Here is a 55,933-nt window from a genome sequence, read left to right as displayed (position 1 = left end):
TTAGGACGCCAGGTTTTCATCCTGGTAACAGGGGTTCGATTCCCCTACGGACTACTTTTAAAAAACATTTAAATAACAATTGTAATGGCAAATCATAAGTCAGCGTTGAAGAGGATTCGTAGCAATGAGACAAAGCGTCTTAGAAATCGCTACCAGCATAAAACTACCAGAAACGCGATCAAGAAATTGCGTGAGGCCGATAAGAAAGAAGCTGAGGCGATGTTGCCTTCTGTTATTTCTATGGTAGATAAATTAGCTAAGAAAAATATTATTCACGATAATAAAGCTGCTAACTTAAAGTCAAATTTGACTAAGCACGTCGCAGCACTTTAATTTTAGCAGTGTTCAATTTATAAAAGAATGCTTTCCGATCTTCGGGAGGCATTTTTTTGTTGGGGTAAATTAGAGTCCTCTCTCTTTGAGTATGATCCTTCAATTCTAAGTGGAAAACGAATTCCTGCTTTCTTCAATAAATTCTTTGATTAGCCTCAATTTAATTTGAGAGTCTAAATATTTTCTTGATTACAGGGAAATGAGTTTCTTAAATAAGTTAAGATTGCCAACATTATCCAGTTTAGGATACTTTGTCTGATAAAAATTTTAAAGAACAAACCTGAATTCGGGATTTTCGATAGTTCAAAACATTTTATACTATCTGTACTCTGCTTTTACAAATTTTCGAATGCTGCCCTTCTTTAAAGTACACAGTTCTAAAAATTATTTTGTTTATCAGTTAGTTAAATCAAGTCTAACTTTTTCTTATATCCAAAAACCTAGCGGTCTAGTTTCTCAAACCAGACATGAGTGTTTTTCATATACAAGTGTATTCTCCCACTAGTTTAAACACAGGTAGATTAGAATATCATTATTAATTATAGATTGTAAATCAGTGTATTATGGCGTGTATTGAGTTAAAAATATAAGAACAATCCTCCTAATTTTATATTCTAATCTTAAAAAGAGTTTTTCTCTTTTTTAAAAATCTGGGGGGATGATTTTACTAATTTATTATATACTATGTGCCGTATTAATTATAGTCGCAAGTTTTCTATGGATAAGAATGTTGCATCTGAATAAAACATGCGAACAAATACTAAAGAAGGAAAAAAAGCGACTAATCATTTTAAAACGTATGAATAATGAGCAGAAAATGTGCTGAAATGATGAGTTACTACTTAATTCTAATTTTAGAAAACCGAAACTCCGGTTAAAGTGGTAAGTCTTTCTAAAGCTTTCATGCCTAATTCAGAATTTCCTTTTTCATTTAGAATTGGACTCCAAACGGCCACAGAGTAGTTATCGGGATGAATAGCTACGATCCCGCCACCAACACCACTTTTTCCCGGTAAACCTACCTGAAAGCTGAATTCGCCTGCTTCATCGTAAAAGCCACAGGTTTGCATTAAAGCGTTGATCCTCTTTACTGTTTTAGGTTTAAGGATTTTTTCTCCTGTTTCTAAAACTCTTCCTTTATTGGCAAATATCATAAATGCTTTTGAAAGTTGTGCGCAGGACATGGACAGAGAACATTGATGGAAATAAAAATCTACAATTGGTTCTACATCGCATTTAATATTCCCCAGTGCTTTTATATAATTTACCAGGGCAATATTTCGGTAGCCGGTAGATTTTTCAGACTGGGCTACGGTTTCATCATATTTAATGCTTGTATCCCCTGTAATTTTATGCACAAAATCCAATAATTCACGTTTTGGATCTTTAAGCTGATCAACCAAAATATCAGAAAGTACTAAAGCCCCGGCATTAATAAAGGGATTCCTTGGAACTCCATTTTCATATTCAAGCTGGGTAAGACTATTAAATGGATCTCCGGAAGGCTCTACATTTAGGCGATCCCATAGATCTTCCCCCATTAAACGCATGGCCATGGCAAGGGTAAATACTTTTGAAATACTTTGAATGGAAAAGCATTCATCACTATCACCGAAACTAAAATTTTCCTGATCGCCACAATACACGTGCATTCCAAATTTTTTGCGGTCTACCCGGGCTAATTCCGGAATGTAAGAGGCTACTTTTCCAGACACATCCCGGTAGCTCATTTCCTCATATATAGTATCAAGGATTTGCTGGTAATTCATCTTAATTTAAATCGGTTAAGTTGGTTCCTGTCTCTATTTCGAAAGGTAATTTATCCTTTTTAAAAAGCCTTGCCTGTAACGTTCCTTTTAACGTAACTTTATTATCCCTCAACTCTAACCAACTTCCCTCTCTAAGTCCCACAACCGGTTGGGAATTTAAGTGGTGAAATTCTTTGATTCTTGTTTCTCTCGTTTCCCCTTTATGTTCTGAATTGGGATCAGGATCTAAATAGTGCGGATTTATATTAAAAGGAACGAGTCCCAGAGTTTGAAAAGAAGGAGGATAGACGATAGGCATATCATTAGTAGTTTGCATACTTAATCCTCCAATATTGGTGCCGGCACTGGTTCCCATATAAGGTGTACCGTTTTTTACCACCGCTTTAATGGTATTCATCACCTTATTTCTGTACAATTCTGAAACCAGCAGGAAAGTATTTCCGCCGCCGGTAAAGATTCCCTGGGTGTTTTCAATTGCTTTTGCCGGATCTTCAAATTCATGGATACCTTTTACTTTTATTCCAGCTTTAGAAAAGGATTTAGCGGCTTTACTGGTATATTCTTCATGTGACATTCCGCCGGGCCGTGCATAGGGAATGAAAATTATTTCTTTTACATCCATATACAATTCTGGTAAATGCGGAACTAAATATTCGAGATAATCCTGATTATGTAATGTTGAGGTACTGGCAAGTATCGCGTTCATCATATTTTTTAGTGTAAATTTAGATAAATGCGTTTATTAACAAAAGTTTACCTCTCCTTAGAGGCTAAAACCTATTATTCGGCGTTTTAAAAAGATACGAGTGCTAACCAATTCGTCTTGATCCGAAAAATTAATTGTAGGCCCCTGGCTCTTTTTTTCCTGTTACTTTCCGCAGGTTCTCAAACATTCTCTCAGGAAATACAACTTCTGGAAGGGCAAATTCTGTCTGATAGTATTTCACCTTCAAATATCCATATTGTTAATTTGAATCTGGAACAGGGAACAACAAGTGATGCTTCCGGAAAATTCAAAATTTATGCAAGAGCCGGAGATACTATTTTCTTTTCTTCCGTTCAGTTTGAAAATAGGAATTGGATAGTAAGAGATTCAAATTTTGATAAACCCATAGAGGTTAAATTAATTGATAAGTTCAACGAATTGGAGGAAGTGCAACTGGATGATATTAAATTGTCTGGCGTTCTTTCTGAAGATATCACCAGAATGCCTAAATCAATTTATGAAAAACTGGGCATTCCTTTTCCTAAACCTAGAAGGAGTAGCCTGGAACTTGCCATACAATCTGCTACGGGAGAAGGGCCAATGATTTCAGTTATCAATCAATTAAATGGAACCACAGAGCGTTTAGAGAAAGCCGAAGAAAATAATAAGACTGCCATTCTGGTGAATAAAGGTTTGAACATTATAGGAAAAGCTTTCTTTGTGACTCAACTGGAGATCCCAGAAAAGGAGATTATTAATTTTTTATTTTACTGCACCGAAGATCCTCAATATAAAGAACTTGTAAATACCGAGCGTGTTTTAAAATTGATTGATTTTTATAAGATGAAGATAGATTCTTTTAAGAAATTGCGGGAACTGGATTAAAATCACTTTTTTTGTAAGATATGATAGAGGAAAAACCCAAGATTACATTTAAAACATGGAAAAAAATTTTCCATTCACCGGCCCTTCTGCTATTTATAATGCTTATGAGTTCCAGTTCTTATGCCCAGGAATCTCTAATCCTGAAAGGTCAAGTAGAGGCCAAAAGTCTGGATATTGAAAAGATTCATATCATCAACCTCAATCAGGAAAAAGGAAGCGTGACCAATGAAGATGGTTATTTTCAAATTATCGCCAAAGAAAATGATAGTCTGTACGTGTCTTCCGTTCAGTTTGAGAATAAATTCTTAGTAGTGACTAAAGAAATGATGAAAAGCGGTAGCCTGAAGATACTGTTGAAAGATAAAATGAATGAACTTGCTGAAGTAAGGATAGATGATATAAAACTATCTGGATACCTGGTAAATGACCTGAAAAAGATTTCCATAACCGAAGTAGAAACCAAAAACAGGCTTCAAAATAACCTGAATGAATTTATAGAAAAAGATAAAAAGTTAAATCCTTACACAAAACCTAATCCTGTTGGAGGGATTAGGGTAGATAAAATAGCCGGTGCGGTGATAGATAAACTGTCCGGGAATTCTGAAAAATCGAGAAGTTATACCGCCAAAGAACTGGTTAATAAAAGTATTGCGATTGTTGGTCAGGAGTTCTTTAGAGAGGATCTTGAACTAAATGATAATGAGGTCTGTAATTTTTTATATTTCTGTACGGAAGATCCGAGATTTAAACATCTGGTTATAAATAATAACGCATTTGTGTTGATTGAATATTTTCAAACGCAAATTGGTGATTTTAAAGAGAGAAGGGGTGCTGCCCTAAATACTACCAGAGAAATTCCAGGCTAGAAATTTAAACTATTGGCCTTTTCTTTTGTCTTATAACCGATAATACTAAACAGTCAGTTTGGTTTGATATTTGCTCAAAAATCTTAAAAATGTATATGAAAAAAGTTTTCCTTCTTTTCTTTGGACTGGTTTTTTTATCGTCTTTCACCACTCTGGATCACGAAACCTATCTTAGTGTTACCGAAATAGAATACAAACAGGAGCAGAAGAATGTTCAAATAATTTCTAGAGTATTTATCGATGATTTTGAAGATGTTCTCAGTAAACGATATCAAAAGGATATAAGTTTGTCGTATAAGGAGGATCTTCAAAAGCATAAAGAGATCATGGAAAAGTACCTTGATAAAAAATTGCAGGTTACGGCAGATGGTGAGATGCTGGATCTTCAGCTCTTAGGAAGTAAATTTGAAGCAGATCAGATTGTACTTTTTATAGAGGCTATAGGTGTGGAGAGTTTTAAAAAAGTGAAAGTAGAAAACCTTATCCTAAGCGATCTTTTTGATGCTCAAAAAAATATTACCCATGTAAAAAAAGGGGGTGAAATAAAAAGTATGCTGCTTACAAAAGCTAAGGGCAGTAATACGGTTAATTTTTAGAAAGCTTTCTTGGATGGAAATAAAAATTCTTATTTTTAGCAATCTTAAATCAAAACAAACTAAATGAAGAAATTAAACATGTTATGCTCCGTGTTCTTAATGTTCGTTTTCGCAGGTGTATCTGCCCAGGAAACTGAACAACAAGAACCGAGGCAGGAGGGTCACACGAACCAAAACAAATTTAGGCAGATGTATCAGGAACTTGCCACTCCAAATCAATATAGAACGGCCTCCGGAGCTCCCGGACCGGCATATTACCAGAATGAAGCCGATTATAAAATGGATATCGTTCTGGATGATAAAAATTCAGTAATAACTGGAGAAGAGACGATTACCTACCATAATAATTCTCCCCAGGATCTGGAATATCTTTGGGTTCAGTTAGACCAGAATATTCGTAAGAAAGATGCCCCGGCTCTTTTAAAAGATGGTGATGGAATGGCTCCGGTAACCACACCGGGAAGGTTTACGAGTAATTATTTGGAGGAAGCATTTGACGGAGGTTTTAACATTCAGGAAGTTTCCAGAAATGGAGCTCCTTTGAAATATACCATTCATCAAACCATGATGCGTATAGACATGGCACAGCCTTTAAAAGCTGGAGAAAGCTATACCTTTGATATTAAATGGAATTACCAGGTGAATAACCACGTTACGAACCGTGCGCGTTCAGGTTACGAATTCTTTCCTGAAGATGGGAATAAAGCTTATGTGATCGCTCAGTTCTTTCCAAGAATGGCTGTTTATAATGATGTGGAAGGATGGCAAAATTACCAGTTCTGGGGAAATGGTGAATTCGCGCTTCCGTTTGGGGACTATGAAGTGAATATCACTGTGCCGGCAGATCACGTTATGGAGGCAACGGGAGAACTTCAGAATAGAAAAGAAGTATACTCTAAAGACATGATAAAACGTTACGAGCAGGCTAAAAAGACCTATGATAAGCCGGTTCTAATCGTTACACAGGAAGAAGCTGAAAAAGCTGAAAAAGGTTTTTCCAATAAAACCAAAACCTGGACTTATAAGGCCGAGATGGTTCGTGACTTTGCATTTTCGACTTCCAGAAAATTTATCTTAGATATGATGGCGGTAGATGTTATGGGAAAAGATGTGATGGCAGTGTCCCTTTATCCTAAAGAAGGAAATCCTCTCTGGGAAGAATGGTCAACTAAAGTAGTTGCAAGTACATTGAAGAGTTATTCAGCTCATACTTTCCAATATCCTTATCACAAAGCGGTTTCTGTTCATGCAAAGAATCAGGGGATGGAGTATCCTATGATTTGCTGGAATTATGGTCGCCCGGATGAAGACGGAAATTACAGCGATCGTACCAAATTTGGAATGATGAGTGTGATTATACATGAGGTTGGACATAACTTCTTCCCGATGATCGTAAATTCAGATGAACGTCAATGGGGATGGATGGATGAAGGAATCAATACATTTGTTCAATATGTGGCAGAACAGGAATTTGCAGAAGAATATCCTGAAGCGGTGGCTCCAAACGATAAATATCCATCCAGAAGAGGAGAACCTAGTAAGATTGTACCTTATATGAAGGGAAACCAGGATTTTATTTCTCCAATAATGTCCAATCCCGAGCAGGTTCATCAATTGGGGAATAATGCTTACGGGAAACCCGCAACTGCTTTGAACATTCTTCGGGAAACAGTAATGGGACGTGAGCTTTTTGATTATGCTTTTACTACCTATTCCAAAAGATGGATGTTTAAACACCCAACTCCTGAAGATTTTTTCCGTACCATGGAGGATGCTTCAAGTGTAGATCTTGACTGGTTCTGGAGAGGATGGTTCTATACTACAGATAATGTGGATATAGGGATTAAAGAAGTGAATAAATATTATGTAACAGATAATCCTACGGAAGCCGGAAGGGAAATGTTGAAGCGTTACGGTACTTCTCCTGAAGAAACTAAGGCTTTATATGTAGTTTCTGAAGACGATGCGGAATTTAATGAAGACATGAAAAAGAAGTCTTTACTAGAAAATTCTGAAACCCTGCAGGCCTATGTAATGGATAATTTTACAGAAGAAGAAAGAAAGAAACTTAAAGCTCCAAAGTATTTCTATCAGGTGGTGTTTGAAAAGCCAGGCGGATTGGTAATGCCTCTTATCGTTGAGGTGACCTATGCCGATGGGACCTCAGAAAAAATGACCTATCCAGTACAAATCTGGAGAAAGAACGATCAACTTGTGAGTAAAGTGATCCCTTCTAACAAGGAAATCACCAATATTACAATAGATCCCGATCTTGAAACAGCAGATGTAGATATAAATAACAATAGCTGGCCTAAGAATGAGAATAAGAATGAATTTGAAGAATTTAAAGAATCTCAAGACTAGTCATTATTAGTGTTAATATTTAAGCCGACTTTAACGAGTCGGCTTTTTTTATGCTTAGATTTGTAATTATATTTGTCCCACTATGTATACGTTACCTTTATTTATTAGCGGAGCTGAAATTGCTTTTATCATGTTTATCCTGGTAATGGTTTTTGGCGCCGATAAAATCCCGGATATCGCCAGAGGATTAGGAAAAGGCATGAAAGCTGTAAGGAATGCCTCCAATGATATTAAAAGTGAAATTCAGAAAAGTGCCGATAAGCAGGGCATCGATACAGATTTCACCAAAGATGTAAGAGGTGAGATAGATAAGGTAAAGGAAGATATAGACGAGATCACAGGTTCTGTAAGACGGAAGCCCTAAATTTTAAGATGAATGTGGGAGCAAATTGAGCATTGGGACAGAGAGCTCTTTGTATATCTTAACAGCCTGGGGATCGAAAAGTATGATGCCTTCTGGATATTCGTTACTGATCCGCGGCACTGGATTCCACTTTACCTGCTATTCTTTGGGTTTTTCTTTCTTGCATTCCATTGGAAGAAAGCTACATTTTCTTCACTTTTTTTGCTGTCCACGGTTTTTACCACCTGGGGTTTTACCAATCTGGTCAAAGGAATTGCCTTGAGATTGAGGCCTAATAATACTCCAGAGCTTATTGAAGTGATACGCATACTTCAGGAGCCAACCAATTATAGTTTCTTTTCAGGTCATTCCTCGACTTCCTTTGCGGCAACCACTTTTCTCGTTCTCGTAATTTCGCAGAAAACAAAATGGATTTACCTGGCATATATCTGGCCAATCATCTTTGTGATGAGTCGTATCTATGTGGGAGTTCATTACCCCGGGGACATTATTGTGGGGATGATTGTGGGTATTATTATAGCCATTATATTTTACAGGCTTTACGATCGCTCTGGAAGAAGATTATATTAAGGTTATTTGACCCTGCTAAGTGTTAGCCCGTCCCTAATAGGTAAAATAACGGTTTCTATACGTTTATCTTCAGCCAGCATCTTGTTATATTCTAAAACTGCCCGGGTAGATTCATCATCATCTTTCACATCCATTATTACTTTACCAGACCACAGAACATTATCAGATAATATTACTCCTCCCTGATTCATTTTATTAATAATGAGCTCAAAATATTTTGGGTAGTTAGGTTTATCGGCATCTATAAAAACAAGATCAAATTTAGAATCGATATTGGGTATAATTTCAATTGCATCTCCCAGATATTGCTTTATTTGAGAGTTATATTCTGATGCTTCAAAATATTTCTTCTGAAAATCGTAAAGTTCCTCATTCACATCTATGGTATGGAGCATACCATTGTCTGCTAAACCTTCTGCAAGGCATAAAGCTGAATAACCCGTATAAGTCCCGATTTCTAGAATACTATTCGGGGCTTTCATTTTGGAAAGCAGACTTAATACACGTCCCTGATAAGGACCACTCAGCATCCTCGGCTGTAAGATTTTTTGGTGGGTTTCCCTGTTAAGTTGATAAAGCAACTCAGGTTCTTTTTGAGAATGCTCTACAATGTATTCATCTATGTTTTCGGGTAAAAAATGCATGCTTTTTTTTACAAAATTAAGGTTTTATACGGTGTTTATGTCCTGTTCCATTTAAAACGAAATTGTATTTTTACGAAAATTTCAAAATATGCAGTTCAGGAATTCCAGGGAATTTGCCAGGCAGTTAGATAAAGAAGACAAACTTTCAATATATAGGAATGAATTCATTTTCCCAAAAGTGAACGGGAAAGATGTAATTTATTTTGTAGGCAATTCATTGGGACTTCAACCTAAATCGGCCAAAAAATATGTAGATGAGGTCATGAAAGACTGGGCTGAACTCGCTGTGGAAGGTCATTTTTATGCAGAAAAATCCTGGTGGGATTATCATGAACGCTTTTCCGGGAAACTAGCGAAAGTAGTGGGCGCGAATCCTTCCGAAGTAACCGTTATGAATACGCTTACGGTAAACCTTCATCTATTAATGGTTTCCTTTTACAGACCTTCTGGAAAACGCTATAAAATTATTTGTGAGGAAAAGGCTTTCCCTAGCGATCAGTATATGATTTCAAGTCAGGTAAGATTTCATGGTAATGATCCCTCTGATGCAATTGTGGAAATTAAAAAGCGAGAAGGGGAGCATAATTTTAGGACTGAAGATGTCCTTAAAAAAATTAAAGAAGTAGGAGAGGAGTGTGCGCTTGTACTTGTTGGAGGTGTGAATTATTATACCGGGCAGGTATTTGATATGAAAACGATTACTAAAGCCGGTCACGATGTAGGTGCATTTGTAGGCTGGGATCTGGCACATGCCGCCGGAAATATTGAGTTGAAGCTGAGTGAATGGGAGGTGGATTTTGCTGCCTGGTGTAGCTATAAATATATGAATTCTGGTCCCGGAAATGCTTCTGGCTGCTTTATCAATAAGAAGTACCATAATAAAAAAGATATTCCAAGATTTGAAGGCTGGTGGGGCCATAACAAAGAAAGGCGATTCTTGATGGAACCAGAATTTCAACCGGAACCCACCGCCGATGCCTGGCAAATTAGCAATGCTCCTATTCTCGCTATGGCTCCATATCTGGCTTCGCTCGAAATGTTTGATGAAGTTGGAATGCCCGCTTTAATTGAAAAACGAAATAAGATTGTTGCCTACCTGGAACATGTATTGCATGAGATAGATAAGGAAGTTGATAGTTCTTTTGAAATTATTACCCCGGCAGATCAGGAGAAAAGAGGCACCCAGCTTTCGATGTTTCTACATGGAGAAGGTAAAGAACTTTTCAGCTATTTAATGGATCAGGGAGTGATCACAGATTGGCGGGAGCCTAATGTTATAAGATTAGCGCCTGCTCCCTTTTATTGTTCATTTGAAGATATGTACGAGTTTGGACAGATTCTGAAGAAAGGGATAATGGAAAAGAAAAAGGCATAATTATAAAACAAGAGATTTCTCACTTCGCGGAGCTATTTTTATTTTCATCTCAACCGAAAAGAGAGATCCCCTGCTTTAGAATTATTTTCTTCTAGGTATATTTTCGCTTCGCTTCGCTATTATTCTACAGAAATATTAGTAAAATAAAGTTCAAAATTTCCATCTTCAGACTTATGCATTTTTGAAATTTTTAAGCCGTTGAAGTTTTCATAATCTTCCCAGGTAGTAGCCATCTCCCTGCCACCTCCAGCAGCTTTATATACCCATTCCTGAATCATAAAGTCATCATCAAAATATATATCATAGCTGTCTCCGGGAGTATAACCACCTTTTGATGGGAAACTAACGCTTAACATTTGCATTTCATCTCCGCTGATAGGTGCTTTTGCTGTTTTTGGTTCACTAAAATCTGCATTGGACCATTTTAACTGATAGGGAAAAAGTAACCAGTAAGAATCATTCACAAATCTTTGGTCTATATATTCTTTCTCTTTAGTAAGGCTGTCTTTTTTAGTATAACTCATTGTAGAGTCCTTTTCTGTAAGGCTGATTTTATTATTTTTAAGATCCCATGCCCAGCGCCTTTCTGAACGTAAAGTATCGTTTACTTTAACATTGAAAGTAAATTTTAGCATGCTTATACTGTCAAACTTCTCAAATCCATTTGCCATGGCAATTTTTTCATGGACTTTTAGATTGGGATCTTTGGCAATTTGTTCCTGTTCTTTTTTCTTATCATTACAGGAGATAAATAGGACTCCCATAAGTGCAACTAATAGTAATTTTTTCATTGATTTTGTTTTTTTAAAGATACTAAATAATGCGAATTATAAGGCATTAATGCTCATGCCGCCATCGGCTACCAAATTTTGTCCAGTAATAAATGACGATTTATTCATGGCTAAAAATGCAATGATAGCGGCTATTTCTTCTGCATCTGCCACTCGGTTTAATGGTGTACGTTTTAAAATAGATCCCATCTTTTCCTTGTTCTCAAGATATCCTTCTGTAAGAGGTGTCTTTGTAAACCATGGTGAAACCGAATTTACTCTTATTCCATCTCGGGCCCATTCAACCGCCAGGCTTCTTGATTGTTGTAATAAACCTGCTTTAGACATGGCATAAGGAGTTCCTGTGCCTACATCCTGAATAGCAGCTGAGGAAGCTATATTTATAATAGAAGCATTTCCTGAATTTTTTAAAAATGGATGTAATGCTCTGCTAATTTCAAAGGGAGCAATAAGGTTTATCTCCAGTACTTTCCGAAATTCTTCTTCGGAATAATCTTTAGCCATTTTCCTAATATTAATGCCAGCGTTATTCACTAAGATATCTAGCCTTTGCCATTTTTCTTCTATCCAATACCTTACTTTTTCTATATCGTCAGATTTTGCTGAATCTGCCACAAGTCCGGTAATCTTATAGCCCTTACTTTTTAATCCTTTTTCCAGTGTGACTATCTCTTTTTCGTTTCGAGCAGTAAAAAGTACTTCAGCATCCAACTTTAATAGTTCAATAACCGCAGCTTTTCCTATTCCTTTTGAGCCGCCCGTAACCAGTGCTTTTTTATCTTTTAGATTCCACATATTAACTTCTTTTGGTATTTTGAAAAAAGAAAAAACCCTTTGATTTCTCAAAGGGTTCTGTTCGGTTATTTTAAATATTTATAATCGTCTTCCAGTAAGCAGTTTATAAAGAATAAGGATAACGGCTAATACTATTAGAATATGAATAATGCTTCCCAGGTCTGGAAATGCAAAATATCCTACCAGCCATCCAATGACAAGTAAAACGATAATAAGCCAGATTAAATCTCTCATGTTAATTGATTTTAAGACAGGCACAAGGCTTGCCGTTAGTTAATATTTGTTAGTTAAATTGTTGATTAATTCCAATACTAATTTAGACAATTGATGAAGCGGTTATAAGGCATTTAACCTTGCTTTAACGTTAAGTACTAAAAATCAGAAGGGTTTTGAATTATTTTTCGAGCCCGTTTTCGCATTTTTTCCATTTCTTCTGAATCCTTTTTATCTAGTAGGCTGTACACCATTTTCATACGTTGATTATCTTTAAAATAGTTTTTTTTGGAATCTAAAAAATTCCAGTACAAACTGTTAAATGGACAGGCATCATCTCCGGTCTTTTTACTCACTTTATAATGGCAATTTTTACAATAGTTGCTCATTTTATTGATATAATTTCCGCTGGAAACATAGGGTTTTGTGGCAACAATTCCGCCATCTGCAAACTGACTCATTCCTCTGGTATTGGTAATTTCAACCCATTCTATAGCATCTATATAAATTCCCAGGTACCAGGCATCTACTTCATCTGGATGTGTTTCGGTAAGCAGGGCATAATTACCGGTGATCATCAATCTTTGTATATGATGGGCATAAGCATTTTCAAGACTATTTTTTATAGAATGATGCAGACAATTCATTTTTGTTTTCGCATCCCAGTAAAAATCTGGCAGAATATTCTGGTTTCTTATTTTATTTGATCTTTGATAGCCTGGCATTTTTTTCCAGTACACCCCTCGCATATATTCCCTCCAGCCCAAAATTTGCCTAACAAATCCTTCTACCTGTGAAATATCAATCTCCTCTTTATGATCATAATAATAATCTACCACAGAATTAATTACTTCTTTAGGGCTTAGCATCTTTATATTTAAACTGAAAGATAATCTGGAATGAAATAAGTAGACCTCTTTCGTATGCAGTGCATCCTGGTAATCTCCAAAATGTATTAAGAGGTTTTTACAGAAATAATTTAAAACCGAAAGGGAATCTTCCCTGGATGTGGGCCAGTTGAAATCCTTCTCCTGAACAGATCCCAAGGTTTTGATACCTTCTTTTTCTATTTCTTTCAGAATATTGGATACATCTTTTCTAAAACCCCGTTCATGAGGAATTTCTGGTTCTCCTTTCCATTTCTTTCGATTAGATTTGTCAAAATTCCATTTTCCTCCCTCCGGGTCTTTAGAATTCAGCATCAAAATACCGTGTTTCTTTCGCATGTTGCGATAGAAATACTCCATGGCCAATAGCTTCTTGCCTTCATAAAATTTAGCAAGCTCATCTCTTTGGGTGTAAAAATGTTCGGTATCATAAACTTCAGTTTTTATGCTCAAGTCTTTATATATCTTTTTTAACTGCTCATCCAGTCTGTATTCGTCTGGAAGCTGATATTCAAACTTTTCAAAATTATTTTCTGCAATTAGTTTTTTTATATTTTCATCGAGTTTCTGCGTATTCTGTGAATCATTTATATTAAGATAGATCACTTGATGGTTCCTTTGCTGTAAATAATCTGCAAAATTCCTCATAGCGCAAAAAAAACCGATTATTTTTTGAATATGATGAACCACATAATCTGTTTCCTGCCTCATTTCCATCATTACATATGTAGTATGATCCTGATCTTCCTTAAACCAGCTGTGTTGGTGGTTTAACTGGTCGCCTAAAATTAGTCTTAAGCTTTTTAATTTTTCAGCCATAAATCCTGATATTCGCTTTTTGGATCGTACAATTTTATAAGTAAGCCTATAGAAATATTGCTAAACCAAGTTAATCCGATTCTCATATTTATTTTTCCGGCACTGATAACAGCAAGGTTTTATTTCATTCCAGTTTTTCTCCTATTTTTTTGTCAGTTAAAAGGTCTTCTGTAAATTGGAAAAATCCTTCCCGGAAGATCTTCTTTCTTAATATTTTCATCCATTTCCTTTTTTGAAAAAGGATTTTACTTCCTCACCAGGTCTGGCGTAATGGAATCTATCCAGCAGGTTGGGTAGGGAGTAGCCATCTAATCCGTTCACTGCAACGGTTCCTGCATCATCAAGACGTAGCCATCCATCTGGCATTTGTATACCTTCGTCAAAATAAATATGTTCAATAGATGCGACAACAAGTAATGTGTTGTTTTCCTTTATTTCGTATTCATTTAGATATTTACAGCCTAATTTAATTTCCGACTGCTTAACATACGGGGCGTGAAAATCGTCCAGGTATTCTTCTGTTAGCCCGGTTTTGTGAAATTCTGAAATATTCTCATCATACTTGGCAGCAGTTTGATGTGCTTTCTCAATCATTTTCTCATGGATATGATTAACCGTAAAATAGGAAGTGTTTTTTATGTTTTCGTAAGTATTTCTGGCCACGCTAAGCGGTCGCGTTATAAATCCCAACATGGCGGGATTGCTGCCCATGTGAGTAACCGAGCTAAAAACAGCAACATTGGGATTTCCATTTTGAGATTTTGTCGCTATTAAATTGGCAGATTTATAGCCGGTACAGCTATTTATTAAATTCAAACGAAAAATCTTTTTCATTTGATCCATGTCATTGGAGCTAATATGCTTCATAAAAAAAGGTCAGTTTATTCGACTGACCTCAATTTATTGATTACTCGTTCAAAAGCCTGTTAATGTATTTTTAAATTAATCCTGATTCTCCATTTTATTGATTTCCATTTCATAATCTTCCATCGCTTCCCTTATCGCATCTATATTATCTGAAGCTTTCTGGTGGGCATCTTCCATAACTTTTTCAAGGTTTTTGTCGGGATGCTCAAATAAATCTGTGATCACATGATTAATTTTATCAATTATACTGCTCTGGGTATTCTTGATATCTTCAAGTTTATTCAAAGTAGACCTCATATGGTCTAATTTCGCCTGATCCATAATATATATTTTTAGTTAGTCTAATTTACCTTAAGCATTAGCTGGTCCAAAAATTCTTAACAGCTTTTAAAACAGCTTTATAAAAAAATTATGATACTTTATTATTCTTTATATGGGGGATAATCAATATATCCCTTCTTACCGGTTGTATAGAAAGTATCTTCATCATATTCAGCCAATGGCCATTTATTTTTAAATCGCTCTGGTAAATCGGGATTTGAAATAAACCATTTTGCATAAGATACCAGATCGGCATCGCCATCTTCAATTACTTTATTTCCAGATTCCCGATCGAATCCCGCATTGATCATTAAAGTTCCTTTATAGATCTTTCTATAATGTCTGGCAATTTCTGTTTCCAGGTAAGGAATTTCACTTACATCGGTAAAAGGTTCAGAGAGGTGGATATAAGCAAGATCATAGGCATTTAATTTTTCAATAATATAATCAAAAGTAGGAATACTTTCTTCACTTGCAGTGATTCCGAAAGACTTATGTAGGGAAGGATTAAACCTGCATCCAATTTGATTTTCTGGCCACACCTCGCTTACGGCTTCGAGAACATCAAAAAAGAAACGAGCTCGATTAGGTATATTTCCGCCATAATCGTCGGTCCTTATGTTTGCATTCTTATTGAAGAACTGGTGAAAGAGATATCCATTAGAAGAATGTATTTCTATTCCATCAAATCCAGCATCTTTCGCCATTTGCGCCGCATGCTTAAATTCCTGAATAGTTTCCTGTATTTCCTGAATACTCATTTCTTTAGGATCTACAGTTTTTTCAAAGCCTTCAGGGGTGTAAACCTTTTCATTGGGATTTATAGCGCTTGGAGCTAATGGTTTTTCTCCATTATGGAATTTTGGATGTGATATCCTTCCCACATGCCATAGTTGCATAAATATCTTACCGTCTTTTTCATGGACTGCTTCCGTTACTTTTTCCCAACCTTCAACCTGCTTTGCAGTATGGATGCCCGGTGTATTAACATAGCCAATTCCTCTTTCTGAAACCTGGGTACCCTCCGTGATAATTAACCCGGCTCCTGCACGTTGTTTGTAATACTCTACATGCAAATTTGTTGGAGCCTTGTCGGGATTATCTGCACGACTTCTGGTCATTGGAGCCATGACTATCCTGTTTTTAATGCTCAGATTGCCCAGCGTAAAAGCTTGTAACAAGGCCTGTGGTTTTGTATCCATACGTTGTTTTTTCTTAAAATTACCGGATATGATCCTTCTTCGCTGTTAATTATATTATAAATGAAATAAGGAATATAGTCTTATTGATTCCGGATGCCGGGCTGCCAGTTTCATATTAATTAAGTAATTTCGCAAATAGGAATAATTATAATCTTCGGCATTTATACCTCTACGGGGATTTATTTTCAAAGTAATTCATGCAAAAACAAAAAGATGTAGCAATTGTAGGATCTGGACTTGTTGGATCCTTACTCGCTATTTTCCTACGGAAACAGGGACATAAAGTTACAGTATTTGATCGTAGACCAGATGTGAGAAAAGTTCAGTTTTCCGGAAGGTCTATTAACCTTGCCATGTCTAACAGGGGTTGGAAAGCCTTACGTGAAGCAGGTATTGAGAAAGAAATAAGGATGCTTGCCCTGCCATTGGATAAAAGGGCGATGCATGTGGAAGGCCAGCCGGTCTATTTTCAGAAATACGGTGAGGAGGGTGAAGCTATTTATTCCATTTCAAGAGGAGTTCTTAATAGAAAGATGATCGATTTGGCTGAATCTGCCGGTGCTGAATTTCGTTTTGAAGAAAAGATCTGGGATGTAGACATGCAGGAAGCCAGGCTTTATACGGGTGAATCTGAAAAAAGCGTTTGGAAAGAATATACATTCGACTTGATCTTTGGGGCAGATGGAGCTTTTTCCAGGGTACGCCATAAAATGCAGCGCCAGAGCAGGTTTAACTATTCCCAGCATTTTATAGATGTTGGCTATAAAGAACTTACCATCCTGGCAAATGAGGATGGCTCTCATAAACTTGATAATTCTTCTTTTCATATTTGGCCCCGTGGAAAATTTATGCTCATAGCCATGCCCAATCTTAATGGTACCTTCACCTGTACTTTATTTATGCCATTTGAAGGAGAAGTTTCATTTGAAAGTATTAAAACGGAGCAGCAGGCAGATACGTTTTTTGAAAATTATTTCCCGGATATCAAGGATGAAATTTCAAATCTAAAGAAGGAATTTTTTAAAAACCCAACCAGTGCCATGGTGACAATTAAATGTTTTCCATGGTCTTATTTTGATAAGATCACGCTCGTGGGAGATTCTGCACACGCTATCGTTCCATTTTACGGGCAGGGGATGAATGCTGGTTTTGAAGATATTTCTGTGCTGAATCAAAAAATCAATAAATATGGAAATGACTGGCAGCAGATTTTCGAAGAATACCAAACTGAGCGCAAACCTAATGCCGATGCGATCGCTGAATTAAGCTATCGCAATTTTGTAGAGATGAGCAGTAAAACTGCCGATCCCTTATTTTTATTAAGAAAAAAAATTGAAAAGAAATTTGCCCAGAATCATCCAGATCTTTGGGCACCGCTTTATTCCCGGGTTACATTTTCAGATAAGGCCTATGCCGAAGCTTTGAAAATAGGGGATTACCAGAGAAGGGTGATGGATGAGGTTATGAAAATTCCGCAAATTGAAGAGAAGTGGGATAGTAAAGAAATAGAAAATAAGATTATTGAACTTATTCGAAAATAAATAGAGGCTGTCTAAAAAGTCTTAAGATCGTCATCCTGTTAAATTATTTCAGGATCTTAATTAATTGAAAAATCATCAATAAGAAGTTGAAACGAGTCCAGCTTAACGGAATAAGGATTTTTAGACAGCCTTATTTTTAATGCACTTCTTCCTTAAGTATTTCAGGAAATTTTTCTTTGAATCTATTTAGTCTTGGAATGGATACTTTCTGGATGTAAGGGTTGCGAGGATTCTTTTTTTCATAGTTCTGATGATAATCTTCAGCCAGCCAAAATTTTTGGAATGGTAAAATTTCAGCAGCTATAGGTTCATTATAGTTCTGTGCAACTTTAGCCTTAACCTCTTCAATGATCTTTTTTTGCTCTGCATTTTGATAAAATATGATAGAGCGGTATTGTGAGCCTCTGTCAGGTCCCTGGCCATTTACCTGTGTTGGGTCCTGTGAACCGAAATAAACCTCTACTAATGTTTTAAAACTTACCACTTCCGGGTCATAGATAACTTCAACCGCTTCAGCATGCCCGGTTTTTCCCGTATTACTTTCTTCATAGGTAGGATTTTTGGTGTGACCGCCTGCATATCCAGAGATAGCTTCGTCTACACCTTCAACACTTTCATAGATAGCTTCTACACACCAAAAACAGCCACTGGCAAAATAAGCTTTTTCCATTCCATTTTCCGCTGAAACGCTTACTGGCTCGGCATTGGCAATTTCAGGTTTGGTGACATTGTTGTTAGTTTGATTTCCACAAGCCAAAACTACCAGGCTAAGAAAATTAAATATTAAAAATTTCATAGTTATTTCTTTTTATAAGTTCCTTCAAGGGTCTTTTTTCCGTATAGAGCGTAATCAATGGCTATTTCCCCATCAATAGAAAAACCTTTCCAATCGAGTTTTACGCCGTTGGCAGTAGGACTTAATACAGCAATGGGCGTACCAGTTTCAAAATCATCCCAGGGAATTTTAGAATCAGTATTCCCAGCAGATTTTCCTGAATAGTATATGTTGATGTTATTTCCACGCTGCTCAAATCGTCCTTTAATAAATAAATTATCTTTAGTAAGGCAGAGATCGGAAGTTGCGTTAAGCTTCACATCAATACAATAACAATTACAGTTAGTGTCTGCCAGATGCTCGGTATTTATATACACCCCGGCTGAAATGGGGTTTGAAGATTTTTCATTGTTACCTTCAGAAGTAGGTTTTTTATCTAAATCTCTTTCAGTATCTGAATTATTTTGCTGTATAGGTTGGTCTTGTGCCGAAGTTCCAATGTCATCTTTATATTGTATGGAATCGTTTTGAATTGAATTGCTTTCGGTTTTTTTATTTTTAGTAGAATCATTACAGGATGTAAAACAAAAGAATAAACACAAAACAATTATTGCAGTTCTCATAATAAACAAATTGGGTTCCTTAAAGATAGCGTATATATTGAAGTTTATTGTGAAATACATGTTAATGCAACGAAAGGGAAAGACTTTTTGACATAAAAAACTGCCTGAAAAATTTTTGCTTCAGATCTAAAAGATCCTACTATTATTTCTCAGGCAGTCTGTAATTTTAAAAGATGTTCAAGTTTAGAACTTTTTGAACATCCCTTCCATTTTTTCCTGTTCTTCTTTTGCAAGCTCCTCATCTACAAGGATCCTTCCACTGTGCTCATCTGTAATGATCTTTTTTCTACCGGCAATTTCCATGATCACCTGTGGTGGAATTGTAAAGAAAGAACCTCCGGAAGCTCCACGCTCTACCGGTACAACCGCCAGACCGTTCTTAACATTACTTCTAATTCTTTTATAAGCGGTAACGAGCCTGTCTTCGATGTTTTTCTCATATTCCTGAGATTTATCGATTAAGGCCTGCTCTTCTTTCTCAGTTTCCTTAAGGATCTCGTCCAGCTCACTTTTTTTATGCTTAAGATGCTCCTTACGTTCAGAAAGTTTTTCTTTTGTCTGGCTTATCACCTCTTTCTTCTGTTCGATCTTAGCCTTATATTCCTTAATATGCTTCTCTGCAAGTTCTATTTCGAGTTCCTGAAATTCAACTTCTTTGCTTAAAGCGTTAAATTCCCTGTTGTTACGAACATTTTTTTGCTGTTCAGAATATTTTTTGATGGTAGTCTTAGACTCCTCGATCTGGTTTTTCTTGTTCTTGATGTCGTTATCAATAACCTCTATATCCGCATCCAGTTTCTCCAGGCGCCTGTTTAAACCTGCTACTTCATCTTCCAGATCTTCTACTTCCAGAGGTAATTCACCGCGTACGTTTCTAATCTCATCAATTCGCGAATCCACCAACTGAAGATCGTACAGTGATCTCAACTTGTCTTCTACAGTAACATCGTTTTTTTTCGCCATATTATAAATAATGTATTGGATTGGTATTTGTATCTGCTAAAATAAGTGCAAAACTACTAATTTTTTCGCTAAGAAAAGAATATAGTAAATTTTTTGTAAACTGTTCGCTTTCGTAGTGGCCAATATCTGCCAGCACCAGATTTTCCTCGGCTTTAAAGAAATCATGATATTTGAGATCTGCTGTTATAAAAATATCTGCCCCTGCGGCCTTTGCATTTTCAATAGCAAAAGCACCGCTTCCTCCAAGCACCGCAACTTTTTTAAGGGGTTTTTGCAATAATTTTGAATGTCTAACGCAACCAGCTTTAAAAGTAGATTTTAAATGCTTCAAAAATGGCTCTTCATCTACCTCGTTCTCAAGCTCGCCTATCATACCCATTCCCAGATGCTGATTTTTATTTTCAAGGGTATGGATTTCAAGGGCTACTTCTTCATAGGGATGTGCTTCAAAAAGAGCCTTTAAAATTTGACTTTCCAAATGGGATTTAAAAGTCACCCCAATTTGAATTTCCTCTTCAAAATGCACTTTTCCTTTTTCGCCAATAACAGGCTTAGAATCCTCATTACCTTTAAAACTGCCCTTTCCCGAAATATTAAAGCTGCAATTATCATAATTCCCTATATTGCCAGCTCCAGCCTCAAATAAGGATTCTCTTACTTTTTCTGAATCCTGGACGGGAACAAATGTGGTGAGCTTTTTAATGGAATCTTTCCTTGGGATTAAGATTTTTCTATTAATTAGTCCTAATTTTTCGGCAATCATGTCATTCACTCCTTTATACTGGTTGTCCAGCGCAGTATGAATCGCGTAGATGGCGATATCATTTTTTATCGCTTTTAGTACTGTTCTTTCCACATAATTTCTGCCGGTCAATTTTTTTAAACCTGAAAATATTATTGGATGAAAGCTGATGATCAAATTGCAATCTTTTGAAATAGCTTCGTCTACAGTAGCTTCCAGCGTATCCAGCGTGATTAAGGCTCCTCTGACTTTGGCGGAAGAATCGCCCACCAGCAATCCTACATTATCAAAATCTTCTGCATAACCGGTGGGCGCAAAATCCTCGATAAGCTTAATTACCTCTTTTATAATCATAATTTAATATTTTAGCTTCCAATTGGTTCCTGAACAAGCAGTATGAAGAAAAATTTTCCAGTTTCAAAATAGTTTTGCGATTAACCATCAAATATAAATATTATAGATAGCCTTACATGCCGAATCTTAGAAAATTACTTTATCCTTTTTCAGTAGCCTATCATGGTGTTACCGGGTTTCGGAACCTGCTTTTTGATCTGAATATACTTAATTCTGAATCTTTTGGTACTCCCGTGATTTGTGTTGGGAATTTGAATACAGGTGGAACGGGTAAATCACCTATGATCGAGTATCTTTTGGATATTCTTCATAAAGAGTTTAAAATAGCCACATTAAGCCGGGGTTATAAAAGAAAAAGTAAAGGATTTAGAATAGTTGAAGTAAAAGATTCTGCAGCTGAAACTGGCGATGAGCCATTACAATTCAAGAACAAATTTACAAAAAGTATTGTAGCGGTAGATACCAATAGAAGGGAAGGCATTAAAGAGCTTAGAAAACACTCTCCGGATGTGATATTGCTGGATGATGCTTTTCAGCATAGAAAGGTGAAAGCCGGATTTTATATGTTGCTTACAGCTTATGGAGATCTTTATGTGAATGATTTACTGCTTCCGGGAGGGAATTTAAGGGAATCGGCTTCAGGCGCTTGCAGGGCAAATGTTATCGTAGTTACAAAGTGTCCTGAAGATATTTCAGGTGAAGAAATGGAAGAGATCAGAAATGCTTTGAATCCATTGCCTCATCAGAAAGTATTCTTTACATCCATAGGATATGCAGATAAAATTTTTTCAGCAGCAGAAAGTTTAAAACTGCAAAATATCGACTCAGAAGAATTTAGCCTGGTCACAGGAATTGCAAATCCCAAACCTCTAATAGAGTATTTAAAATCAAAGCATATTGAGCCGGATCATTTTAGATACCGAGACCATCATAATTTCTCTAATAAGGAAATAAGGGAGTTACAGAAGCTTTCTGCAATAATTACCACAGAGAAGGATTATATGAGATTAAAAGATAAACTGAAATTAGGAAGGTTGTTTTACCTTCCTATTCAGGTTAATTTTTTAAAAGACCAGGAGGATTTTAATTCGGAAATCCTCAATTTTATAAAACAAAAATGAGGTGTAAAAACACCCCATTTTATTTTTGGCTAATTCAAACTATATATTTCTTTCTGTCTATATAATTCTACTGCCTAATTAATTGCAAAGCCTGTGCCAAAGAGTCTAAACCGTTGTTTCTCTGGAGGCTAGATATTTGTTGATTTTATGGAAGAACTCTTCCGTTTTATAGGGCTTGGGAATTATATCGTTAAAACCATTCAGGTAAAATTCATCAAGGTTATCGTCCAGTGTCACTGCTGTTAAAGCAATAATAGGAATTTCTGTATCAAATTTCCTAATTTCTATAGTTGCTTCAATCCCGCTGATTCCCGGCATATGTATATCCATAAGGATTAAATCGAAATCGTTATTCTGAACTTTCTCAATGGCGATACTCCCATTATCTGCCACATCACAGATAACTTTATTCTTTTCAAGGATTTTTCGCGTGATCATTTGGTTGATCTTGTTGTCCTCTACCACAAGGATACGTTTATTTTCCATAATCTCATTGGTAAGTTCTGGTTCTTCAGCCTCAACCGGAGCTACGGTATTTTTAATTTCTGCTTCTGGAGCTTCAAAATCCAGGTTGAAAGTAAACTTAGAACCTTCTCCCAATTCACTCTCCAGTTCAATCTCGCTATTTAGAAGGCTTAGAAGGTTCTTAACAATGGAAAGACCTAATCCTGTTCCACCAAATTTCCTGTTTATCTGCGTGGATCCCTGAGTGAAATTCTCGAATATCGCTTTCTGTTTTTCTTTTCCTATTCCCTCACCATTGTCCTTAATTTCGAAAAGCAACGAAACTTTTTTATCTTTTTGCGCGGTTTGTTTAACGGAAATCCAGATATCCCCATTTTCAGTAAATTTGATAGAATTTCCCAGAAGGTTGATAAGTATCTGTGATATTTTTAAAGGATCACCGATAAGTTTTTTAGGGATCTTCTTATCAAAATCGAAATGGATTTTGGTATTTTTTTCGTCTGCAGAATTTTTTAAGGCAATAAGCACATCAGACATTCTTTTTTTCAGATCAAAATCAGATTTTACGATCTCTACCTTGTTTGCTTCCAGTTTATTGAGATCCAAAATATTATTGATAAGGGATAATAAGTATTCTCCAGAAAACTTTAAAGAATTAAGGTGTTCTTTCTGACTTTCTGTAGGACTCTCTTCTAAAAGGAGATGTGTTAAACCGGTCACGGCATATAAAGGCGTTCTTAATTCGTGGGTTATGGTAGTTAGAAATTGGACTTTGGCTAAAGAAGCTTTTTCTGCATTTTCCTTAGCCAAGGTTAATTCAGAATTTTTCTTTTGAAGCAATTCATTGGCACGTGCCCGTAAATTATTATTCTTATAAAGAGATAAGGTCAACAAAGAGAGGATTGTAATTAATGCTACACTTAAGATAGTAGTGAGTTTGTTAACCTTTAAGGTCTTTTCCTGCTCAGCGTTTCTCACGGTTAGCTCATCTAAGGTACTTTTTAATGCATCTACACCTTCTCTTTCGTTAACTTCAGATTGAAGTGCTTCTTTATTTAAATTGAATATATATTCACGCACTTCATCCCTTTTCTGTAAGTAATCGAGGGCTGCTTGAGGATTGTTTTGATCTTCAGTAATTTCACTAAGAATACCATAGCTATACATTGTCATGCCGGTATAACCGCCCTGCTGGGCAATTTTTAAAGAGGCCAAAGCAGCAGTTTCGGCTTTTTGTAGATCACCTTTGTGTGAATAAGCCCTGGCTAAGAAATAGTTAAGCCGGGAAAGTTCATAGGGATTGGTGCTATCCTGTAGATATATTTCGGCATTATTTAATTCAGATAATGCTCTGTCATAAGTGTTTTCGTTTTGTAAGTATATTACGGCCTTATTTAGGGATACTATACCAAGCTGTTCACTGTTTTCTTCAGCTTCGTAATATGTTTTGGCCAGATCCAGATAATTTAAGGCCCGGTTCCTTTCTCCTTTAGAATTTAGAATTTTAGAGTACAGAACATAGGAATATGCTAAACCTTGTTTATCATCAATTTTTCGTTGTATGGAGATGGCCCTTTCTAACTGGGTAATCCCTTTGTCGTATTCATGCCGCACTTGATACATTCTTGCCAGTATGCTACTGGTAAGAGCAATATAGCGTTCGTGATCTATTTCTGTGGCATATTCTAAAGATCTATTTAACTGTTCCTGTGCTTTATCAAATTCCATCATATCGATAGAATTTTCTGCTTCGGTAAGTAACACCTTTATTTGTTCAGGTTTAGGCTTGGAATACTCCTGCGGCGAAGATTCCTGAAAACCAAAGGCAATAAGACTCCAAAATAATAAGGCAATAAGCTTTATATTTTTCATTCGGGAAAATAGCTAGAAGCTGTTAATGTCGTTAAATATAGCTATTTATCGTTAATGAGTGAAATTAAATCGATAAGACGATTAGAATATCCAATTTCGTTGTCGTACCAACCAATCAATTTCACAAGTTTTTTTCCTATTACCGAAGTCATTTGCGCATCAAAAATACAACTAGCACTGCGGTCTAAAATATCAATAGAGACTATGGGATCTTCTGTATATTCAATAATTCCTTTGAAAGTTCCAAGGGATGCTTCTTTAAATAAAGAGTTCACTTCTTCAATAGAAGTTTCTTTCTCTACATTTAAAGTCATATCGGTCAAAGATCCATTTGGTACCGGTACTCTTATTCCGCAGCCACCAATAACGTCACTTAGATCTGGGAAAATACCGGTTAAAGCCTTCGCTGCGCCGGTAGTTGTTGGAATTATAGATTGAGCGGCAGCCCGGCTTCGCCTAAGGTCTCTGTGGGGTTTGTCATGTAAACTTTGGTCTGAAGTATAGGAGTGTACAGTGGTAATATACGCCTGGGTTACTTCTAAATGATCATGGATCACCTTTAGCATGGGTGCAGCATTATTCGTAGTACAGGAGGCATTGGAGATTATTTTTTCTGAACCATCCAAAATATGTTCGTTCACGCCTAAAACAACCATTTTAATATGATCATCCTGCGGAGGTACAGATAATATAACTTTTTTCACCCCTTTCTTTAAATGTCCTTCCAAGGTGTCTTCAGTTTTGAATTGTCCCGAAGCTTCCACAACAACATCAACTTTATAGTTTTCCCAGGGAATTTCAGAAGGTGTTTTATAGTTTAATAATGGGGTAGTTTTACCATCTATTACAATTCCTTCTTCTGAATATGAAATATTCTCCTGCAACCTGCCATGTATGCTATCGTATTTTAAAAGATGAGAAAGGCTTTGGGCATTATGTATGTCATTTATAGCAACAACATTAATTCTGGGATGTTCCAGAAGAATTCTGAATAAATTTCTTCCAATCCTGCCAAAACCATTGATGGCAATATTAATAGGTTTAGCCATTGACTGACTAATTAATGTGTTTTTGCGCTTTGTAAGAAGATCTAACCAGCGCGCTACTTTCTACATGTCTAAATCCTAATTCAAGACCAATTTGCTCATATTTTTTAAATTGATCTGGCGTAATAAACTGTTTTACAGGTAAGTGTTTTTTACTCGGCTGTAGATATTGGCCAATAGTGACCACATCTACTCCAGCTTCACGAAGATCTTTTAGCGTTTGGATCACTTCTTCTTCCTGTTCACCAAGGCCTAACATAATACCAGATTTGGTTCTTCTAATACCATTATCTTTTAAATATTTAAGCACGGCCAGACTTCTGTCATATTTCGCCTGAATTCTAACTTCACGTGTTAGTCTTCGAACGGTTTCCATATTATGAGAAACAACCTCTGGAGCCACCTCAATAATACGATCTATATTTCTTTCATTTCCCTGAAAATCTGGAATCAAAGTTTCCAAAGTGGTTTCAGGATTCATCCTTCTAATGGCTTTTACAGTTTCAGCCCAGATAATAGATCCCATATCTTTTAGGTCATCACGATCTACACTGGTTACCACGGCATGCTTTATTTGCATAAGTTTTATAGATCTGGCAACCTTTTCTGGCTCATCCCAATCTACCGTTTCCGGTCTTCCGGTTTTCACACCACAGAATCCGCAGGATCTGGTACAAACATTTCCCAGGATCATAAAAGTAGCCGTTCCTTCACTCCAGCATTCGCCCATATTGGGGCAACTACCTGAAGTACAGATAGTATGAAGGTCATACTTGTCAACTAGGCTTCTTAATTCAGTATATTTTTTTCCGGTAGGAAGTTTAACACGAAGCCATTTTGGTTTTGGCTTTCTTTCTGTTTTTGATTTTACGGGCGCAACGTCTGTATTCATAGCAAAAATCTAGAGGTTCAAAGATACAATAATAAGCTGAACTGCATAAATTAGACTCACCAGGATTTAATTCCTTACTTAAGTATTTCTGGATTCAATAATCTCAGCTAATAACTTTTTGGCTCTAAGCAATTTAACCTTAACATTGTTCATAGGTTCATTAAGGCTGTTCGCTATCTCCTTATAGGATTTTTCCTGGAAAAACCGAAGGTTGATCACTTCCTGATAATGCGGTTTTAACTGCTTGATATCTGCGAGCAACTGTTCCAGGTTTTGCTCTTTGATAAGTTTATCTTCAATCCCAGGAGTTTCATCTACTATTTCGTAAACCCGCTCCTCATCATGTACAGAGGTCCTGGAGGTGATGGAAGAATTTCTTTTTCGAACCTGGTCTATGTGAATATTTTTAGAGATCGCAATAAGCCAGGTGGTAAAAGAGTACTTTTCATCAAAAGTGTCTATTTTATTAAAAGCCTTTGAAAAAGTTTGTATAGTAATATCTTCAGACTCATATTCATTCCTGGTTTTTTTTAACTGAAATCCATATACATCATTCCAGTATTTATCAAGCAGGTAATTGAAGGCAGACTGACTTCCGCCCTTTGCTTCCCTGATTTTTTTAAGAAGTTGTTCCGGATTTATTTCCAATATTTTGGTTTTGAAATGAGGTTGGAGATAAAGATAACCATTTGAAAGAAAATTAGAAATACATCGAAAAATGGGAAAAGCCAGACCACATCTGTCTCATTTAGTTTTTGTGCTGCTTTTAAATAGATGAATGCTTCTGTAATTAATTTGATTCCCAATATACTCAACACTATTTCAGGATAGATCTGAAAAATTAAAAGTCCTGCCAGCAATAACCAGAAAATAAGCCGGAATATATAAAAGGCGCCTAATAGAACTTTATGTTTTGTCTTATAATTTCCTGCAATAGAGACATGTCTTTTCTTCTGCTGAAACCATTCCGAAAAATTAGTTTTGGGAACACTTCTTGTGAAGGAATCCGGGTGAATAGAGATGGTTGTATTATCTGCCGTAGCCGCTTCATTTACAAAAAGATCATCATCGCCAGATCTTAGATGCAGATGACTGGCAAAACCTTTTAATTCATAAAATAGGGTAGAGGTATAAGCCAGATTTCTTCCAACGCCCATAAAAGGAGAACCTAAACGGGCATAAGAAAAATACTGAATGGCGGTAAGCAGGGTCTCGAATCTTATAAGTTTATTAAGCAAGGATCCTGAATGCTGAAAATAGCCGCCATAACCTAAAACTATAGTATTTCCCGATTGGAAGTTCCTGGACATTTCCCTGATCCAGTTCTTTGATTGGGGGGCACAATCGGCATCGGTAAATAAAAGGTGTTTGTTCTTTGCTTTTTTAATGCCGAGGGTAAGGGCATATTTTTTATTAGCCCAGAAAGCTTCATTATTCTGAACATCCACAATCTGAATTCTGGGATCTATTTTTTGGAATTCTTCGATTACTTCTAAAGTGTTGTCTGAAGAAGCATCGTTTATTACAATAATCTCAAAATTGGAATAATCCTGTTCTATGATAGATGGCAGGAAATTTTTTAAATTCTCTTCTTCATTCTTAGCGCAGATAATTACTGAAACAGGTACTTCTGGATGTAATTTGCTGTTTACGCCAGTAGTTGCAAACGAAAAAAAAGATATAAAATATATTAGATTGATCAGACTTACAAAAATGAAAAACCCAAGTAAAAATGTTGCCATTCAGTCTATTTGGTCTTGGGAGTATCTGAACAATTTTCTATTTCATCAGGCAATTTACCGCAAAAACTACAGGGTTCTCCAGATTTATTCAGGTAAGGATTTTGGCTTGCGCAGGTTCCGGCAAATTTACCTTCCTTCTTTCCCCAAATTTTTATCGCAATTCCGGCAAAAGCAAGACCAAGCAAAACGATACTGATTATAAATAATTTCATATCTAAAAAGATTCTGATGCAAAAATAACAATAAAATAAAGCTTCTGAAAATCCAGATCATCATTAATATAACCTTTACACTATTTAACTAAATTTTAATCGCAAGTGTGGTTATAACTGTCTTTTACACAATATCTTGCACTGTTAATCACAGAAAAACTACAATTATGAAATTTAAAATGTTATTTACCGTTCTGACTCTTTCAGCTCTTGTCTTTACTTCATGTGAAGATAATAAGAAGAAAGAACAGGAAGAGAAAGAACGTATGGAACAAATGGAGGCCGAAAGGGAGGCTGTAATGCAGGCCGAACAGGAACGAATGGAAATGGAATCCAATAGTATTGCGGCAAAAGCGATGGAAACAGATACCCTTAGTACTTTAGCTGGTGCTTTGCAAACTGCTCAGATGGACGAGCTGCTTACAGTAGGTGAAGGGCCTTATACTGTTTTTGCTCCTACTAATGCTGCTTTTGATAAAGTAGATAAGGCAACACTTGATAATTTGATGAAAGAGGAAAATCATTCTAAATTGGGAGATTTATTAGAATATCATGTGGTAGAAGATGAGATTACCTCTCAGGAACTGGTGCAGATGATCAACGATAATGATGGACAATACACGATCGCTACACTAAACGGAGCGGAACTTACCGCATCTTTGGAAGGTGAAAATGTTATTCTTACAGATGAAGCTGGTAATAAGGCTACTGTAGTACAGGCTGATGTGGACGCTTCAAACGGAATAGTACATATTATTGATACGGTAGTAATGACGAAAGCATAATAATATTTAAGCTTATTAATAAAAGAGGATCCAGTTTCTGGATCCTCTTTTTATATAATATTTACTTCTGCTTCAAGATCAATATCAAATTGAGCTTTTATCTTTTCCTGGATTTGCCTTGCAAGGGCTAAAATTTCGGCACCCGTGGCTAATCCATAATTCACCAGAACGAGCGCCTGATTCACATGAACACCGGCATCTCCATCTCTATATCCTTTAAAACCTGCCTTATCAATTAACCATCCTGCAGGGACTTTTATCTTTTCTTCCGATACTTCATAGGAAGGGATTTCAGGAAATTTTTCTTTTAGCTTGGCAAATTGATCTTTTCCGATTATAGGATTTTTAAAAAAACTTCCGCTGTTTCCAATTTCTTCTGGATCTGGAAGCTTTGATTTTCTTATTGCTATTACTGCATTCGAGATGTCCTGTATACTGGGGGAGCTTATGTTATCTTTCTCTAATTCAGCTTGAATAGCACCGTACTCCGTTTTTAATAGATGATTTTTTTTTGTTAACCTGAATTTTACAGAAGTGATTATATATTGCCCTTTGAGCTTATTTTTAAAGACTGAATTGCGATAGGAGAACTCACAATCTTTTAGCGTAAACTCCCGTTGTTCTAAGGTTTGAACATTCATAGCATTACAGCTAACAAAAGTATCTTTCAACTCAACTCCATAAGCCCCTATATTTTGAATTGGCGCAGTACCAACATTTCCTGGGATTAGCGAAAGATTTTCGAGTCCGCCGTAATTATTCTTTAAAGTCCATAGAACCAATTCATGCCAGTTCTCACCAGCGGAAACCTCAATAGTAACCTCATTCTCGGTCTCAGAAATGATTTTTTTACCTTTCAGGGCGATATGAAGTACTGTTTTATGAATATCTCCTGTGAGCAGCATATTACTTCCGCCTCCAAGGATAAATAATTCTGAAGCATAATTTTTCCGCAGTAAATTTCTAAGATCATCAATATTCTCAATAGAAATAAACTTATCTGCCCTAACATCGATGCCAAAGCTATTATGATCTTTTAGGGAGAAATTTCGCAGAATTTGCATTAAGACTGCTTGTTATATTGTTTTAAAGCTTTTTCAAGAATATTGATAGCGCGTTCAAGATTCTCCTTTTTTAAAACATAAGCTATTCTCACCTGGTTTTTTCCTGTGTTTGGTGTAGAATAAAAACCTGCAGCAGGGGCAACCATGACCGTTTCATTATCGTCTTCAAAATCTTCTAAAAGCCATTTTGCAAAATCATCTGCATCTTCAACAGGTAGTTCAGCGATACAGTAAAATGCACCTTTTGGTTTGGCAACTTTTACACCTTCAATCTTTTCAAGGCCGTTTACAAGAAGATCTCTTCGATAAGTGTATTGTTCAATCACATCGTCAAAATATGATTGCGGAGTATCTAAAGCAGCCTCACTGGCAATTTGTGCAAAAGTTGGCGGACTTAATCTTGCCTGGGCAAATTTCATGGCCGTAGCAATTACTTCTTTATTTTTTGAAACCAGACAGCCTATTCTGGCTCCACACATGCTGTAGCGCTTGGAAACTGAATCTACCATAATAGCATTTTCAGCAAGCTCTGGAATGCTCATGATGGAGTGATGTTCAGCTCCTTCGTAAGCAAATTCGCGATATACTTCGTCTGAAACCACAAAAAGGTCATGTTCTAAAGCAAGATCGGCAATTTGTTGCACCTCTTCTTTGGTATAAAGGTATCCCGTTGGATTTCCGGGGTTGCAAAGAACAATAGCTTTTGTTTTATCGGAAATTAATTTTTCAAATTCTGAAATAGGGGGCAATGCAAAATTATTCTCAATACTGGCTTCGATAGGTCTTATTTTTACTCCTGAAGCTGTAGCGAATCCGTTGTAATTGGCATAAAATGGTTCCGGGATAATTATTTCGTCACCGGGATCTGTAATACTACCCATGGCAAAAAGCAGGGCTTCAGAACCACCGGTAGTAATAATGATGTCTTCTGCATTAACAGGAAGGGCAGTTTTTTGGTAATAGCCTGCTAATTTTTTACGGTAACTTTCGAAACCAGCAGAATGGCTGTAAGAAAGTACTTCAATATCATGTTTTCTTACGGCATCTAAAGCAACTTCGGGAGTTTTAATATCGGGTTGACCAATATTGAGTTGATATATTTTTCTTCCTTTTTTAGTTGCTGCTTCGGCAAAAGGAACCAATTTTCTTATCGGGGATTCAGGCATTTCCAGCCCTTTGGTAGAAATCTTAGGCATAGCTTATAATTTGTGCGGTGCAAAATTGCAAAATTAATATATTAATCAATAATAATCTTAGGGTAATTATCCATGATCTTTAATTATTCATGAACGGTCAAAGAAATTAGACCGCTTCGCTTTTTATTAGTAGAAATTAAATTCGGACTTAACTAACTAATAAACAAAGTGAGTAGAATTTATGTTTTCAAAAGAAGCCATTATTCAAAAATTTTTAAAAGCAGGATATAGCTAGTCGTAAAAAGCTTTGAATATTTAAAAATACAGGCTTTAGCTCTATTTTTAAATTTTAATTGGCCACGACTGGTTTTTAATAAAAAAAGCCCTCCGTTTGGAAGGCTTTTTCAAATATTTAAAAAAAATTATTTACTGTCTCCGGACTCTTCCTTTACAAGTCCTTTAATCTTAAGAGCTTTTGTGGGTTCCTCGGCGTTAGAATAAACAGTGACTGTCTTTCTAATAGGTCCCACTCTCTTCGTATCGTATTTAACCTCAATTTCGCCTTTTTCGCCAGGCATAATCGGTTCTTCCGGTTTTTTAGGAACAGTGCATCCACAGCTGGATTTCACATCTTCAATTACTAAAGGAGCATCTCCTACATTAGTGAATTCAAATACTCTTACTCCATCACTGCCTTTCATTATTTCACCGTAGTCGATTGTTTCAGATTTAAACTCGATTTTTGCTATTTTCTGCGCCTGGGCGGTTGCCACACCGGCAAGAACGAATATGGCTATTGCAATTAGTTTTTTCATAATTTTTAGATTTTAATCGGATTAGTAAAGATACACGGAAATAGTTCAAATCTCAAAATTTTAATCATTTCAGTAACTTTCATAATCCTGTATTAATAATTACTTTTGCCATTATTTCAAAAATCAGACCAAGAAATGGCAATTGCTTCACAATATAATGCGAAAAGAGTAGAGGATAAGTGGTATGACTACTGGATGAAAAATAATTATTTTCATTCAGAAGTCGATGAAAGAGAGCCATATACCATTGTAATCCCTCCACCCAATGTTACCGGTGTATTGCATATGGGCCATATGCTGAATAACACTATCCAGGATGTACTGGTGAGAAGAGCCAGGCTGAAAGGTTTTAATGCCTGCTGGGTACCCGGCACAGATCATGCTTCTATTGCTACCGAAGCTAAAGTTGTAGCCAAACTTAAGGCGGAAGGAATTGATAAAAATAATCTCAGTCGTGAGGAATTTCTACAACATGCCTGGGAATGGACAAATAAACATGGTGGAATCATTCTTCAGCAATTAAAAAAGCTGGGCGCTTCCTGTGATTGGGAACGAACCAAATTTACGATGGATGAGGATATGTCTGCTTCAGTGATAAAAGTTTTTGTGGACCTATATGAAAAAGGCCTAATTTATCGCGGTTACCGCATGGTGAATTGGGATCCACAGGCGAAGACCACACTTTCTGATGAAGAAGTGAATTATGAGGAGCGAAATGCCAGGCTCTATTATTTGAAATATAAAGTAGACGGGACGGAAGACTATCTTACCATTGCAACTACAAGGCCTGAAACTATCTTGGGGGATACAGCAATTTGTATCAACCCAAATGATGAAAGATTTTCTCATTTACGCGGAAAAAAAGCCATTGTACCTGTCTGTAACAGGACCATTCCCATTATTGAAGATGAATATGTAGATATGGAATTTGGAACAGGTTGTTTAAAAGTTACTCCTGCTCATGATGAAAACGATAAAAATCTTGGGGACAAACATGATCTTGAGGTTATTGATATTTTTAATGATGATGCAACCTTAAATCATTACGGGTTGCATTACGAGGGAAAAGATCGTTTTGTGGTTCGTGCTGAAATTGTTGAAGAGCTTGAAATTTCTGGTTTTCTTGCTAAGGTGGAAGATTATGTAAATAAAGTAGGAACCAGTGAACGAACGGGGGCCGTGATCGAGCCAAAATTGAGCGATCAATGGTTCTTAAAGATGAAGGAAATGGCTCAGCCAGCTATAGAAGCGGTTCTTGGAGATGATATTAACCTTGTTCCTGAAAAATTCCTGAATACCTATAGACACTGGATGGAGAATGTGCGTGACTGGAATATTTCTCGCCAGCTTTGGTGGGGACATCAAATTCCGGCTTATTTCTACGGAACCGGTAAGAACGATTTTGTAGTTGCTGAAACAGTCGAAAAAGCACTTGAGAAAGCTCGTGAAGCTACTGGAAACTCAGAATTACAGGTTTCAGACCTTACTCAGGATAAAGATGCGCTGGATACCTGGTTTTCTTCATGGTTGTGGCCAATGAGTGTCTTCAATGGAGTCTTAGAGCCTGAAAATAAAGAAATACAATATTATTATCCCACAAACGATCTGGTTACTGCTCCTGAAATATTATTTTTCTGGGTAGCCAGGATGATCATGGCGGGCTATGAATATAGAGGTGAAAGGCCTTTTAAGAATGTTTATCTTACAGGTATAGTTAGGGATAAGCAGCGAAGAAAAATGTCTAAATCCCTGGGGAACTCACCAGATCCGCTTGCATTAATAGAGCAATATGGAGCTGATGGTGTTCGTGTAGGCATGTTGTTGAGCTCTCCTGCGGGTAATGACCTTATGTTCGACGAAGATCTTTGTAAGCAGGGAAGTAGCTTTTCAAACAAAATATGGAATGCTTTCCGTCTGGTAAAGAGTTGGGAGATTTCAGAAGAAATCGAGCAACCGGAAACAGCGAGAATGGCAATCGACTGGTACACCGCTAAATTTCAGAAGACAATTAGGGAGATAGAAGATCATTATTCAAAATATAGGATAAGTGATGCATTGATGTCTACCTATAAATTGATTTGGGATGATTACTGTAGCTGGTTTTTAGAAATGGTAAAACCAGGTTATGGTGAGCCGATGGACGGCAAGACCTATAAGGCTATAATTGCTATTCTGGAAGATAACCTTAAAATATTGCATCCATTTATGCCATTTGTAACGGAAGAGATCTGGCAGGCAATAAAGGAACGTTCGCCGGAAGAGGCTTTGATTGTTGCAAGATGGCCAGAAGAAAGAGAATTCGGCGAAAATATTATTAAAGAGTTTTCGCATGCTGCTGAAGTTATTGCCGGAGTGAGAAAGATTAGAAAAGACAAGAATATTTCCTTTAAAAATGAAATAGAGCTTAGAGTCCTTAATAATGAAAATACTTCTACAACATTTGATGGTGTAATTTCTAAAATGGGAAACATATCTAATTTTGAATATGTAAATGGATCTGTAGATGGGGCGCTTTCTTTTAGGGTGAGATCTAATGAATATTTCATCCCGATCGTAGGGGCTATAGATGTGGAAGCCGAAAAGAAAAAGATTCAGGAGGAATTGAATTATACAGAAGGTTTCCTGAAATCTGTAGATAAAAAACTTTCTAATGAGCGTTTTGTGAATAATGCGCCAGAAAAGGTAATAGCCATTGAGAAGGCGAAGAAAGCAGATGCTGAAGCTAAGATTGAAGCCTTAAAAGCGAGTTTAAACAGCCTGAAGTAACGAATAAAACGAGGAAGAAAAAGAAGCTGTCTAAAAAGTCGAAAAAACGTCGGCCGGAATTTATTTGAGATCTTAAGTAATTAAAAATCAAAATCAGTTAGGAGCTGAATCAGGTACCATTGACATATTTCTGAAATTAGTAATCTTAAAATTAAATATTTAATTTTAAGAGCCTCCGTTTCCACAGCCTATCGAAAATTTATCGTAAAATTTGAAGTGTAGGCACCGTGAAATTTTAGGCTGATTGAGCTAAACGAATTTTCTACAAAACACATCTCGAGTTCCTAAAATTTAGGTGCTGAACAATAAATTTAGATAGAGTTTCGTAAGCCTGGATTTTATTGTTCGTTTTTTTATCGATGGAAAAAATGAGCAAGTATCTTAAATTTCCTACGTTAGATAATATTTTATCATAGGTTTGAGCTTGCCGGAATAAGGCCTTTTTAAATAGCCTCTTTTTTAGAATATTCTATATTAAGAAATATGCCCTATATATTGTTCTACCAGTTCAATATATTTCTCTTCTGCCTCTTTTTTACTGATATCTTTTACCTGAACCAGGGCATTTATTTTAAAGGCACTTCTAAGATCTCCATGATTTGTTGGAGGGATGTAAAAACCATTTTTTTCAGTGGCTCTTTTGTATAAAGCATAAAAATGCAACATGACATCAGGTGGAAATTGCTGATCTGTTTTACTTGCCATTTCATAGGCTTTTAGAAACCTGGAGTTTTCTTCTGCCATCATACTATTTAGGAAACTACATCAGCTATTACGCTAACTCCTCCTTTTACTTTTTGATTGATCTCCACCTTCAATTTTGTGCCAATAGGTACAAACACGTCAACTCTACTCCCAAATTTAATAAACCCACTATCGCTACCCTGTACCACTTCTGAATCTACTTCCGCATAATTAACTATACGTTTAGCTAATGCTCCGGCAATCTGACGGTACAAAATTTCTCCTGCAGTTTCATTTTTTACCACTACGGTAGTACGCTCATTCTCCTCACTGGATTTTGGATGCCATGCTACCAGAAACTTTCCCGGATGATATTTACTATAGGTTACTTTTCCTCCCACTGGATGTCGGGTAACATGTACATTGATTGGAGACATGAAAATTGAAATTTGCAGCCTGTTATCTTTAAAATATTCCTTTTCGTACACTTCTTCAATAGCTACTACTTTACCATCTACAGGTGCAATAATATGTTCATTATTAAAACTTGTAGTTCTTTTCGGATTTCTAAAAAACTGAATAATCAAAAAGAAGAAAAGGATTGAAACAACTAAAATTGCAAATTTTATCCAGTATACATTAATTAAATTGTAAGTAATGATATTTATTGCGATAAGGATAATCGCAGTAATGGTCATTATTTTGTATCCTTCTTTATGAAACATAATTCAATATATATAAATAAGCATAAACAAACGGGCTTGCAAAGATAATACTATCTAACCTGTCAAACAATCCACCATGGCCAGGCATCAATTTGCCACTATCTTTAACTCCTGCCTGTCTTTTAAATTTAGACTGAATTAAATCTCCCAGGGTACCAAATATACTTAATATAATTGCCATACCAAGCCAGGTCCACATAGTGAGAAAGCCGGTATAGTACCAAATAGCATAACTCATAAAAATGCTAAAAATCAGTCCGCCAAGAAAGCCTTCGATCGTTTTATTGGGTGAGATCTTTTCGTATAATTTATGTTTTCCGAAATTCTTGCCTACAAGGTAAGCAAAGGTGTCATTGGTCCATATCAAAAAGAATATCCCGATAACCAGTTTAGGTATAAAAATACCTTCAATAGTAGGAATAAGGGTTAAAAATATCGTAGAAGAGATCAGATAAAATATGATGATGATATATTTCTTTTTTTCGAAAACAGGAATTTTTTTTACTACCAGCAAATCTTTTACCAGGAACAGATTTACGAAAATTGTTATTAAAAGCAGAAGAATGGTAGCGTCCTGGTTAAATTTCAAGAAGCTGAAAAGATAAAATAGGATTACCTGCAAAAAGTAAAGGGCATAACTCTTAAGGCGCAAAAGTTTTTGCATTTCTACCAGACACACAAGGCTTAAAAGGTAGAAAAGAATGATGAAAATAACTTCAGAAGACAGAATGGAGGCAACCAGAATGGAGGTATATAGAAATCCCGAAACAGTACGAATAATGGTTTCCTTCATAAATTACAGATCTTCCAGCAGTAGCAAATATAAGTTTTTTGTACTACTTCCGTAACTCATAAAATCACCTTCTTTTTGGGTTTCAAAATTTTTGATGGTTGTAATATTAGAAGGGATATGCTGTTTGTTTTTAAATTTAATACCTCTTAAGCCCTCGCCAATAGTGTCAATTAACTGACTTGTAGAAGATAAGATGACAAAATTTGCCGGGAGGTCATGCAGCTTCCGCTCTTTAATCTGGTTAGATGAGATGAGTATAGAACCATCATTTGCTACCAGGAATTCGCAGGTGGATAAATAAAAATCTGCATTGGCAGAGGTGTTAAATTCCAGATTGAAGTTGTTGAATTTAGTCTTTAAATTCTCGTCAAAACAACAGCACTTTTTCTCATACCAGTCATTTTCCATGAGAATATTATCAAAAGCTTCCTGAATTTCTGCATCATCCACACAGTATAAGAATTTTCCGCCATTATTCTTGAAATTGAGCATAAATCGCTCATCGGTAGGTAATTTTACCTCCGGCATATATTTCCCTCTGTCTGCATTTTCAGGGATATCCCGCTCCTGGTCTGCTTTTGACTTGGGATTAAGAAACCTCTTGAATAGATTCATAGAGTCTGGGTATGATTCTTACAGTCTTTTTATCAAAGTTAAAAAATCTGAAATTAACCATTGTTTAATTTCAGATTTTTTACTTCAACTTCTACACTACTTATTAACCGAATCGTTTTCAGTTAATTCTTCTTCTTCATCTGTATTTTTTCCTTTGGAATCTGTAGGTTCATCCTCATCTTTGCTGGTTTCCTTCAGCGTGTTCTTTTCTTTGATGGGTTTACCTTCTTCCTTTTCCTTTTCATAAGGACGTTTTCCAAAGATCTTTTCCAGGTCGTCCTTGAATATAACTTCCTTGTCCAGAAGTATTTCAGCAAGCTGCGTAAGCTTGTCTTTATGATGGTCTAGTAGATCCAGAGCTCGCTTATATTGCTGTTCAATCAGGTTGGAAATTTCCTTATCTATTAATTCTGAAGTTTTTTCACTATAAGGTTTGGTGAAATTGTATTCACTCTGACCTGAAGAGTCGTAATAGGTGAGGTTACCAACGGCTTCATTAAGCCCATAAATAGTAACCATGGCTCTTGCCTGTTTGGTTACTTTTTCAAGGTCGCTAAGCGCTCCTGTGGAGATCTTATTGAATATAACCTTTTCTGCGGCACGACCACCAAGAGCGGCACACATTTCGTCCAGCATTTGTTCAGGTCTTACTATAAGTCTTTCTTCTGGCAGATACCATGCGGCGCCTAATGATTGTCCACGAGGAACAATGGTTACTTTTACCAGTGGCGCAGCGTGTTCTAACATCCAGCTAACGGTGGCGTGACCCGCTTCATGAAATGCGATAGCTTTCTTTTCGCTTGGAGTGATAATTTTGTTTTTCTTTTCAAGTCCTCCAACAATACGGTCCACTGCATCAAGGAAATCCTGTTTACCTACTGCTTTATTACCTTTTCTGGCAGCAATTAGAGCTGCTTCGTTACAAACATTAGCAATATCTGCCCCTGAAAATCCAGGAGTTTGCTTGGCAAGGAAGTCGGTATCTAATTCATCTGCCACACGCTTAAGCGGAGCTAAATGAACTTCAAAAATTTCTTTTCTTTCGTTGAGGTCGGGAAGATCTACATAGATCTGTCTATCAAAACGACCGGCACGCATCAATGCTTTGTCCAGTACATCTGCCCGGTTGGTGGCGGCTACTACAATTACGTTGGTATTAGTGCCAAAACCATCCATTTCAGTTAATAACTGGTTGAGGGTATTTTCACGCTCATCATTAGAACCGGAAAAATTACTCTTTCCTCTTGCTCTACCTATGGCGTCAATTTCATCGATAAATATGATGGAAGGAGACTTTTCTTTAGCCTGTTTAAAAAGGTCTCTTACTCTTGAAGCTCCCACACCAACAAACATTTCTACAAAATCTGAACCTGACAGGGAAAAGAAAGGAACTTTTGCTTCTCCGGCCACAGCTTTTGCTAATAATGTCTTACCCGTTCCCGGAGGCCCTACCAATAAGGCTCCTTTAGGAATTTTACCTCCGAGGGCAGTATATTTTTCAGGTTGTTTTAAGAAGTCTACAATTTCCTGAACTTCTTCTTTAGCGCCTTCAAGACCTGCCACATCTTTAAAAGATGTCTTTACGTCAGTATTCTGGTCAAATAATTTTGCTTTGGATTTACCTATGTTAAAGATTTGGCCTCCTGCGCCTCCACCGGCACCAGAGCTCATTTTTCTCATGATAAAGATCCAAACACCGATTATCAGTATAAATGGCAATAATGCCCAAAAGAGATCTCCTAAAACATCGCTTGAGGTTTCGTAAATTACCTCTGTATTTAAGTTATTTTCTTTAATAGCTTCCTTTAATTCGGGTTGGAAAACTTCCAGGCTTCCAAATTGGAATGTATATACGGGAGATTCCCCTGTAGGAAAAAGATCCGGGTCTATATTCTTTTTATGAATATCTTTTTGCTTGGCTTCTTCAGTAAGATAAACCTTAGCTACGGTGTTATTGACTATTTCAACTTTTTCAACATCACCAGACTCCAGGAACTGCATAAACTCAGACGGACTGGTTTTAGCCGGTTCTGAGAATCCACCGTCTCCAAATAAATTTAGGCCTAAAAATATAATAATGATCGCCGCGTAAATCCAGTAGGCACTAAATTTAGGTTTTTTGGGATCTAATTTTTTCTTCGGTTTTTGATTCGCCATTCTGTGCTTCTTCAAATAATTTAGATTTAATAACTGCTCTCTATGGATGTGATTTTCGCATCACCCCATAGGCTCTCAATATCGTAAAATTCCCTGATATGCTTCTGGAAAACATGAACAACTACATTTACGTAGTCCATCAACACCCATTCGGCATTCTCGCTACCTTCAATATGCCAGGGTTTGTCTTTGAGGTTTTTACTAACTGTTTTTTGTATGGAATTTACTATGGCGTTTACCTGCGTGTTTGAAGTACCATTGCAGATTATGAAATAATCACAAACTGTATTTTCAATTTCTCTAAGGTCCAGGATATCAATATCATTCCCCTTCACTTCCTCTATCCCTTTTATAATATGTGCAATAAGTTGATCGCTGTTTTTTTCCTTTTTCGACATTAAATTAATTTATTTACGCAAATTTATCATTTTTTGCTCTTTTAAAGAGATTGTTAAAGAAGATTTTAACGCCTTATCTCTAATAGTTTTATATGCGTATAATCAAAGTTGATGCCATCGACTCCACCAATTCCTTCGTGAGGAAATTTTACGAAGGTCATACCAGTTTTGAACCCGTATGTGTAAGGGCTATTACTCAGACAGCAGGAAGAGGGCAAAGAGGGTTGAACTGGGAGTCTAAAGCAGGAGAAAACCTCACCTTCAGTATCCTATATCCTCAAAATAAACTGAAAATCTCCCGTCATTTTTTTCTGAGTGCTTCTATTTCCCTAGCAGTATTGAAGGTTTTACAACGGATGAAAATTCCTGATATTAAAGTGAAATGGCCTAACGACATTCTGTCAGCAAAACAAAAAATTGGTGGAATCCTTATTGAAAATATTGTAAAAAATGAGGGAATTGTGGCCAGTATTATTGGAATAGGTTTAAATGTGAATCAAACAGATTTTGGAGCCTTACCCAGCGCAGGATCCCTTAGAAGCCTTACCGGGAAGATTTTTGATTTAGACGAATTATTAGAGGAAATTGCTTTTACGGTAGACCACGAACTGCAAAATCTGCCAACCAGGAAAGGAACCGAAATTCTGGAAGAATATGCTAAAAACATGTTTCGGCTTAATGTGGTTTCTGCGTTTTCATCGAGTGATGGCGAAAGATTTAATGGGATTATTCGCGGAGTGACCACAGAAGGAAAGCTGAACCTTGAAATAGAAGATTCGGTTTTTAAAACTTTTGACCTTAAGGAGATCCAGCTACTTTATTAAATAGAAAAGCCGGAAGATTGACCCCGGCTTTATACTGCATTGGTAAGTTTATAGTTTCCCTATATTTTCGGTTAAAGCTGTAATGAATTTCTTTAAGGGACTTTTGATCATCATGCTCATCATGGCATTAAATTCACCTTCAAATTCCATATTTACTTCGCTTTTATTCTCACCGGCATCAGCAATATGGGTTTTCAGCCTAAATGGGAATTTATCTGAAGTGGAACCAAGAACTACTAGATTTGGTTCTGTAGTTTCTATAATTTTTAATCTGATTTCAGGCATTCCTTTCAGTTGAAAAAGAAAACTGTCATCTGAAATCACCTGAAATTTTTCTTTACTCTCAGGCATGATTTGTTCGTAATTCTCTACATTCGTCAGGAAATCAAACATTTCCTGCTGACTTTTATCTGCGGTTACTTTTTGGCTTTCTAATTTCATATTATGGTTTCCAATTAGCAGGATCTTCTCTCCATTTACGAAGTACACCTGCTTCTTCAATAGTTATATAATTTGTGTTCTGAGCGGTTTCTATAAGGTTGTCGTAATCGCTGAGGGTATGAAGTTCAATTTCCAGGTTTTCAAAATTTTTCACTGATGTATCAAACCCATAAGTAAAAATAGCGAACATTCCTTTTACATTGGCACCAGCTTCTTTTAAGGCTTTTACGGCATTAAGGCTGCTGTTTCCTGTACTTATAAGATCTTCAATTACCACCACGGTTTGGCCTTCCTCCAGATTTCCTTCAATCTGGTTTTGTCTACCATGCCCTTTTGGCTCTGGTCTTACATAGGCGAAGGGCAGACTTAGATATTCAGCTACCAACATGCCTATTCCTATGGCTCCGGTTGCTACCGCTGCGATCACATCAGGTTTTCCATATTTTTCCTCAATCTGCCTGGCGAAGTTTTCCCGCACATAATTCCTAATCATTGGATAGGACAGGATGATCCTGTTGTCACAATAAATTGGAGATTTCCAGCCGCTGGCCCATGTAAATGGCTCTTGTGGTTCTAATTTTATTGCTTTAATTTGCAATAAAAGCTCAGCAGTCTTTTTTGCTGTTTCTGTATTCAAAATCATAGCTGCAAATGTATAAAGTTTTTGTGAATGATATTCCCATAATTGTGTCCACGCAGAAAGAAATTGGGGAAAATTATACTTCTTTTCCTTTAAAGTCAGTTCGGCTTAAGAAAGTGATCAGGAAAATTCTAAAGGGAAAATTACATTATGTACATCTTCATCATAATGATGAAAGTAAACTTCTAAAATTGCTGCTGAAAAAGATGAAAGTGGTGACAGCTGCCGGGGGGATGGTGGTGAATTCCAAAAAAGAAATTCTTTTTATTTACAGGAATAACCGTTGGGATCTTCCAAAGGGCAAGACCGAAAAAAACGAGAGTATTGAAGCTTCAGCAATTAGGGAGGTGGAAGAGGAGACCGGTGTTCAAGACCTGGAAATAAAACGTTTCATTACCCGGACGTATCATGTTTTTAAACGCAAAGGGAAATTACGGCTTAAAGAGACCTATTGGTATGAAATGTATACAGACTATGCCGGAGAGCTCGTGCCGGAGACCAATGAAGGTATTAAAAAGGCCAAATGGAAAAATTTCAAGAAAAGCCAGAAAGCACTCACAAAGTCTTATGCCAATATAAAGATGTTATTTCCTGAAAAATTTCTAGCGGGGAAGTCGGAAGACTGGGTAGCGTAGATGGGTTTCTTCGTAATAGTTTGATCTCTTATGAATCCAGTCTAGTTGAGCATACCAGTTATTTCTGAATTCAGCATCATCCCGTTTTTTATCTTCAAATTCTTCCTTAAGTTCAGCATCAGATTCCAGAATTTCTTTCGCCATATCTTCAAATACATAAGGAGAAAAACCTTCTTTTTGCTGAAGCACGGTGTCAAAGAAGTTCCAGTTGAAAAAAGAATCTACTGCAGATGGTTCCAAAGTTTCTAAAAGATATCTCGCACCATCCTGAAAAGTGGTAATTAAATAATCACCTTTTCTGAAATGTATGGTCTCTGTAGAGGTTGAAACCTGGGTGTTCTTATGTAAATAGTGGCCTTCAAAAGCTGTCTCGGAGGTTTCAAAATCCTGAATTTTATACACTTCTACTTCAATTAGTGTGTCTCTTTCAAGAGTTTCCATTTTGATATTGTTCATTTCCAGTCTATTAATTACCTGCCACCATCCCTGGGGAATGATATACGCCCTGGGAATTTCAATTTCTTCGGTTACCTTAAACTTATCATAATAGTCAATTTCTTTAGTGAATGGCTTCTCTCTGTCATACTTTAATCTTTCCATGCCAGTAACCTCACTAATAATATCTTCAGCTTCATAACCCTTAAATTTTCTTTTGGAAGGATTTTCTTTATCAACTTCAAAAGTGAGATTGTAGCTGCGATCTGTCAAATATTTTCTTCTTGCCTGGTTTCTCAGATCTTTGATTACTGAGGTTTCCGCATCGGTTATTTGAATCATGGATCGCATGAGTTCATAAGTTCCCATTACCCTTTTATTGTATGGTTTCAACATATGTGTTTCTACCATCATGCCAAGGGTATTCCAGAGTGTGGTGTAGCCAGTAGAGTAACGCGGGAAATCCATAAACTGCGAAAAACCTTCTTCAGGCACCTCATTAAAAACATTTACATATGGAGTAATGTCCCATTCTTTTGCTTTTAATGAGTCTTCCAAAGCAGGCATCATATTATTTTGGAGATAGTCACCTAGATTTCCGCCTAATTTATCATGTTGCGTAAATAGATGGGTAAGGCTGTATTGATAGTCTGCACCATTGCTAACATGATTGTCAATAAAAACATCGGGTTTTAAATAATGGAAAATTTCATAAAATGTCTGCGTGTTTTTAGTGTCGGCTTTTATGAAGTCGCGATTAAGATCATAATTCCGGGCATTTCCCCTGAACCCATATTCTTCCGGGCCATTTTGATTGGTCCTGCTGCCTGAATTCCTGTTTAAAGCACCACCTACATTATAGATAGGAATGGTAGCGATCAGGGTGTTTTTTGGAGAGGCTATCGAATCTCCGGCCATATCTCTAAAAAGCATCATCGTAGCGTCTATTCCATCGCTTTCGCCAGGGTGAATGCCATTATTTATCATTAAGACACTATGCGATTTTCTTAGTTTTTCAAGATCAAATTCACCTTCCGGATTGTAGATAGCGAGGTGTAGGGGCAAGCCGCTATCTGTTTCGCCAAATTCCTGCAGGCTAATGCTTGGATAAGCGTCTGCCAGTTCTTTATAAAATGCTATAACTTCAGAATAAGTTCCGGTTTCGGTCCCCCCGGATTTTTCAAATCGGGTTTCAAAATCGTATTTCTTGATAAGCCTGTACTTAGAAAAATCACAAGATGATAGGCTGATCAAGATCCCCAATACCAACCACAGTTTTTTCATAAAATTTTCTAAAAATCCAGCCGTAAACTTACTTAAAAACTCAGAGAGTAGCTAAAAAAGATAGCATTTCCTAAAGTTTAAGGCTCTGTTAAAGTAAATCTAATCTTTCAGAGATCCTTTTAGGTATCTAATATTCCGCCTATTTTTATGAAAAATTGATTATGAAAAATAGTATCATTTCCTTCATGTTTGCTGTAACTGTACTTATTTCAGTAAACGTAAAAGGGCAGGCAGTAGAGAATCTGAGCAGGGAGAAAAAAAATGAATTATCACAGTCGGGACCCGATTATGCCGAAACAGCTATTGGAAAAATAAAATTACCAGCGCCTTTTGCTTCAGAATCTGTAAGAAAGGAAAGCAGGATTGTGCCGTGGCCGGAGGGCGAAATGCCAAAAGCCCCTGAAGGATTTAAAGTGACCAAATTCGCTGAAGATTTAGAACATCCCCGATGGACCTATGTTGCTCCAAATAACGACATTTTTGTAGTAGAATCTAATGATGCTAAGAAAAGTGCTAATCGAATTACCATGTTCAGGGATAAAGATCAGGATGGCGTACCAGACGAACGTTATTCTTTCCTGAAAAATTTAAACCAGCCTTTCGGCATGCTGGTATTAGGCGATTATTTTTATGTTGCTAATGTAGATGAGCTTATTCGGTTTCCATATAAAGAAGGACAAAATGCAATAGAGGGAAAGCCGGAGAAAATCATAGAATTACCAGCAGGGGGATATAACCATCACTGGACAAGAAATATTATAGCCAGTCCCAATAAGGATAAAATATATATCACCGTGGGTAGTTCCAGTAATGTTGGTGAACATGGAATGGAGAAGGAGGAACGAAGAGCAAATATTATTGAAATAAATCCGGATGGTACTGGTGAAAAAATCTATGCTGCCGGACTCAGAAACCCTGTAGGAATAGACTGGAATCCTGTAACCGGAGAATTATGGACCGCGGTAAATGAGCGTGACAAGATTGGGAATAACCTGGTGCCAGATTATGTTACCAGTGTAAAAGAAGGTGGATGGTATGGCTGGCCATTCTCTTACTACGGAGATATTAAAGATCCAAGGTGGGCAGAAGATCCACATTTGGAAATGGTGGAAAAGGCTATTGTACCAGATGTTTCTGTAGGACCACATACGGCTTCTCTCGGATTTACCTTTTATGATAAAACTTCTTTTCCTGAAAAATATCATAATGGAGCGTTTGTTGGCCAGCATGGTTCATGGAATAGAGCAAATTTCTCAGGTTATAAGGTTTTATTCATACCTTTCGATGCGAACGGAAACCCACAGGAACCGGAAGATTTTCTTACCGGCTTTATTGCAGATGATGATGCCAGCCAGGTTTATGGAAGACCAGTGGGAGTAACAACTCTTCCTGATGGTTCACTTCTGGTAAATGATGACGACGGAAATGTGATCTGGAGAGTTTCAGCTGAATAATTCAATTTGAGAAAATATATTTTACTTGTTTCCATTCTTGTCAATTTCACCCAGCTTTATGCTCAGGAATTTAAAGGAAAGGTTTTAGATAGTAAAACCGGAGCAGCTCTGGAGAATGTTTCGGTTAAGAATCTTCGATCAGGGGGAATTCACTATACCAATAGGAATGGTGAATTTATATTCACGAATGTAGAATTTCCGGTGGAAGTTGAATTTAGAAGATTAGGCTACTTAGGTTCTATTGTAGAATTTGAACAAAAACAGACAGAAATTAGTGTATACCTGCAAGAAGATACAAATCAGCTTTCAGAAGTATTGATTAGGAGTTCTAATATCCCGCAGGAAATTAGAAAAATTCCAGCTTCCGTAAGTTTACTTTCTGAAAGTGATTTAGAACGCACCGATAACTTTAACCTGGTTGAAAATTTTAATTATGTACCAGGCGTTTTCGTAAGCCAGGGGGCGTTGAATACCAATAAGATTAATATTCGAGGAATTGGTTCCAGGGCACAATACAGCACAAATCGAATTAAGGCTTATATTAATGGAATTCCGTTAACTACTGCCGAAGGCGAACTGACTTTGGACGATTTTGATTCTGAATATTTAGATAGGATCGAAATATTTAAAGGCCCTGTTTCTTCCGTTTTTGGTGCTGGACTAGGCGGGGCTATCAATTTATATACCGATAGGAATAGAAAAAATCAGAAGTCGATTACTACCGGTTTTAGCTATGGAAGTTTTAATACCAGGAAAGCAAGAGCCAATTTCAGCTATGTGGAGGATAATCTCGATATTTCTATAAATTATAATAGGCTGGAAAGTGACGGCTATCGCCAAAATGGGGAATATCTCAGGAATTCGTTGTTAGGTTCTGCCAGGTTAATTACTAATTCAAAAAATTACTGGTCTTTTTTCTTTAATTATTCAGATTTAAAGGCTTTTATTCCAAGTTCATTGAAAGAAGAGGATTTTAGAAATGAGCCAAAAAAAGCAGCATTTACCTGGAACCAGTCAGCTGGTTATGAATCCTACGATAAAAATATCTTCGGAATATCGTATGAACATACTTTTGCTAATGATTTTAAAAATCTGACTTCTGTTTTTTATAATTCCAGGGATGGTTATGAGCCCAGGCCTTTCAATATTTTAGATGAGAATCGTCAGTCCATAGGAGCGCGTACAAAATTCAATTATCAGACTGCAATTTTTGACAAAACTTCTGAAATAAGTTTTGGGGCTGAGGGAATGCTGGAATTTTATGAAACCGGTACTTTTCAAAACTTATATGAACAAGAAGAAGGAAGAAGAAGCGTTCAGGGCGAGCGATTAAGTCTAAATGAGCAAAACAGGAATTACATCAATGTTTTTGTACAATTGAATACCGAACTTACCTCAAAATTGATATTAGAATCCGGTATTAATTTTAATGCTACTGTTTATGATTTGGAAGATAAATTTGAAGGAGATGAAGTTGACCAGTCCGGCGATTATAGTTTCGATCCTGTAGTTTCGCCGAGGTTAGGCCTGAGTTATGAAGTCTTTCAGGGAAAGAATATTTATGCTTCTGCCAGTCATGGGTTTTCAACTCCTACAGTGGCTGAAACTTTAACTCCCGAAGGACAGATTAACACCGATCTACAAACGGAAACCGGCTGGAATTATGAAGTTGGCTTTAAAGGAAACTGGTTTAATAACAGGTTATATATTGAATTGAACCTTTATTCCATTCAAATAAGAAATTTACTGGTGGCGAGAAGAGTTGGGCCAGATCAATTTGTAGGAGTGAATGCCGGGAAAGCAGACCATAATGGAATAGAATTCACCAGTGCATACCAAGCAAGGTTCTCTCAGGATTTTCAGCTTAGGTTTTTTCTAAATTCCAGTTTTAATTTTTTCGAATTTGACAAATTCGTGGATCTTGGAGAAAATTACTCAGGAAATACCCTGCCGGGTGTTCCGGAATATATGATTTCTCCGGGCACTGAAATTAATTTTGAAAATTTATCTGCCAATATCAATTTTCAGGCTTTTGGCAGAATGGCGCTGGATGATGCTAATTCAGGATATACTGATCCCTACCAATTACTGAATATGAAATTGAACTATCATTGGAACTTAAGCAGTAAGTTGGGTCTTCAGTTTAATTTCGGGATCAATAATATTCTGGACGAAGATTATGCTGCGAGTATTGTAACAAATGCCGTAGGATTTGGTGGATCGGCTCCGCGATATTATTATCCCGGGAATCCAAGGAATTACTTTGGAGGTGTTACCGTCGATTTTAACTTATAGAAATGTCATTCCGAACGAAGTGAGGAATCTCTAGAGATCCCGAATCGAGTTACTATTGCCGAACTATAAAATTGGCAATTCTGAAGCTCATAACAGTATAATAAATCACTTACCACTAAAGCCCTAAAAACATTTGTGAATTCGCGGCTCTTCAAATTAAGTATGTAAAGCTTTAGAGAACTATTCAGAGGGGGGGTATAAAAACGTCATATTCCTAAGCTAGATTTTTATTATTACCGGTTTCAGGATGACATTCTGCGAGTTACTTTTTACGCACTACATCTGGCACCATAAATTCATAATCACCGCCGTGTTGCATAACATCCCTAACCACCGTTGACGAAATATGGGCCTTACCCGAACTGGAAATTAAGAAGATGCTCTCAATACCGGCCATTTTATAATTTGTCTGGCCAATAGCTTTTTCAAATTCCAGGTCCTGGGCATTTCTGAGCCCGCGTAAGATAAAACCTGCATCCTGAGATTTGCAATAATCCACGGTTAACCCGGAGTATGTAGCTACTTTTATTTTAGGTTCATTCTTATAAGTATCCTTTAAAAAGTGAATTCTTTCTTCCAGGCTGAACATATATTTTTTACTGGAATTGGTTCCGATAGCGAGAATGATCTCATCGAATAAAGGAAGTGCCCTATCTATAATGTCGGTATGTCCAAGCGTAAGTGGATCGAAAGATCCGGGGAAAACTGCTTTTTTCATCAGGCGGTTTTTGAGCGGTTATTAGGGGAAAAGATAATCAGAAATTATAACTTTTGATTAAGAGCCGCTTCAATAGTGCTTCCAAACAAATCTTTGAGGCTTATGCCTGCTTTCTCTGCCTGTTGAGGTAAAATACTCGCCTGGCTAATTCCAGGGTTGGTATTCATCTCAATAAAATGGGGCTCGCCGTTATGAAAAATGAATTCAGATCTTGAAAAACCTTTCATTTTCAGTTTTTTGTAGATCATAACTGCAATATCCTGAACTTTTTTTGTGTCTTCTGCTGAAATTCTTGCCGGCGTGATCTCCTGAGATTTCCCCAGATATTTTGCAGCATAATCGAAGAATTCACCTTCAGGTACGATTTCAGTTACAGGTAGTGCCATAATCTTACCTTTATAAGTAATTACTCCTACCGAAACTTCGGTGCCGTCAAGATAAGATTCTATAATAGCTTCATCATCTTCAGTAAAGGCCGTTTTAGCAGCAGGGATCAGCTCTTCTTCAGTCTTCACCTTAGTTACTCCAAAACTGCTGCCGGCACGATTGGCTTTTACAAAACAGGGCAAGCCTACGCTATCCACAATTTCTTTGGTATTTATTTCCTGGTCTTTATTCAGAAAATAATTTTTTGCTGCTATTATTCCGTAAGGCTTTAAAACACTTATAAGATCCCTTTTATTAAATGTTAAGGCAGATTGGTAATAATCACAACTGGTTTGAGGGATTCCAATCAATTCTAAGTAGGCCTGAAGAAGTCCGTTTTCGCCCGGAGTACCGTGAATGGTATTAAAAACACAATCAAATTGAATCACTTTTTCATCAATCTTAACCGTAAAATTACTTTTGTTGATAGGATAAGGAGTGTCATCTTCTGCCACAACAAACCATTCTCCCTTTAAGATATGAACGCGGTAAGGTTCATAAAGGTCACGGTCCAGATGTTTATAAACAATATTTCCGCTGTTGATGGAGATGCGATATTCACTGGAATAACCGCCCATGGCAATGGCAATTTTTTTCTTCATATTCAATATATCCTGTTAGAAGTCGTTAAACAAAAATATCACTTATAAGGGCAGTCACCAAAACCAAAGGGTTTTATATCTTTGCCCATTATCTAAAAACTATGGGATTATTTCGATTTATATTCAGCAAAACATTTTTAATTCAATTGGTGCTGGCAGTTATTGTATTAGTGGTGCTTTCGTTCTTCACAATGCAATGGCTTGATTATTCTACAAATCAGGATCAAAGAATAGAGGTGCCAGATCTGGCAAAAATGAATCTGGATAATGTGGAAGACAGGCTGGATGAATTAGAACTTGATTTTGAGATTTTGGATTCGGCGAATTTTAATCCTGATTTTCCGGGATATTCAGTAATAGATCAGGTGCCTGCACCCGGAAAGTTTGTAAAAGAGGAAAGGAAAATTTATTTGACTCTTAATCCTTCAGGATATAGAAAGATTGAAATTCCAAATAATCTAATTCGAAAAACCAGAAGACAGGTGGAACCGACTTTAAGATCCCTGGGTTTTGAAATTGGAGAGATTAGTTACAAGCCAGATATTGCTGAAGACGCGGTTCTGGAACTAAGACACAAAGGCACATTGGTGGAGCCAGGAGATAAATTGATGAAAACTTCCGTGATAGATCTTGTTCTTGGCGATGGAAGTGGTAGATATAGGGATCTTGATGAAGATAGCCTTGATGTAGAAGAAGAAACTGAAAGCGAAATAGATGAATTCTAATAAAGACCAAAGAGACCAGATTGAAGAGCAGGAAGAAGATGAGAGTCTTTATGAACATCATAAATTTAAAGCCGAGGTAGGGCAGAAACCTTTAAGGGTTGATAAATATTTGATGAATTTCATCGAAAACGCCACCCGAAATAAAATTCAAAAAGCAGCTAAGAGTGGAAATATCTATGTGAACGGCGAGACTGTTAAGCAGAACTATAAAGTAAAAGGGGGAGATACCGTTCAAGTGATGTTTGAACATCCTCCTTATGAGTATTTGCTGGTTCCGGAAGATATTCCCCTGGATATTGTTTATGAAGATGAAACTTTACTGGTAGTAAATAAACCGGCCGGGATGGTAGTGCATCCTGGCCATGGAAATTACAGCGGAACTTTAATAAATGCCCTGGTGCATCATTTTGGCAATCTGCCAAATAACAGTAGTGATCGTCCAGGACTTGTTCATAGAATTGACAAGGATACCAGCGGACTCCTGGTAGTCGCTAAAACAGAAGAAGCGATGGCTCATCTGTCTAAACAATTTTTTGATAAAACCAGCGAACGCGAATATGTCGCTATTGTTTGGGGAAATGTAGAAGAAGAGGAAGGAACCATTGAAGGAAATATAGGCAGAAACCCAAAGAATCGACTTCAAAATATAGTCTATTTGGGTGATGATGCAGATAATGGCAAACCTGCGGTAACACATTTTAAAGTAATTGAGCGTCTGGGTTATGTCACACTTGTTGCCTGTAAGCTGGAGACCGGAAGGACGCACCAGATCAGGGTGCATATGAAGCATATTGGCCATACGCTATTTAATGATGAACGCTATGGCGGCGATAAAATATTGAAAGGCACCACTTTTACGAAATACAAACAATTTGTAGATAATTGTTTTAAAATTCTTCCCCGGCAGGCACTTCACGCTAAAACACTGGGCTTTGAACATCCTGCAACAAAAAAATGGATGAGTTTCAATTCAGAGGTACCTGAAGACATGGTGTCCTGTATTGAAAAATGGCGTGGGTATGCTAAAAATCAGCTGGAAGATTTATAGCATAAGAGCCATCTATTGATTTATAAGAAACAAATTTCAGAGATTTTTCAGTTTTTAATTTGATAGGTTATCTTTGATAGAAAATTAACCGAAAAGAAATGAAAATTGTTGTTTCACCGGCGAAAACGCTGGATTATGAATCCAAATTACCTACCACCAGGGGCACCCAGCCTGAATTTTTGGAAACAGCTTCCAAACTGAACCGAAAACTGGCTCGCCAGAGTAAAAAGGGCATTTCAGAATTAATGAGCATCAGCGATAAACTTGCCGATCTTAATTATACCCGTTACCAGGAGTTTGAGGAAGAACACAATAAAAAAAATTCCAGGCCGGCCATGTATGCTTTTAACGGGGATGTGTATACCGGTTTGGATTCATATTCAATTCCTACGGAAAAATTGGACAGACTTCAGGATACACTGCGAATTCTTTCAGGGATGTATGGTATTTTGAGACCATTAGATCTTATTCAGCCTTACCGACTTGAGATGGGAACTTCTATTGGAATAGAAAGAAAGAATAATCTATATGAAGTTTGGCAAAAGAAAGTGACTAATTTTCTTAATTCGGAAATGGAAGATGAGGAACTTTTTCTAAATCTTGCCAGTAATGAATATTTTAAAGCTGTAGATACTGAAAAATTAAAAGTACCAGTGATCTCTCCGGTCTTTAAGGATTTTAAAAATGGTAAGCTGAAGATCATCAGTTTCTTTGCTAAAAAAGCGCGGGGATCCATGGTTCGTTATATTATAGATAATGATTGCAAAACTCTGGAAGATGTAAAAGGCTTCGATTATGATGATTATCGCTATAGCGAAGAGCATACGGAAAATGAGAACGAACCGACTTTTATAAGGTAACCCAACTGAAAGCTTCAGGCTTTTAGCTAAAAACTATGAATATTGGAACTTTTTCATCATAAACATCCATATCCACCGTTTATTCCTGAATCGGCTACTAAATTAATCGTAGGAACACTTCCTCCTCCGCGTTTTACAAAGCGGGAATTTAAGGAAGAAGATGTCGATTTTTGTTATGGAAGCCGCGATGGTCAGTTATGGATTATTTTAGATAGGATTTTCGACCTTAATCTAAAATTTGAGAATACTAGCGAAGCCATACAGCAACGAAAGGATTTTTTAATAAAAAGAGGTATTGGAATTTGTGATGTAGTAGAGAGCAGTCGCAGGGAGAAAATCGATGCTTCAGATCTGGGAATGCAGAAAGTGGAATTACGTAACATGATTGGCATTCTCAGGAAAAATCCAAAAATAGATACGTTGCTTTTTACCGGAGGTAATTCTAAAAATGGGCCAGAATATTTTTTTAGGAAATATCTGAAAGAGTCAGATCACGATATCCGGCTTAAAGTAATTTCCAGTAAATCTCCCAGGATACATCAATTTGTGCTGGATGGAAGGCTTATAAAAACAGTATCATTAATTGCTCCTTCCGGGGCGGCAAATATTGCGGTTGGTAGTTCGCAGTTATATAAGGATATTAAAAAGAAAAACCCTGAATTCAATACTCTTGATTTCAGGGTTCTTCAATATAAAGAATTTTTCTAATTCAATTTTTACTGCAATTCTTTTTTGTCCTGGTTGGCCAGTGTGGTTGGCTTTATCTTAAACTTTTTACGTCTTGGCCTTAATTTCCCACTGGTGCCAATGGCAATTTTTCCTCTTTTGGTCTTTTTATCGCCTTTTCCCATAACTTATTTTTTATTCTTCTGGTCTCTTATGTTCTTTTCGTCGATATCAACATCGTTGGTCTGTTTTTTACGATCTCCCAAATCTCCGCTCAGCGGATCATCCTCACTTCTTCTTCGATCTTTTTTTCCTCTGTGTTTATCTTCAATTGGTCCTCCCATAACGTAAATTTTTAAGTTTAATCTAAGATAAGAATATCAAGTCTTAAAACCTGCTAAGGGCCTGTTACAATTAGGTTAAAGCTTTAACATTTTGAACGAAGGATTTAATTGTTTCCGTTCCGTTCTCATTCAAATGCTTAATGAAAGCACTTCCTATGATCGCTCCTTTTGCATATTCTGTAGCCTGCTCAAAAGTTTCTTTATCTTTTATTCCGAAGCCTACAATTTGAGGGTTTTTAAGCTGAAGATCATTTATTCTCTTAAAATAAGATTTTGTGTCTTCACTAAATCCAGAAGTAGAACCTGTCACGCTGGCGCTGCTCACCATATAAATGAACCCGTTTGATACAGAATCGATAAAACGAATTCGTTCATCTGAAGTTTGTGGGGTGATCAAAAAAATATTTTTCAATCCATATTTTTCGAATAACTCCTGGTATTCGTCGTGATAAACATCTACCGGTAGATCTGGAATAATAAGTCCGTCAATTCCAACCGACTCACATTTTCTGCAAAATTCTTCCACACCATATTGCAGAATAGGGTTAAAATAACCCATCATAATTAGAGGGATTTCAACTTTATTCCGGATGCCCTCTAACTGCTCAAATAATTTTGCAGTAGTCATACCATTCTTAAGTGCATTTGTAGAACTCTCCTGAATAGTGGGGCCATCTGCAAGAGGATCACTAAAAGGAAGCCCAATTTCAATGAAATCCACTCCATTTTTTTCCAGGTCTACAATGATCTTTTCGGTATCACCGAAATCTGGATAACCTGCCGTAAAATATATGGAAAGCAGTTTATGATCTTCCTGCAATTTTTTATTTATTCTATTCATTCTTCAAAAATTCTTAGAGCCGTCATTCTGAACTCGTTTCAGAATCTCATGAGACGCTGAAATAAATTCAGCGTGACGTGTATTATAGATTAAAATATTCAATATATGTGTTCAGATCTTTATCCCCGCGCCCGGAAAGATTTACCACAACGATATCATCTTTTTTAAATTTTCGGGTTTCAAAAATTGCCAGGGCGTGGGAAGTTTCAATAGCCGGAATAATTCCTTCCAGTTTCGCCAGTTCCAGCCCGGCTTTCATTGCCGCTTCATCAGTAATACTGATAAATTCTCCGCGACCGCTGGCATATAAATTTGCATGCATGGGCCCAACGCCTGGGTAATCCAGTCCTGCAGATATGGAATAGGGTTCGGTGATCTGCCCATCGCCGGTTTGCATCAGTAAAGTTTTACTTCCGTGAATGATACCTGCTTTTCCTAATGCCGAAGTAGCCGCGCTTTCTCCGGAATCGATCCCTTTCCCGGCAGCTTCCACGGCAATAATTCCTACCTCTGGTTTGTCAAGGTAGTGATAATAGGCTCCGGCGGCATTGCTTCCGCCACCAACACAGGCCACAACATAATCTGGATCTTCCTTGCCTTCTTTTTCCTTTAACTGAACTTTGATCTCTTCAGAAATTACCGCCTGAAATCTGGCGACCATATCGGGATAGGGATGAGGTCCCACCACAGAACCGATGATATAATGTGTATCTACTGGATTATTGATCCAGTCTCGAATCGCTTCGTTGGTAGCATCTTTTAGCGTGCGACTACCAGATTTTGCCGGCACCACTTTCGCACCGAGCATCTTCATACGAGCAACATTGGGCGCCTGCCTGTCTATATCGATCTCGCCCATATAAACAATACATTCCATTCCCATTAATGCGCACACAGTGGCCGTCGCTACACCATGTTGACCTGCTCCGGTTTCAGCAATAATTCTTTTTTTGCCAAGTTTTTGGGCCATCAGAATTTGCCCAATGGTATTATTCACTTTGTGAGCGCCAGTATGACAAAGATCTTCTCTTTTTAGATAAAC

The 55,933-nt window shown here is 36.9% G+C and carries 58 protein-coding genes (1 of these 58 running past the window's edge); 20 read left to right on the top strand and 38 right to left on the bottom strand.

Going from position 1 to position 55,933, the window contains the following annotated elements; genetic code table 11:
• The first annotated feature begins 84 nt into the window (after positions 1 to 84).
• The gene (rpsT, locus tag Q1K34_RS07800) at positions 85 to 333 is read left to right on the top strand and encodes a 30S ribosomal protein S20 (RefSeq protein WP_300436839.1); all 249 of its coding nucleotides are present in this window, start codon (positions 85 to 87) and stop codon (positions 331 to 333) included.
• Positions 334 to 1,187: 854 nt separating this feature from the next.
• On the opposite strand, the gene Q1K34_RS07795 is transcribed toward rpsT, so the two are convergent.
• Both Q1K34_RS07795 and pepE read right to left on the bottom strand, forming a co-directional pair.
• On the bottom strand, positions 1,188 to 2,102 hold the full coding sequence (locus tag Q1K34_RS07795; protein WP_300436836.1) for a glutaminase: 915 nt from the start codon (positions 2,100 to 2,102) through the stop codon (positions 1,188 to 1,190).
• A 1-nt stretch (position 2,103) separates the two neighbouring features.
• The gene (pepE, locus tag Q1K34_RS07790; protein WP_300436833.1) at positions 2,104 to 2,811 is read right to left on the bottom strand and encodes a dipeptidase PepE; all 708 of its coding nucleotides are present in this window, start codon (positions 2,809 to 2,811) and stop codon (positions 2,104 to 2,106) included.
• A gap of 114 nt (positions 2,812 to 2,925) precedes the next feature.
• Here pepE and Q1K34_RS07785 point away from each other — a divergent pair, with 114 nt between their 5' ends.
• From Q1K34_RS07785 to Q1K34_RS07760, 6 genes are all read left to right on the top strand, one after another.
• Positions 2,926 to 3,693, top strand: a complete 768-nt coding sequence (locus Q1K34_RS07785; protein ID WP_300436830.1) for a hypothetical protein — start codon at positions 2,926 to 2,928, stop codon at positions 3,691 to 3,693.
• A 104-nt stretch (positions 3,694 to 3,797) separates the two neighbouring features.
• Positions 3,798 to 4,559, top strand: a complete 762-nt coding sequence (locus Q1K34_RS07780; protein ID WP_300436828.1) for a carboxypeptidase-like regulatory domain-containing protein — start codon at positions 3,798 to 3,800, stop codon at positions 4,557 to 4,559.
• A gap of 89 nt (positions 4,560 to 4,648) precedes the next feature.
• Positions 4,649 to 5,155 (top strand): DUF6702 family protein, encoded by a 507-nt coding sequence (locus Q1K34_RS07775; RefSeq protein WP_300436825.1) that lies wholly within the window; start codon positions 4,649 to 4,651, stop codon positions 5,153 to 5,155.
• A gap of 63 nt (positions 5,156 to 5,218) precedes the next feature.
• Positions 5,219 to 7,519: a M1 family metallopeptidase gene (locus Q1K34_RS07770; RefSeq protein ID WP_300436822.1), complete on the top strand. Its 2,301-nt coding sequence runs from the start codon at positions 5,219 to 5,221 to the stop codon at positions 7,517 to 7,519.
• A gap of 82 nt (positions 7,520 to 7,601) precedes the next feature.
• Positions 7,602 to 7,883: a twin-arginine translocase TatA/TatE family subunit gene (locus tag Q1K34_RS07765; RefSeq protein ID WP_300436819.1), complete on the top strand. Its 282-nt coding sequence runs from the start codon at positions 7,602 to 7,604 to the stop codon at positions 7,881 to 7,883.
• A 12-nt stretch (positions 7,884 to 7,895) separates the two neighbouring features.
• Positions 7,896 to 8,453 carry a phosphatase PAP2 family protein gene (locus Q1K34_RS07760; protein ID WP_300436816.1) on the top strand — a complete coding sequence of 186 codons (558 nt, stop codon included), beginning with the start codon at positions 7,896 to 7,898 and terminating at the stop codon, positions 8,451 to 8,453.
• A 2-nt stretch (positions 8,454 to 8,455) separates the two neighbouring features.
• On the opposite strand, the gene Q1K34_RS07755 is transcribed toward Q1K34_RS07760, so the two are convergent.
• Positions 8,456 to 9,097: an O-methyltransferase gene (locus Q1K34_RS07755; protein WP_300436814.1), complete on the bottom strand. Its 642-nt coding sequence runs from the start codon at positions 9,095 to 9,097 to the stop codon at positions 8,456 to 8,458.
• Positions 9,098 to 9,185: 88 nt separating this feature from the next.
• Here Q1K34_RS07755 and kynU point away from each other — a divergent pair, with 88 nt between their 5' ends.
• Positions 9,186 to 10,472 carry a kynureninase gene (kynU, locus tag Q1K34_RS07750; RefSeq protein WP_300436812.1) on the top strand — a complete coding sequence of 429 codons (1,287 nt, stop codon included), beginning with the start codon at positions 9,186 to 9,188 and terminating at the stop codon, positions 10,470 to 10,472.
• Between the two features lie 119 nt (positions 10,473 to 10,591).
• Here the strand turns inward: kynU and Q1K34_RS07745 are convergent, their stop codons facing one another.
• The 7 genes from Q1K34_RS07745 to Q1K34_RS07715 form a co-directional block, all read right to left on the bottom strand.
• Positions 10,592 to 11,263 carry a hypothetical protein gene (locus Q1K34_RS07745; RefSeq protein ID WP_300436809.1) on the bottom strand — a complete coding sequence of 224 codons (672 nt, stop codon included), beginning with the start codon at positions 11,261 to 11,263 and terminating at the stop codon, positions 10,592 to 10,594.
• Positions 11,264 to 11,299: 36 nt separating this feature from the next.
• On the bottom strand, positions 11,300 to 12,058 hold the full coding sequence (locus tag Q1K34_RS07740; RefSeq protein ID WP_300436807.1) for an SDR family oxidoreductase: 759 nt from the start codon (positions 12,056 to 12,058) through the stop codon (positions 11,300 to 11,302).
• Between the two features lie 78 nt (positions 12,059 to 12,136).
• Positions 12,137 to 12,292, bottom strand: coding sequence for a lmo0937 family membrane protein (locus tag Q1K34_RS07735; RefSeq protein WP_011710576.1), 156 nt, complete (start codon positions 12,290 to 12,292; stop codon positions 12,137 to 12,139).
• 137 nt (positions 12,293 to 12,429) lie between these two features.
• A complete protein-coding gene (locus Q1K34_RS07730) occupies positions 12,430 to 13,977 on the bottom strand; it encodes a cryptochrome/photolyase family protein (protein ID WP_300436798.1) in 1,548 nt (515 codons plus the stop codon).
• A 216-nt stretch (positions 13,978 to 14,193) separates the two neighbouring features.
• Positions 14,194 to 14,844, bottom strand: coding sequence for a flavin reductase (locus Q1K34_RS07725; RefSeq protein ID WP_300436795.1), 651 nt, complete (start codon positions 14,842 to 14,844; stop codon positions 14,194 to 14,196).
• Positions 14,845 to 14,919: 75 nt separating this feature from the next.
• Positions 14,920 to 15,165, bottom strand: a complete 246-nt coding sequence (locus Q1K34_RS07720; RefSeq protein WP_300436792.1) for a hypothetical protein — start codon at positions 15,163 to 15,165, stop codon at positions 14,920 to 14,922.
• A 101-nt stretch (positions 15,166 to 15,266) separates the two neighbouring features.
• Positions 15,267 to 16,367: an alkene reductase gene (locus Q1K34_RS07715; protein ID WP_300436790.1), complete on the bottom strand. Its 1,101-nt coding sequence runs from the start codon at positions 16,365 to 16,367 to the stop codon at positions 15,267 to 15,269.
• A gap of 197 nt (positions 16,368 to 16,564) precedes the next feature.
• Here Q1K34_RS07715 and Q1K34_RS07710 point away from each other — a divergent pair, with 197 nt between their 5' ends.
• Positions 16,565 to 17,908: an NAD(P)/FAD-dependent oxidoreductase gene (locus tag Q1K34_RS07710; protein WP_300436787.1), complete on the top strand. Its 1,344-nt coding sequence runs from the start codon at positions 16,565 to 16,567 to the stop codon at positions 17,906 to 17,908.
• Between the two features lie 136 nt (positions 17,909 to 18,044).
• On the opposite strand, the gene msrA is transcribed toward Q1K34_RS07710, so the two are convergent.
• The 4 genes from msrA to Q1K34_RS07690 form a co-directional block, all read right to left on the bottom strand.
• A complete protein-coding gene (gene msrA / locus Q1K34_RS07705; protein ID WP_300436784.1) occupies positions 18,045 to 18,704 on the bottom strand; it encodes a peptide-methionine (S)-S-oxide reductase MsrA in 660 nt (219 codons plus the stop codon).
• A 2-nt stretch (positions 18,705 to 18,706) separates the two neighbouring features.
• The gene (locus Q1K34_RS07700) at positions 18,707 to 19,306 is read right to left on the bottom strand and encodes a hypothetical protein (protein WP_300436780.1); all 600 of its coding nucleotides are present in this window, start codon (positions 19,304 to 19,306) and stop codon (positions 18,707 to 18,709) included.
• Between the two features lie 183 nt (positions 19,307 to 19,489).
• Positions 19,490 to 20,269: a C4-type zinc ribbon domain-containing protein gene (locus Q1K34_RS07695; protein ID WP_300436778.1), complete on the bottom strand. Its 780-nt coding sequence runs from the start codon at positions 20,267 to 20,269 to the stop codon at positions 19,490 to 19,492.
• 1 nt (position 20,270) lies between these two features.
• Positions 20,271 to 21,365 (bottom strand): Nif3-like dinuclear metal center hexameric protein, encoded by a 1,095-nt coding sequence (locus Q1K34_RS07690; protein WP_300436776.1) that lies wholly within the window; start codon positions 21,363 to 21,365, stop codon positions 20,271 to 20,273.
• Positions 21,366 to 21,481: 116 nt separating this feature from the next.
• Between Q1K34_RS07690 and lpxK the strand changes: the two genes are divergently transcribed.
• On the top strand, positions 21,482 to 22,486 hold the full coding sequence (lpxK, locus tag Q1K34_RS07685) for a tetraacyldisaccharide 4'-kinase (RefSeq protein WP_300436773.1): 1,005 nt from the start codon (positions 21,482 to 21,484) through the stop codon (positions 22,484 to 22,486).
• Between the two features lie 105 nt (positions 22,487 to 22,591).
• On the opposite strand, the gene Q1K34_RS07680 is transcribed toward lpxK, so the two are convergent.
• From Q1K34_RS07680 to Q1K34_RS07655, 6 genes are all read right to left on the bottom strand, one after another.
• Complete coding sequence (locus Q1K34_RS07680) at positions 22,592 to 24,823, bottom strand: ATP-binding protein (protein WP_300436771.1); 2,232 nt, start codon at positions 24,821 to 24,823, stop codon at positions 22,592 to 22,594.
• A gap of 41 nt (positions 24,824 to 24,864) precedes the next feature.
• Complete coding sequence (gap, locus tag Q1K34_RS07675) at positions 24,865 to 25,872, bottom strand: type I glyceraldehyde-3-phosphate dehydrogenase (protein WP_300436768.1); 1,008 nt, start codon at positions 25,870 to 25,872, stop codon at positions 24,865 to 24,867.
• Between the two features lie 7 nt (positions 25,873 to 25,879).
• Entirely contained in the window at positions 25,880 to 26,761 is an 882-nt protein-coding gene (gene lipA, locus Q1K34_RS07670; RefSeq protein ID WP_300436765.1) for a lipoyl synthase, read from the bottom strand.
• Positions 26,762 to 26,839: 78 nt separating this feature from the next.
• On the bottom strand, positions 26,840 to 27,409 hold the full coding sequence (locus tag Q1K34_RS07665) for a sigma-70 family RNA polymerase sigma factor (RefSeq protein ID WP_300436763.1): 570 nt from the start codon (positions 27,407 to 27,409) through the stop codon (positions 26,840 to 26,842).
• A complete protein-coding gene (locus tag Q1K34_RS07660) occupies positions 27,400 to 28,503 on the bottom strand; it encodes a glycosyltransferase (protein WP_300436761.1) in 1,104 nt (367 codons plus the stop codon). The genes Q1K34_RS07665 and Q1K34_RS07660 overlap by 10 nt, the downstream gene beginning before the upstream one ends.
• 5 nt (positions 28,504 to 28,508) lie before the next feature.
• Positions 28,509 to 28,715, bottom strand: coding sequence for a membrane or secreted protein (locus Q1K34_RS07655; protein ID WP_300436758.1), 207 nt, complete (start codon positions 28,713 to 28,715; stop codon positions 28,509 to 28,511).
• 167 nt (positions 28,716 to 28,882) lie between these two features.
• On the opposite strand from Q1K34_RS07655, the gene Q1K34_RS07650 reads away from it, so the two are divergent.
• Entirely contained in the window at positions 28,883 to 29,500 is a 618-nt protein-coding gene (locus tag Q1K34_RS07650; protein ID WP_300436755.1) for a fasciclin domain-containing protein, read from the top strand.
• A gap of 50 nt (positions 29,501 to 29,550) precedes the next feature.
• Here Q1K34_RS07650 and murB read toward each other — a convergent pair whose 3' ends face one another.
• The 3 genes from murB to Q1K34_RS07635 form a co-directional block, all read right to left on the bottom strand.
• A complete protein-coding gene (gene murB, locus Q1K34_RS07645) occupies positions 29,551 to 30,564 on the bottom strand; it encodes a UDP-N-acetylmuramate dehydrogenase (protein ID WP_300436753.1) in 1,014 nt (337 codons plus the stop codon).
• Entirely contained in the window at positions 30,564 to 31,760 is a 1,197-nt protein-coding gene (locus Q1K34_RS07640) for a pyridoxal phosphate-dependent aminotransferase (RefSeq protein WP_300436750.1), read from the bottom strand. Before Q1K34_RS07640 ends, murB begins: the two co-directional genes overlap by 1 nt.
• A gap of 362 nt (positions 31,761 to 32,122) precedes the next feature.
• The gene (locus Q1K34_RS07635; RefSeq protein ID WP_300436748.1) at positions 32,123 to 32,515 is read right to left on the bottom strand and encodes a DUF1573 domain-containing protein; all 393 of its coding nucleotides are present in this window, start codon (positions 32,513 to 32,515) and stop codon (positions 32,123 to 32,125) included.
• Positions 32,516 to 32,650: 135 nt separating this feature from the next.
• Between Q1K34_RS07635 and Q1K34_RS07630 the strand changes: the two genes are divergently transcribed.
• A complete protein-coding gene (locus Q1K34_RS07630) occupies positions 32,651 to 35,281 on the top strand; it encodes a valine--tRNA ligase (protein ID WP_300436745.1) in 2,631 nt (876 codons plus the stop codon).
• 474 nt (positions 35,282 to 35,755) lie between these two features.
• Here the strand turns inward: Q1K34_RS07630 and Q1K34_RS07625 are convergent, their stop codons facing one another.
• The 6 genes from Q1K34_RS07625 to rsfS all read right to left on the bottom strand — a co-directional run bounded on the left by Q1K34_RS07625 (position 35,756) and on the right by rsfS (position 40,653).
• Positions 35,756 to 36,028, bottom strand: coding sequence for an acyl-CoA-binding protein (locus Q1K34_RS07625; RefSeq protein ID WP_300436742.1), 273 nt, complete (start codon positions 36,026 to 36,028; stop codon positions 35,756 to 35,758).
• A gap of 5 nt (positions 36,029 to 36,033) precedes the next feature.
• Entirely contained in the window at positions 36,034 to 36,690 is a 657-nt protein-coding gene (locus Q1K34_RS07620) for a phosphatidylserine decarboxylase family protein (protein WP_300436739.1), read from the bottom strand.
• A complete protein-coding gene (locus Q1K34_RS07615; protein ID WP_300436736.1) occupies positions 36,680 to 37,483 on the bottom strand; it encodes a phosphatidate cytidylyltransferase in 804 nt (267 codons plus the stop codon). Before Q1K34_RS07615 ends, Q1K34_RS07620 begins: the two co-directional genes overlap by 11 nt.
• A gap of 3 nt (positions 37,484 to 37,486) precedes the next feature.
• The gene (locus Q1K34_RS07610) at positions 37,487 to 38,098 is read right to left on the bottom strand and encodes an LUD domain-containing protein (protein WP_300436733.1); all 612 of its coding nucleotides are present in this window, start codon (positions 38,096 to 38,098) and stop codon (positions 37,487 to 37,489) included.
• A 96-nt stretch (positions 38,099 to 38,194) separates the two neighbouring features.
• Entirely contained in the window at positions 38,195 to 40,255 is a 2,061-nt protein-coding gene (gene ftsH / locus Q1K34_RS07605; RefSeq protein WP_300436847.1) for an ATP-dependent zinc metalloprotease FtsH, read from the bottom strand.
• 26 nt (positions 40,256 to 40,281) lie between these two features.
• Positions 40,282 to 40,653: a ribosome silencing factor gene (gene rsfS, locus Q1K34_RS07600; RefSeq protein ID WP_089666629.1), complete on the bottom strand. Its 372-nt coding sequence runs from the start codon at positions 40,651 to 40,653 to the stop codon at positions 40,282 to 40,284.
• A gap of 92 nt (positions 40,654 to 40,745) precedes the next feature.
• On the opposite strand from rsfS, the gene Q1K34_RS07595 reads away from it, so the two are divergent.
• Positions 40,746 to 41,477, top strand: a complete 732-nt coding sequence (locus Q1K34_RS07595; protein ID WP_300436727.1) for a biotin--[acetyl-CoA-carboxylase] ligase — start codon at positions 40,746 to 40,748, stop codon at positions 41,475 to 41,477.
• Between the two features lie 48 nt (positions 41,478 to 41,525).
• On the opposite strand, the gene Q1K34_RS07590 is transcribed toward Q1K34_RS07595, so the two are convergent.
• Both Q1K34_RS07590 and pyrE read right to left on the bottom strand, forming a co-directional pair.
• The gene (locus Q1K34_RS07590) at positions 41,526 to 41,918 is read right to left on the bottom strand and encodes an SRPBCC family protein (RefSeq protein ID WP_300436725.1); all 393 of its coding nucleotides are present in this window, start codon (positions 41,916 to 41,918) and stop codon (positions 41,526 to 41,528) included.
• 1 nt (position 41,919) lies between these two features.
• Complete coding sequence (gene pyrE / locus Q1K34_RS07585) at positions 41,920 to 42,561, bottom strand: orotate phosphoribosyltransferase (RefSeq protein WP_300436723.1); 642 nt, start codon at positions 42,559 to 42,561, stop codon at positions 41,920 to 41,922.
• Positions 42,562 to 42,569: 8 nt separating this feature from the next.
• On the opposite strand from pyrE, the gene Q1K34_RS07580 reads away from it, so the two are divergent.
• Positions 42,570 to 43,193, top strand: a complete 624-nt coding sequence (locus Q1K34_RS07580; protein ID WP_300436721.1) for an NUDIX domain-containing protein — start codon at positions 42,570 to 42,572, stop codon at positions 43,191 to 43,193.
• On the opposite strand, the gene Q1K34_RS07575 is transcribed toward Q1K34_RS07580, so the two are convergent.
• The gene (locus Q1K34_RS07575) at positions 43,161 to 44,912 is read right to left on the bottom strand and encodes a M14 family metallopeptidase (RefSeq protein ID WP_300436718.1); all 1,752 of its coding nucleotides are present in this window, start codon (positions 44,910 to 44,912) and stop codon (positions 43,161 to 43,163) included. The genes Q1K34_RS07580 and Q1K34_RS07575 overlap by 33 nt on opposite strands.
• A gap of 161 nt (positions 44,913 to 45,073) precedes the next feature.
• On the opposite strand from Q1K34_RS07575, the gene Q1K34_RS07570 reads away from it, so the two are divergent.
• Positions 45,074 to 46,366, top strand: a complete 1,293-nt coding sequence (locus tag Q1K34_RS07570; RefSeq protein ID WP_300436715.1) for a sorbosone dehydrogenase family protein — start codon at positions 45,074 to 45,076, stop codon at positions 46,364 to 46,366.
• A gap of 6 nt (positions 46,367 to 46,372) precedes the next feature.
• Entirely contained in the window at positions 46,373 to 48,661 is a 2,289-nt protein-coding gene (locus tag Q1K34_RS07565; RefSeq protein WP_300436712.1) for a TonB-dependent receptor, read from the top strand.
• 262 nt (positions 48,662 to 48,923) lie between these two features.
• On the opposite strand, the gene coaD is transcribed toward Q1K34_RS07565, so the two are convergent.
• Positions 48,924 to 49,379, bottom strand: a complete 456-nt coding sequence (gene coaD, locus Q1K34_RS07560) for a pantetheine-phosphate adenylyltransferase (protein ID WP_300436709.1) — start codon at positions 49,377 to 49,379, stop codon at positions 48,924 to 48,926.
• 44 nt (positions 49,380 to 49,423) lie between these two features.
• Entirely contained in the window at positions 49,424 to 50,407 is a 984-nt protein-coding gene (locus Q1K34_RS07555; protein ID WP_300436706.1) for a D-alanine--D-alanine ligase, read from the bottom strand.
• 101 nt (positions 50,408 to 50,508) lie between these two features.
• On the opposite strand from Q1K34_RS07555, the gene Q1K34_RS07550 reads away from it, so the two are divergent.
• The 4 genes from Q1K34_RS07550 (at position 50,509) to Q1K34_RS07535 (ending at position 53,748) form a co-directional block, all read left to right on the top strand.
• On the top strand, positions 50,509 to 51,132 hold the full coding sequence (locus tag Q1K34_RS07550; protein ID WP_300436703.1) for a PASTA domain-containing protein: 624 nt from the start codon (positions 50,509 to 50,511) through the stop codon (positions 51,130 to 51,132).
• Complete coding sequence (locus Q1K34_RS07545) at positions 51,122 to 52,180, top strand: RluA family pseudouridine synthase (protein WP_300436700.1); 1,059 nt, start codon at positions 51,122 to 51,124, stop codon at positions 52,178 to 52,180. The genes Q1K34_RS07550 and Q1K34_RS07545 overlap by 11 nt, the downstream gene beginning before the upstream one ends.
• 98 nt (positions 52,181 to 52,278) lie before the next feature.
• Positions 52,279 to 53,040 carry a peroxide stress protein YaaA gene (gene yaaA / locus Q1K34_RS07540; RefSeq protein ID WP_300436697.1) on the top strand — a complete coding sequence of 254 codons (762 nt, stop codon included), beginning with the start codon at positions 52,279 to 52,281 and terminating at the stop codon, positions 53,038 to 53,040.
• Between the two features lie 42 nt (positions 53,041 to 53,082).
• On the top strand, positions 53,083 to 53,748 hold the full coding sequence (locus Q1K34_RS07535; protein WP_300436694.1) for a uracil-DNA glycosylase family protein: 666 nt from the start codon (positions 53,083 to 53,085) through the stop codon (positions 53,746 to 53,748).
• A gap of 8 nt (positions 53,749 to 53,756) precedes the next feature.
• On the opposite strand, the gene Q1K34_RS07530 is transcribed toward Q1K34_RS07535, so the two are convergent.
• The 4 genes from Q1K34_RS07530 to trpB all read right to left on the bottom strand — a co-directional run.
• A complete protein-coding gene (locus Q1K34_RS07530; protein ID WP_300436691.1) occupies positions 53,757 to 53,891 on the bottom strand; it encodes a 30S ribosomal protein THX in 135 nt (44 codons plus the stop codon).
• Between the two features lie 3 nt (positions 53,892 to 53,894).
• Positions 53,895 to 54,050, bottom strand: coding sequence for a hypothetical protein (locus tag Q1K34_RS07525; RefSeq protein ID WP_300436689.1), 156 nt, complete (start codon positions 54,048 to 54,050; stop codon positions 53,895 to 53,897).
• 70 nt (positions 54,051 to 54,120) lie between these two features.
• Complete coding sequence (gene trpA / locus Q1K34_RS07520; RefSeq protein WP_300436686.1) at positions 54,121 to 54,891, bottom strand: tryptophan synthase subunit alpha; 771 nt, start codon at positions 54,889 to 54,891, stop codon at positions 54,121 to 54,123.
• A gap of 82 nt (positions 54,892 to 54,973) precedes the next feature.
• Positions 54,974 to 55,933: the 3' portion of a tryptophan synthase subunit beta gene (trpB, locus tag Q1K34_RS07515; RefSeq protein ID WP_300436683.1), read on the bottom strand. It continues 222 nt past the right edge of the window; the window shows 960 of its 1,182 coding nt (coding positions 223-1,182); its start codon lies beyond the right edge, outside the window; its stop codon occupies positions 54,974 to 54,976.

The organism is Christiangramia sp. (genome assembly GCF_029937855.1).
In the GTDB taxonomy this organism is placed as follows: Bacteria; Bacteroidota; Bacteroidia; order Flavobacteriales; family Flavobacteriaceae; genus Christiangramia.
The sequence above is the reverse complement of the archived record's forward strand: the minus strand, read 5'-3'. Positions and strand labels throughout refer to the sequence as shown.

What these genes read in the sequence shown, in the direction of transcription:
- Q1K34_RS07550 (WP_300436703.1), top strand. Translation starts at nt 50,509, where the DNA reads ATGGGATTATTTCGATTTATATTCAGCAAAACATTTTTAATTCAATTG.
- Q1K34_RS07555 (WP_300436706.1), bottom strand. Translation starts at nt 50,407, where the DNA reads ATGAAGAAAAAAATTGCCATTGCCATGGGCGGTTATTCCAGTGAATAT.
- Q1K34_RS07745 (WP_300436809.1), bottom strand. Translation starts at nt 11,263, where the DNA reads ATGAAAAAATTACTATTAGTTGCACTTATGGGAGTCCTATTTATCTCC.
- Q1K34_RS07755 (WP_300436814.1), bottom strand. Translation starts at nt 9,097, where the DNA reads ATGCATTTTTTACCCGAAAACATAGATGAATACATTGTAGAGCATTCT.
- Q1K34_RS07570 (WP_300436715.1), top strand. Translation starts at nt 45,074, where the DNA reads ATGAAAAATAGTATCATTTCCTTCATGTTTGCTGTAACTGTACTTATT.
- Q1K34_RS07780 (WP_300436828.1), top strand. Translation starts at nt 3,798, where the DNA reads ATGAGTTCCAGTTCTTATGCCCAGGAATCTCTAATCCTGAAAGGTCAA.
- Q1K34_RS07765 (WP_300436819.1), top strand. Translation starts at nt 7,602, where the DNA reads ATGTATACGTTACCTTTATTTATTAGCGGAGCTGAAATTGCTTTTATC.
- kynU (WP_300436812.1), top strand. Translation starts at nt 9,186, where the DNA reads ATGCAGTTCAGGAATTCCAGGGAATTTGCCAGGCAGTTAGATAAAGAA.
- Q1K34_RS07610 (WP_300436733.1), bottom strand. Translation starts at nt 38,098, where the DNA reads ATGAATCTATTCAAGAGGTTTCTTAATCCCAAGTCAAAAGCAGACCAG.
- Q1K34_RS07525 (WP_300436689.1), bottom strand. Translation starts at nt 54,050, where the DNA reads ATGGGAGGACCAATTGAAGATAAACACAGAGGAAAAAAAGATCGAAGA.
- Q1K34_RS07530 (WP_300436691.1), bottom strand. Translation starts at nt 53,891, where the DNA reads ATGGGAAAAGGCGATAAAAAGACCAAAAGAGGAAAAATTGCCATTGGC.
- pyrE (WP_300436723.1), bottom strand. Translation starts at nt 42,561, where the DNA reads ATGATTTTGAATACAGAAACAGCAAAAAAGACTGCTGAGCTTTTATTG.
- yaaA (WP_300436697.1), top strand. Translation starts at nt 52,279, where the DNA reads ATGAAAATTGTTGTTTCACCGGCGAAAACGCTGGATTATGAATCCAAA.
- lipA (WP_300436765.1), bottom strand. Translation starts at nt 26,761, where the DNA reads ATGAATACAGACGTTGCGCCCGTAAAATCAAAAACAGAAAGAAAGCCA.
- Q1K34_RS07660 (WP_300436761.1), bottom strand. Translation starts at nt 28,503, where the DNA reads ATGGCAACATTTTTACTTGGGTTTTTCATTTTTGTAAGTCTGATCAAT.
- Q1K34_RS07625 (WP_300436742.1), bottom strand. Translation starts at nt 36,028, where the DNA reads ATGATGGCAGAAGAAAACTCCAGGTTTCTAAAAGCCTATGAAATGGCA.
- lpxK (WP_300436773.1), top strand. Translation starts at nt 21,482, where the DNA reads ATGCCGAATCTTAGAAAATTACTTTATCCTTTTTCAGTAGCCTATCAT.
- Q1K34_RS07615 (WP_300436736.1), bottom strand. Translation starts at nt 37,483, where the DNA reads ATGAAGGAAACCATTATTCGTACTGTTTCGGGATTTCTATATACCTCC.
- Q1K34_RS07695 (WP_300436778.1), bottom strand. Translation starts at nt 20,269, where the DNA reads ATGGCGAAAAAAAACGATGTTACTGTAGAAGACAAGTTGAGATCACTG.
- Q1K34_RS07730 (WP_300436798.1), bottom strand. Translation starts at nt 13,977, where the DNA reads ATGGCTGAAAAATTAAAAAGCTTAAGACTAATTTTAGGCGACCAGTTA.
- Q1K34_RS07725 (WP_300436795.1), bottom strand. Translation starts at nt 14,844, where the DNA reads ATGAAGCATATTAGCTCCAATGACATGGATCAAATGAAAAAGATTTTT.
- Q1K34_RS07740 (WP_300436807.1), bottom strand. Translation starts at nt 12,058, where the DNA reads ATGTGGAATCTAAAAGATAAAAAAGCACTGGTTACGGGCGGCTCAAAA.
- Q1K34_RS07580 (WP_300436721.1), top strand. Translation starts at nt 42,570, where the DNA reads ATGTATAAAGTTTTTGTGAATGATATTCCCATAATTGTGTCCACGCAG.
- rsfS (WP_089666629.1), bottom strand. Translation starts at nt 40,653, where the DNA reads ATGTCGAAAAAGGAAAAAAACAGCGATCAACTTATTGCACATATTATA.
- Q1K34_RS07655 (WP_300436758.1), bottom strand. Translation starts at nt 28,715, where the DNA reads ATGAAATTATTTATAATCAGTATCGTTTTGCTTGGTCTTGCTTTTGCC.
- ftsH (WP_300436847.1), bottom strand. Translation starts at nt 40,255, where the DNA reads ATGGCGAATCAAAAACCGAAGAAAAAATTAGATCCCAAAAAACCTAAA.
- msrA (WP_300436784.1), bottom strand. Translation starts at nt 18,704, where the DNA reads ATGAAATTTTTAATATTTAATTTTCTTAGCCTGGTAGTTTTGGCTTGT.
- rpsT (WP_300436839.1), top strand. Translation starts at nt 85, where the DNA reads ATGGCAAATCATAAGTCAGCGTTGAAGAGGATTCGTAGCAATGAGACA.
- murB (WP_300436753.1), bottom strand. Translation starts at nt 30,564, where the DNA reads ATGCAAATTCTGCGAAATTTCTCCCTAAAAGATCATAATAGCTTTGGC.
- Q1K34_RS07575 (WP_300436718.1), bottom strand. Translation starts at nt 44,912, where the DNA reads ATGAAAAAACTGTGGTTGGTATTGGGGATCTTGATCAGCCTATCATCT.
- Q1K34_RS07775 (WP_300436825.1), top strand. Translation starts at nt 4,649, where the DNA reads ATGTATATGAAAAAAGTTTTCCTTCTTTTCTTTGGACTGGTTTTTTTA.
- Q1K34_RS07735 (WP_011710576.1), bottom strand. Translation starts at nt 12,292, where the DNA reads ATGAGAGATTTAATCTGGCTTATTATCGTTTTACTTGTCATTGGATGG.
- Q1K34_RS07715 (WP_300436790.1), bottom strand. Translation starts at nt 16,367, where the DNA reads ATGGATACAAAACCACAGGCCTTGTTACAAGCTTTTACGCTGGGCAAT.
- Q1K34_RS07545 (WP_300436700.1), top strand. Translation starts at nt 51,122, where the DNA reads ATGAATTCTAATAAAGACCAAAGAGACCAGATTGAAGAGCAGGAAGAA.
- pepE (WP_300436833.1), bottom strand. Translation starts at nt 2,811, where the DNA reads ATGATGAACGCGATACTTGCCAGTACCTCAACATTACATAATCAGGAT.
- Q1K34_RS07635 (WP_300436748.1), bottom strand. Translation starts at nt 32,515, where the DNA reads ATGAAAAAACTAATTGCAATAGCCATATTCGTTCTTGCCGGTGTGGCA.
- Q1K34_RS07700 (WP_300436780.1), bottom strand. Translation starts at nt 19,306, where the DNA reads ATGAGAACTGCAATAATTGTTTTGTGTTTATTCTTTTGTTTTACATCC.
- Q1K34_RS07620 (WP_300436739.1), bottom strand. Translation starts at nt 36,690, where the DNA reads ATGTTTCATAAAGAAGGATACAAAATAATGACCATTACTGCGATTATC.
- Q1K34_RS07650 (WP_300436755.1), top strand. Translation starts at nt 28,883, where the DNA reads ATGAAATTTAAAATGTTATTTACCGTTCTGACTCTTTCAGCTCTTGTC.
- Q1K34_RS07630 (WP_300436745.1), top strand. Translation starts at nt 32,651, where the DNA reads ATGGCAATTGCTTCACAATATAATGCGAAAAGAGTAGAGGATAAGTGG.
- Q1K34_RS07760 (WP_300436816.1), top strand. Translation starts at nt 7,896, where the DNA reads ATGTGGGAGCAAATTGAGCATTGGGACAGAGAGCTCTTTGTATATCTT.
- coaD (WP_300436709.1), bottom strand. Translation starts at nt 49,379, where the DNA reads ATGAAAAAAGCAGTTTTCCCCGGATCTTTCGATCCACTTACGCTTGGA.
- Q1K34_RS07710 (WP_300436787.1), top strand. Translation starts at nt 16,565, where the DNA reads ATGCAAAAACAAAAAGATGTAGCAATTGTAGGATCTGGACTTGTTGGA.
- Q1K34_RS07720 (WP_300436792.1), bottom strand. Translation starts at nt 15,165, where the DNA reads ATGGATCAGGCGAAATTAGACCATATGAGGTCTACTTTGAATAAACTT.
- Q1K34_RS07680 (WP_300436771.1), bottom strand. Translation starts at nt 24,823, where the DNA reads ATGAAAAATATAAAGCTTATTGCCTTATTATTTTGGAGTCTTATTGCC.
- gap (WP_300436768.1), bottom strand. Translation starts at nt 25,872, where the DNA reads ATGGCTAAACCTATTAATATTGCCATCAATGGTTTTGGCAGGATTGGA.
- Q1K34_RS07795 (WP_300436836.1), bottom strand. Translation starts at nt 2,102, where the DNA reads ATGAATTACCAGCAAATCCTTGATACTATATATGAGGAAATGAGCTAC.
- Q1K34_RS07590 (WP_300436725.1), bottom strand. Translation starts at nt 41,918, where the DNA reads ATGAAATTAGAAAGCCAAAAAGTAACCGCAGATAAAAGTCAGCAGGAA.
- Q1K34_RS07595 (WP_300436727.1), top strand. Translation starts at nt 40,746, where the DNA reads ATGCGTATAATCAAAGTTGATGCCATCGACTCCACCAATTCCTTCGTG.
- trpA (WP_300436686.1), bottom strand. Translation starts at nt 54,891, where the DNA reads ATGAATAGAATAAATAAAAAATTGCAGGAAGATCATAAACTGCTTTCC.
- Q1K34_RS07640 (WP_300436750.1), bottom strand. Translation starts at nt 31,760, where the DNA reads ATGCCTAAGATTTCTACCAAAGGGCTGGAAATGCCTGAATCCCCGATA.
- Q1K34_RS07770 (WP_300436822.1), top strand. Translation starts at nt 5,219, where the DNA reads ATGAAGAAATTAAACATGTTATGCTCCGTGTTCTTAATGTTCGTTTTC.
- Q1K34_RS07690 (WP_300436776.1), bottom strand. Translation starts at nt 21,365, where the DNA reads ATGATTATAAAAGAGGTAATTAAGCTTATCGAGGATTTTGCGCCCACC.